The organism is Sulfitobacter sp. 1A12779, assembly GCF_043557315.1.
GTDB classification, from domain to species: domain Bacteria; phylum Pseudomonadota; class Alphaproteobacteria; order Rhodobacterales; family Rhodobacteraceae; genus Sulfitobacter; species Sulfitobacter faviae.
The window spans coordinates 1-53,810 of sequence record NZ_JBIFFU010000019.1; the positions used below are offsets into that span (position 1 = coordinate 1).

Consider the following 53,810-nt stretch of genomic DNA (forward strand, 5'->3'; position numbering starts at 1 on the left):
ATAAACCACGACGCATAACTGAGGGTGGGTCAAATCTCGGTGAAAATACCGGGTCAGTTCTCAGTGACAATCAACAGTACGGATCATGAAAGCCTCCAGAAGTCCGGGCGGTCGCGGTAATCGGCGCCGACAAGCGCTTCGCCCTTTTCCATGCCGCCAAGGATCGTGAGATTGGGTCCAAGGGCGCTCAAATCGGCATCGACGACGATTGAGCCCTGATCGTCGCGGATCAGCGCCAAGCGGCTGTTGCTGCCCGTGTTGAGAAGGACGTCGAGCTCCTTCTCCGTGAGGTTCAGCATGGCGTAGTCCGCAGGCTGCGCGCGGATATTGGGCAGCAGGATCTGCGTCGGAACGGCTTCGACGATGGTCTTGCCGGTCCGGGTGCGCTCGAGCTGGCTTGCGTATTGCGTCATCATCACCGCGACGGTGTTCTGCTTGCGCGCGGTCACCAGCCAGTTCGACAGCCGCTCGGCGAAATACGCGTTGTCGAGCGCCTTCCAGGCCTCGTCGATCACGATGATGGTGGGGCGGCGGTCCTCGATTTCGCGCTCGACCCGGCGGAAAAGATAGGACAGGACCGCCATCCGTTCCTTGTCGGCCTCGCTGTCGAGAATGCCGGTCAGATCGAAGCCCACGACATCGCCTTTGAGCGAAAAAGTGTCCTCAAGGCTCTGCCCGAAGATCCAGCCATAGCGGCCGTCTTCGGTCCACTCGAGCAGGCGCTGGTGCAGATCGCCGCCATCATCGGTGGACACAAAAAGCGATGCGAAATCCCGCCAGTTCCGCAGGGCCGGATTGGTGGCCTGGGCATTCTGGCGCACGACCTCCTGGATGCGGTTGGTCTGTGCCGGCGTCAGGGGCTTGTCGGCGCGGTAGAGCAGGGTTGTGAGCCAATCCGAGAGCCAGGCGGTGCCGCGCGCATCGGTCTCGGTCCAGAGCGGATTGAGACCCGTGGGCTGGCCGGCATTCAGGGACGCGTAGCGCCCGCCATTGGCGCGGACCGCCATCTCCATACCAAGACGGTAATCGAAGACGAAGATCCGCGCCCCTGCTCGACGGGCTTGGGTCATCAGGAAGGCGGACAGCACCGATTTGCCCGACCCGGGTCGTCCCATGATCAGGGTATGGCCGCTGGTGGGTTCTTTGTCGGGCGAGCCTTGCTCGTGATAGGAAAACCGATAGGCGCTCTGCTCCGGTGTGGGCAGATAGGTGATGACCCTGCCCCAGGGGGTCAGTGCTGCGGGTTTGCCGAGTTGTGTTCGGTGGAAGGCCGCGAAATCCGCGAAGTTGCGATTGGTGACGGCGCTGGCGCGGACGCGCTTTGGCTGGTTGCCGGGGTGCTGGCTGAGGTAATGCGCCTTGGCCGCGACCCGCTCGCCAATCATCTTCACGCCTTCGGTTGCGGCGGCGTTCACGATCTCGGCGCTGAGGGTTTGCAGTTCTTCGAGCGTGTCGCAAAAGAGCGTCACGACCATGTGGTGTTCGCCGAAGCTTTGGCGCTTGGCCTCGAGATCATCGGCGGCGATGTCGAGGGCTTCCAGGAGCGAGAGGGCCGCGTCCTGGCTGGCCTGCATCTGGCGCTTTTGCCGCTTGATGCGGCCCGCCATGAGGTTCGAATTGATCGGCGTGAAGGAGTGCGTCACGATCATGTCGACCGGCAGGTTCAGCATGTCGAACATGCTGCAGGAGGTGCCTTCGGAGTATTCCCCGATGGTGAAGCTCTTGCCGTAGCGGTGGCCCACGACGCCTTCCGAGAGCTCGAAATGATCGCCATGAAACGTCACGCGGGTATTGGCGACGTTGAAGGACAAAAAGCCGTAGGTGTTTGCCGGGTAGAGCGGCAGCTCGGTACCTGTGTTCAGCGCGCCCAGAAACCCCACCAATTCCCCCGATGCGGCCGACAGCAAGCGCGGCTTCAGCTCGGCGAGGCCAGACAGAAAGACGTTCACGGCCTCGCCCAAGCGCTGCAGGCGTTTGCGGGTCTCCTCCTTCAGTCGGTCCGGCGCGCTGCAGCTCAGGAACGGCAGGAGGCTTTTCGGGGGCGGGCGGTGAATGACGGTGAGCGTCAGGGTCTTGTCGCGGAGCCCGCTGGTCTCGAGTTTCGCGCGCCAGCGCCGGTCAACCTCGCCTGCGAAGCTGTCCTCGCGGATGGGGTCGAGATCAGGTTTGATGGCCTTGGAGACCTTGTGGACGTAATAGCTGAATTCCGGCCCAAGCTGCGCGACGATGCGAGCAAAAAGTGCCGTCACCTTGTCAAGATAGGCATCGTCGGTCGTGTAGCTGTTGATCCCCTCGAGCCGGATGCAGCGGAAGAGCTCGTTCACCCGTGTCCGCACGGTCTGGTCGTCAACGAGGCTCACATAGGGCAGCATATGCGCGAGGCGGGTCTCGCGCGCATACCAGTCCGGCGTCATTGTGCGGGGGTCGAGCGCAGCATCACGGGCGTCATCACGGGGCATAGCTGTCCCCGCCATGAATGGATCTGTTGCGCGTGGGTGGCGTCTCCTGCAGCGCTGTCATCATCACGTCGATGAAACGCGGGTCCCAATCCGCGGCCTTCCACAGAACCGGATAGAGTAGGGCGGCGACACCCAGTACCGCGATGTGCTGGACCCAGACGAACAAGAGCACCGAACCGAAGAGCCAGACCATCGCATACATGATCGGCAGGCCCAGTAGCTTGGGCGGGCGCACGAGGCCGAGGAAGAGGGGCGAGCGCTCAGCCACCGGCGAAGACCGCGGCAACAATGGTGGGAGCGGCCGCGACACCAGCGATGCCCACGAGGACCCAGAGCGCCTGGCGCAGGTCGATGATGTTGAAGAACCAGCTGAGAAAGACCCCGAGAACGGCAAGCGTCGCGATGACCACACCAAGGGGTCCGGTCAGCGCATCGACGATGCCCTGGAGCAAACTTTGGATCGGGGAGAGGTCGATGCTCTGGGCGAGGGCGGGTTCGGCAATCAGCAGGAATAGCGCCAGCGAGGCGACAAAGAGGTTTGAAATCCAACTTGTTTGGAAAAAGCGGTATCGCCAATGCACTGCCGCGCTGCGCGCTCTCGTGACATTGCCGATAAGTGTTTTGAGGAATGATTTCCAAAAAGGTTGGGACATCATGAATTTGATCCTTCCAATCGGGCCACGACAGCCATGACGCGAGCCACGTGGTTCTGGGTTTCTCGGTAAGGGGGAATGCCACCGTGTTGGCGGACCGCGTCGGGTCCGGCGTTGTAGGCCGCCAGCGCCAGATGCGGATCGCCGAAGCTTTCCAGCATCATTGCGAGGTAGCGGGCAGAGCCTTCGAGGTTCTGTTGGGGGTCACGCGGGTCAACGCCGAGATCAAGGGCAGTGGCGGGCATCAGTTGGCCGAGGCCAATGGCGCCCGCGCGGGAGACCGCATCCTGCCGGTAGGCGCTCTCCACTTCGATATTGGCGCGGTAGAGGCTCAGCCAGTCCGTGACGGAAAGCTCCGCTCGCCTTAGGCCCGGGTGGCTGGCATAGCGCAGGGCCATAGTCTCTATGGCGTTTAGGACATCGGCGCGGGGCAGGGGCACCGGACCGACACGGGCTGCAAAGCGCATTGCTTCACGCTCTAGCCCAGTTTCATCGCTGCCGAAAACCGCAAGTTCATCGGCTGTCGATCCCTGACCGATGCCGTCATTGTAGTTGCGGGCAAAGCTATTCTGAGACTGCGACGGGTTCAGAGAGCCATCGCTCTCCATGACCAGCACCATCTGTGCCGAGGCTGGCCCTGCCAGAAGGCTGAGGAGAAGAAGGCTAGTCGCTAACGCCCTTGCCGGATGCCGTGAGCTTGTGCGCGGTCCGCTGGCCCTCTTCGAGCGGCACATCGGCATGGGAGAACCCGATACCAATGAAGAAGGACACAACACCGGTGATTGTCTTGAACTCGCGAATCTTGATGTCGTTATAGGTCGTCCTGGTGCGGGCCGTGACCAGAAGCTTTTCGACGCCCTCGTCAGACACGGCACGCATGATCCAGACCCCATAGTAACTGGGGCCCTTCTTATGTGCCGATTCCTGGCACAGGACTTCAGCGCTGTAACCGCTTTCCACGAGCTCGCGGAACCTGGCTTCCGTAACCACATTTGGTGCTTCGATGTCCCAGTTCATGGCCCGGCTCACGCTTTCTCAAAAGACGCAACACCTGGGCATTCCTACTTGAAGCCCAGAGTTACGATAGTATATTAATGACCGCAATAGTATATTTATCTTTCTGCGGCTATACGCTCATCTCAATACCTTTAGGCACGAAACATGCGCTCGTTCAAGGAAACATGTAGTTTTAGTTACCCCCAGTCGTGCGTCCTGCGCTTGCTGCGAGCGTTAGCTGTGTTGTCGCTCGAAAGTGGCTCGGCACTCGCCGACACATGCGTTTCCCCGCCTCGCCCATTTGTTCCAAGTGACCTAAAGGCTGCTTCGGAGTATGTGAACATCATCCATGATGACTTTGAGCTCTACTTTCGCGACATCCAGAGTTATTTTCGCTGCCTTGACGAGGAGCGCACCCGCGCCTTCAAAGAAGCACGCGAGGTCAGCGAAGAATATGGACGCTTCTTGGACTTGGTCCACCGATAACTTCTGCGCAAGACTTTTGGTGTGCGCGGCGGGCAGGTTTAGAATGCCGATAACTGAGCTACAGGCGAGGCAAATCCTCCAGTCTTGCCGTCAGCGGCTCAAGTGGCCGGGTTTCAGCGAGCGAGCCACGCTTAGGCCAGCCCAGATGATGTAGGGCGGAATGGACAGCGAATAATGACCACAATTCAGTTCCAGCAAGCTGGGCTTGGCTCCGACGTTGTTAAGCCCATGTATCAGACTTTTAGAAAGCTCTGGCCGCACCACCTTGTCTCGCTTGGCCAATACCACATGTAGTTCGAGACTATCCCGCGCCAGACGATGCACATGGTTCACCAAGTTTATAGGTGCCCAGGCTCTTCTGAGATCGCTTAATTCGATCGTGGGCTGAAGGCTCGCGGAAATTGTTTGCGTTGCGCGCCCGGTCCATACCATGTCAGCAAGACTGCCAGCCGTCAGGAATAACGCAGCTTTTGAAACAGTTGTGTCGTTGGCAGCAATCAACCCTGCAACCCAAGATCCCAAACTCATTCCGAGTACGGAAATTTCTTTATAACCTTGCCCCTTCAGCCAGCGAATGAGCTTTCGGCCGTCCCATACTGCCTGCCTCATGGATTGCATCGTCCGTCCGAGACTCGGGCTGAGCATGTAATCGGCATAATCAGCGCCGGATCGACTACGCTCGAAATGATATGGAAGTGCCATCTCGATGACCGTGATCCCGCGTCGCGTGAAAAAATTTGCGATCTCACGGTACCGCACGCTCGCATTCCAATGGTGGAACACAACCAGCGCCTGGTCGACTGACCCGCCTTCTGTTACTTTCGCCCAGACGACATTGTTCTCTTCGACGTCGGTAGAAATGCCTGATGAAAACTTGATCCGCTCTCCTTCGCATTCGACGACCAAGTCGTTAATACCCGGTTCATCGAAATAGCTAGGGTCCTCGACAGCCTGGTCTGCAAGATTACAAAAGTTCTCAATGCCTGCCAGATGCCCAGAGCCAGGGAACGCAAGTTCAGTGTCCAGAGCGAAGTCGCTTTGGGTCTTTATCGCGTCCCCGCGCTTCGCTCGCCGTTCATCCCAACGATCAAGCCAACTATAATACAATTTGTTTATCTCCTTGGTCAGTCGTCCGCCACGTAGCGATGCTTGGGTAGATCAGGCCGTAAGCCGCGGCCATCAACCCAATGCATAGCAAGATTGAGAAGCCGGCAATCGCGCCGATCAGCACGTACGCGATGACGAGCAAAGCGATGACTGCCAACATTAAGCCCAGCTTTCTACGACATCGACCGCGGACAACCTCCCCTTGAAGACTCAAGGCGGCGTGTATTCGAACAGATCCATAGAGAAATACAGTGCAGGTCGCCAAAACGATGAGCAGGCTGCTATAGTTCGTCGGCATGCTGTAATCGAGCCAGCCGTTTATGTTCTCATGATGACCCAAGACTGCCAGGAAATCACTGATCATCCAACTCATTATGGTCGTCCCATTTGAAAGCATAAATGTGCTTTGGAGCTTCATGCAGATGGCAATCAATAGCCCCAAGATGCAGCACCGAAAGATCCCGTCCATGAGCCTGAGACCAACGCGATAGATCTGGCGCTTGTTTTGTCCATCTGCCCAGAGTTCAACCACTCGCACAAGTTCCCAAAAATCGGAAACCAGTGTGAAGAGCAAAATGAGTCCGACAAAGAAGAAAAAGAACGTCACACCCATGTAAAGGTAGGCGAGCCCTGTGAAGGCGATCGCCTCTGGTATCGATATGACCTCGGGGCGCTCAATCGCCAACCGAGCCCACTCGATTGGGTAGTTGCCAGCATCGCCAGTCAGCAACGGGGTTAAACACCTATCGATCCACTGAAGAGCGGTCGCTATCGGTAAGCAAACAAGAAAAGCCGACCAATAAGTTACCGAAAAGGCCTGAACTTTTCGCATCCACATGTCGCCGTTCTGGTTTCCTTCACCTTTGTGATTCAACTGTGACCGCCCCGCGCTTTTCCAGTAGATCACCAGGTCGCTGACAAATGCGAAGTAAAGCGGCATGAGCACCATAAAGAGAACTGTCCAGTTAGGTGCCCAAAGGTACCCAACCTGCTTGAGCACACCATTCGTCTGCGGAAAAACAACGCTGTGAATACCTAAAAAATGCGAGGAAAGCCCCAGTGCAACGGCGCCCGCAAATACCGATGCCGGCAGGTCCAAAAGTGATGCTCGGCTGAACAGGCCCTCCGATATACGCGCCAAGCTAAACTGCCACTTCGGCGCGACCAACTTTTCGCTACTTAACCCCTGCGGGAAATCTACCTCGAGATCGAAATTTGATTGCACTGCCTCATCAGGAGATTCTGGTAGATCGCGCTGAACGGATTTCTTGCGCTGTGCTCGCCTTTTGGCAGCGAGCCGTGCTTGCGCCGAAATCAGTTCTTTTTGCCACCGGCTGGTCTCAATCGGATCGTCGCATCCGAACACTCTTGCGAGCCAGCGGATGTTCTCTGTGCTGATTCCCTTCTCATTGTCCTGATACCAGAGCTGCACCGTTCGGAGATCGATACCAGCCTGATTGGCTTCAATCTCAGAGATCGCAGTTGCAAGAAGCTCAGGTGTCCATGGACCCATGGGAAACCCGTCTTTGTCGACGGGGCGACCCGCCCCCGCTGCACTCAGATGTCTCAGCAGGTCTTTGAGGTCACGTTCGTCATCCAACGAAGGTACGAAATATTTTCCGTTCTTTATCAATGATGTAACGTCCTCCGTTTCGTTCAATTTCGCTGACGTTCGCATCGTATCGTGACTTTCTGCGCCACGATAGTGCAACTACAAGCAGTGCGATTCGACATATATCCCATTTGGACGAGAAAGGTATCTAACACTGAACGAAACGATTTTCGTTCGGAGGAACTGGAGGGAATAAAGCGGTGAGACAGATTAAAGTAGAAGCGGAACCCATTGCCCGGTTGCTTGGAAGTGATCGGAAGCGCACGGTCGGCTGGGTATATTTGTGGAATTCGTCTGAGCTGTCCGTGCTGTGGCTCGACGAGCAAGCTGCTGCCAAATCTATCGAGCCATTGCTTCACCCGGAAGGGCTTATAGCCGCGAAAGCGTCCATACCGGTGGACGTGGCCGAGTTTCTTGAAGCGCTTTCGACTGGTGCCGGGGATACTCAAAACAGCAGCTCTTGACAGTTATCAGACTTAGGTAATCAAAAATATATTATTGAACTTGTAAGTATACGATAGATGCAAAGATGATCAACCTGCCAAACCTGTAGGACATACCCATGCCCAAAGCCCTTATTCGTATCGCCATCCTTGTCACTTTAGCATCCACATCTTTCTTCTGGACGGTAGAGCGGACGCGTGCGCAAACCTATCCGATCGACTGTGCGATCCTGCTCTGCCTCTCGGGGGGTTGGCCCGCATCGATGCCATGTTCACGCGCCCGGGCGGAATTCATCCGAAGGATCACGCCTTGGCCGGTAGAGCCTCCGTTGCAAATCTGGCGCTGTCCGATGGGTGCAACCTATGACAGCGAAGACACTGACGACGATGGTGGACCCATCTATGATATTCTTTTCGATAACTCGGGCTTTCCGCTGCTTCAGACGGCTGCTGCTGCTTCATCTCAGGAGGTCGAATTGCCAACGACTGGAGCATTCCCGGTAGAAACGGTTGAAGCCGGTGATTTGACCGATGATTTTACTCTTCGGCGGGTCAAAGATCGCGCCGATATTGACATCAGCGGGCCGGAGTTCAACTTCGTGCGCTCGATACGAGTCTTTGATGTGCGTTTTGCTCAACAATACCAGGTCGGTAGCGAAGGCGACTGCGAGCGCAGGGCGGTGGTCGCACTCGGGACCTACGGGACACAGGGCGATTTCTCTTGGCAGCAGTCATTGATAAACGCCCTGCCGAAAGATCACGTGGGTCTCGAGTTGTGGGGTGACAATTGTCCAAGCATCCGCCACCGTTCGGTGTTCGTCGATTGGCGGGATTACCAAGGCAACTATGACTACGAGCAGGTCACCTACTGAGCCTTGTTTAGGGTTATAAACATAAATTCAAATACTTAAGAAACCTGTAAGAACTATTATGTGATATTGCGCCATCAAAGAGAACTCTTTTACGACCGAACGGAGATTAAGAAGGTGTAAGCTTCCCGCGCTCGCTCTGACGACTCTGCCAACCGGTTCGTAAGTGCACCCTGAGTGACATTTCTATATGGGTCTTCGCCGCAGCCTCGGCGGCTTCCGGATCGCGGCTACGTATCGCGTCCAATATGCGCAGATGCTCCTGGTGTAGGTCTGCCGCACGCCCCTCCGGAATGTATTTCAACCCCTTCAGCAAAGCCATTTCGTCAGAGATCGCTGCAATCGAGCGCAGCAAGAACCGGTTGTGAGCAGCCGAATAGATTGCCCTGTGAAACTCCCAATTGATTTGGTTCAGGATCCGAGGATCGTTGGCTGCGGCCACGCTATTGGCCAGTATCCGATCCATCTCGGCTATTTCGGCAGTTGATGCGTGCTGCGCCGCGAAACGCGCGGCAATACCTTCGAGTTGCTGGCGCAGCTGGTACAGCTCAACCACTTCGTGCCGATCCAGTTCGGCGACGACGGCACCGCGTTGGGGTTCCATCGTAACACGTCTTTCAGATTGCAACCTCCGCAGGGCTTCCCGCACAGGGGTCCGGCTAACGCCCAACTCTGCCGACACGACGGATTCTCTTATCCTGTCTCCGGGGCTGTAAACGCCGTCTCGAATCCAGGCGGATAGAGATTGATAGACATTTTCTGCCAGAGACGGCGCTGTATCCTCGCCGCGCGTTCCCCGCACTACCTTATCTGAACCTTTTGACACTCAGTATTTTTCCCCTGTTCCCGTCCCCTTGGATCATAGCGCGCCAAAATCCGAATAACAAAACTTGTTTTTCTTTGCACGTGATTGTACACATTCAAGAACACTTGTCAGTTTTGCACGAAGAAACGACTCAACAGGAGGGAAGATGTTGAAACATACCTTTACTAAAATTGCTGCGGCAGTTGGGCTTGTGGCCCTTGGTGGCACTGCACTTTCAGCGGCGGAATATCCTGAAAAACCGATCACATTGATCGTTGCATATTCGCCAGGCGGTGGCACAGATACCGCTGCGCGCACCGTGGCAAAATACGTCGAGAAACATCTCGGCCAGCGTCTTGTTGTCGAGAACAAAGCTGGTGCTGGCGGCCAGATCGGGTTCTCGGCTTTGGCGAAGGCAAACCCTGACGGCTATGAAATTGGCTTCATCAACGTCCCGTCTATCCAGTTGGTCAAGCAGCTGCGCGATAACGTACCCTATGAGATGTCCGACTTCGCGCCGGTTGCGAACATTCAGCTCGACCCGGTGGTCGTTGCCGTGGATGCCGGCAGCCCCTATCAAACCCTTGCCGAACTGCTTGAGGCGGCAAAGGCTGATCCGGGAGCGCTGAATATTGGTGCCGATGGTCCGCAATCCAACAACCAGTTGCAGTTGATCGTTGCGGAAGACGCGCTGGAAACGGATTTCAACTTTGTTGCATTCGACGGCTCCGGCCCCGCGATCAAGGCAACCCTGGGTGGGGAGTTGGCCGCTTCCTTGCCGTCGGCAAGCTCGGCAAGTTCGCATGTCGAGGCGGGTCGTCTGCGGGTGTTGGGGGTCTTTGCGGATGAGCGCAGCCCCCTCTTCCCGGATGTGCCCACTGTCAGCGAAGCTGCGGGCACCGAAGTGCCCTCGGTGGGGGCCTCCTTGCGCGGCATCGCAGCCCCTGCCGGTATAGCACCTGAGCACAAGGCTCGTCTGGAACAGGCGTTCGCCGATGTAATGGCCGATCCTGAGTTTCTTGCCCATGCCGAGACTGCCGGTCTGCCGCTCAAATACATGGATGCGGCCGCTTTCGAAGCCTATCTGCAGGAAGCTGACGCTGCCTTGGGCAAATATATCGACCTGATGAAATAACGCAGCCAAAACCTACAGGAAGTGCCGCCATGACAACCCGTACCCGTGATTTGATATTTGCCGCCATCGCCTTAATGCTGGCCCTCGCAATTGCAATCACAGCCTTCGGCTATCCGGTCGGCTCTTCCTATTTTCCCCGCACGCTTGCTGTTTTAATGGCCGTGCTGGCAGTCTTTTTCGGCGGCCGCATCCTGATGGCATCAGATAGCGATGCAACCCGCATGCCGCCGGTGAACCTGACTGCCCTGCTCGCCACGTTCGGGGGGATTGCTGCCTATGTCATGGTGTTGCGGCTGCTGGGATACGAGATTGCCACATTCCTCTTCCTTTTCCTGCTGATGTTCTGGCTGGGCGCAGTGGGCTGGCTAAAGTCTCTGATCCTCTCGGTGTCATTCACGGCATTGCTGAACGTGATTTTCTTTAGTCTGCTGGGCGTCCCGCGCCCCGATGCCCTTCTTCTCTGATCTCCTGCCCGAGGGACGCCGATAATGTTTGATAATATGCTTTTAGGCCTTCATTCGCTGGCCGATCCCGCCCTGCTGTTAGCAGTGTTGATCGGTGTCGTCGGGGGCGTTGTGATTGGTGCCCTGCCCGGGCTGACCAGCACAATGGGGGTAGCTTTGCTGATCCCGGTAACGTTTTCGCTGCCGCCACAGGTTGGGTTGGCAATGCTGGGCGGCATCTACTGTGCGTCCACCTATTCAGGCGCCATCAGCGCCATCCTGCTAAATATTCCCGGCACTTCTGCTTCTGTCGCCACCATGCTCGACGGCCACCCGCTCGCCAAGAATGGGGAGCCGGGACGCGCCATATCTCTTGCGACATTCGCCTCCTGTATCGGGGGAATGGTTAGCGTCGTAGCGCTGCTGTTCCTGGCGCCGCAACTGGCGGAATTCTCGCTCCGCTTTGGGTCGCCGGAATATTTCCTGCTCGCCGTTTTCGGGATCACAGTCATCGCCTCCATGTCAGCAGGTGCTATGGAAAAAGGGCTGATTGCTGGCGCACTTGGTCTGATCCTCAGTACCGTGGGGACCCACCCGTTGACAGGCACCATGCGCTTTACGGGCGGTGTGCCGACGCTGTTCGATGGTATCCCGCTGGTCGTATCTTTGATCGGACTTTATTCCATTCCCGAGGTGATCGACCTCATTGACCGGGCCAAGGGCGCGCGGACAGGAGCGGCAGGGATTGATAAGACCAGCCCTTTTGCTACCCTGCGCGAACTCGGTCGGCAGAAATTGAACATTCTGCGCTCAAGCCTTATCGGCATTGGTGTTGGCATCATCCCAGGCGTGGGCTGCAGTGTTGGTGGCTTTCTCGCCTATGATGCGGCCAAAAAGAGCTCCAAAACACCGCAACGGTTTGGCGAGGGTGCCTCCGAAGGGTTAATCGCGAGCGAGACAGGCAATAACGCCGTCACCGGCGGCACGCTGATCCCGCTTTTGACGCTGGGTATCCCGGGCAATCCGGTCACTGCGGTTCTGTTGGGTGGCATCATGATCCACGGTCTGCGCCCAGGCCCGGAGCTGTTCACCACCAATGCTGATGTGACCTATGGCTTTATCTTCAGCCTGTTTCTGTCGAACTTGCTGTTTGTGCCGGTTGGACTTCTGCTGGCGCGTTACGGGCTACGCATTGTCCAAGTGCCTGCCGGTATTCTTGCGCCCCTGATCTTGGCCCTCGCGGTGATCGGCGCCTATTCGCTGCGCTCTTCCGTGGATGACATCTGGATCATGCTCGCCATCGGCGCCCTTGGCTGGGGCATGGCTGCCTTAGCGGTGCCGCGCGCTCCTCTGGTGCTGGGCCTCGTGCTGGGCACGCTGGCCGAGGGCGAACTGGCTCGCTCGTTGGCGCTGGTGCGCGGTGATCTAGGTGCTTTTGCACTGCAACTGGTTACCCGTCCGGTGGCGTTGGTGATCCTCGTTCTGTGCGTTTCAGCCATCATTCACGGGATCATCCAGCACCGCCGCAACTCGAAATTGCTCGAATAACCTAACACCCTAACTTCCGGAGAAATCCATGTTCGCCATCCAATCTTCCCCTGCCCCAATTCGCAAAGTTGGGGAGGGAGAGAAGCACCATTTTTTTGGCTACTACAACAAGAGCAATTGGGATCGGGCAGGCGAGAAAATCCTCGCGCAAGCCGTCCCTTGGGCCAACCAAAACCTGTCGGCAACCAATGTCGCACAGGTCGGATACTTTGACCTAAAGGATGGTGACCGGTTCCACGTGGTCGGTGAAACAACCGCGTGGAATTGGCAAATGGGGAGCCAGTTGCAATGGCTGCCCGGTTTGCCGGGCAAAAAGGTGCTCTATAATGTGCGCGATGCGAATTCAAAGGGGCAATACCCGGGCTTTGCCGCTCGAATTGTCGACATCGTGACGGGTGCGGAACAGACACTGCCCGACCCTGTGTACTCGGTCGCCCCCGACAGCAGCTTTGCCATCTGTGTCGACTACCGCCGTTTCAACCTGACCCATCCCACCATCGGCTATCACGAAGGTCCGGCGCCTACCGACCTGCCCTTGGCCCCGGAAGATGACGGCATCTTCAACATGGCGTTGCCCGGTGGCGCGATGAAGCTCGTGCTGAGCCTGCAGGAGTTGCGTAATTTCCAGCCGGTTGCTTCGATGGAAGGGGCCGTCCACTGGGTGACGCATCTGGAGATCAATGGTGCGTCAGACCGCGTGCTGTTCATCCACCGCTGGACCCGACGGGTCGAGGATGAAACATGCTTTTTGCACCGCTTGTTCAGCATGGCCCCCGACGGGAGCAATCTGACGTTGCTGGAATGCACCGACCATCCTATTCCGCATCTCGATCAGGACCACGATCCCGACAGGCTCGATACCTTTGATTATGAAAAGTCAGAATATCAGATTTCTCATCCGATCTGGCGAGACGACCGGCATATCATGGTGTGGGGCCCCAACGCAGGCGAAATCCACTATCAGCTTTACAATGTTGACACCGGGCAAGCGCAGGCTGTCGGAACGGACGTATTGACCGAAAATGGCCATATGACCTACTCGCCCGATGGCAAGTGGATGGTTTCTGACACCTATCCCGACAAGAAAACGAACATTCGGATGCTGTTTCTCTACCACCTCGAAAGCGGTAAACGCTACGATGTGGCCGCCCTTGCGACCGATCCTGATCTGGGCAAAGAAAATCGGTGTGATTTGCATCCTCGCTGGCACCCCGATGGCACGGCGGTTTGCATTGATTCCATCCATGAAGGAGAGCGGCAGCTATATATCGTCGATGTCAGTGCGCTTACTGGGGCTGAAACTCGCACTATTTAACGGCGCATGCTGCAACTGAAAACGGCACGACGACCGGCTAGGGCCGGTCGTTCAGCGAGATGTCGTCAGGCATTAAGCTGATGTTTTACCTTTCGCACAGTCAAAGCTGCTGCTGATCGGAGTGGCGCCCTGTAACGGGGGTCACGCTTTCAACGGCTGTCTTAGAATGTCAAACATCACCAGGTACCGTGCATTCTTACTGTTTTCCGGAGCCGCCGCCGGCCAGAGCGCCTTGTGCAACCGCGCGTCCGGCAGGCAGGAAGCCAACGCCCGGTTCAATTACCCGCCGCTCAATCGAAGAGTTTACCTAAGAGGCCTGCCATTTCTTGCGAGCCTGCACGGAGTTGTGCTGTTGCTGACCTTCGTCCCACCATTGGTAACTTTCCTCCCAAACTTGTTGTTTTAGCAAAACGCTGTTTTAGGCAGCCACGGTATACCCCAAACAGGTGCGGTCACCGGGCTGTTCAGAACTGGCCTTCCACTTTCATGCAGTCGCGCAGCAACCGCTTATTCGCATGCAGCATCAAGCCGGACCTGACCGCGATCTTGACGCCATAACCCCGCTACACCCGCGCACTGCGGCGCAACTCGCTGATTGTACTGCCAAACTGTACTTTGAACGCGCGAGCCAGCGTGGCTGCGGAACCAAAGCCTGTACGGGCTGCGATCTCGTGAGTGGGCATGCTCGTTTCCATCGCCAGACTGCGCGCTTGGGTCAGGCGCAGGCGGCGATAGTATTCCCCTGCGGAGACACCAAGCTCGCGATGGAACATACGATCGAGAGACCGCAGTGACACCCCTGCATGTAGTGATACCGCCGCCAGCGGCACCGGTTCTTCGATGAACTTCAGCATCCAGCGCACCGCCCGTCCCAAGCGCGGCGAGAGCGCGCCGCTGTCCGCCCGCCGCGCCTCTGCTGTGTCGTAAACAAAGAGAGTGCTCACATCATGCGCCAGCGCATCCCCGGCGCGGTCCCGGATCAGATCAAGGATCAGGCTCATGGCCGAGGTGGCACTCCCCGCACTTTGCCTGTCGCGGTCAACCACATAGCTGTCGGCCACCACGTCGACCTGCAAGAAGGCTTCGGCAAAAGCGTCCAACTCATACCAATGCACCGTGGCGCGCCGTCCATGAAGCAAACCGGAGGCCGCCATGATCCAGGCCCCCATGTCGAGCCCGATCAGACTGTCGGCTCGCCGAGCGGCAGCGCGCAGCGTCGCGCGCACTCGAGGCAGCTCGGCCTGTTCTCTCACGCCGTAGCCTGCCACGATCACAAGCGCATCTGAGGTCTCAACTTCCTCGATCGCGATATCCGCACGCAGCTGCATCCCAGAAGAGCTGCGCACAGGTTGGCCACCCAGGGTGGCCACCTGCCAATTGAACAGATCAGCACCCGAAATGTCACAGGCCGCGCGCAGAGGTTCGATAGCACTCGCAAGCACCATGTTGGAGAAACCGTCGAACGGTAGAATAACTAACCGGAAGGGGCATTCTGACGTCATATGCAAAGTATATGGCAGATAAAGCCAAGAGAGGAGTCGTTTATTTCCTAATATGGCCGCATCGAGACATCACGCTAACGGAGGCGAAAACGTGAACTGGGATACATTCATCACCTGTGCGGTGACAGGTTCAGGACAGAGCCATACGAAAAGCGACAAAATTCCGGTGACGCCCGCGGAAATCGCCGCCGCCTGCGTCGAAGCCGCGAAAGCGGGCGCGGCCATCGCCCATGTTCATGTCAGAGACCCCGAAACCGGTGCGCCCTCGCGGGATACGGCGCTCTACCGCGAAGTCGTGGCGCGGGTGCGCGACAGCGGAACCGATGTTGTATTGAACCTGACCGCAGGCATGGGCGGGGACATCGTACTTGGCTCGGCCGAGGCACCCCTGCCCCTGAATGAGGACGCCACTGATCTGATCGGTGCGACGGAACGCTTGGTCCATGTGGAAGAACTGCTGCCGGAGATCTGCACGCTCGATTGCGGCACTATGAACTTTGCCGAAGCCGATTACGTCATGACCAATACGCCCGGCACCCTGCGCAGCATGGCACGGCGCATTCAGGCCGCAGGCGTGAAGCCGGAAATCGAAGTCTTTGATCTGGGTCATCTTTGGCTTGCCAAGACGCTGGTTGACGAAGGGTTGATCGACGATCCGGTTTTGGTCCAGCTCTGCATGGGCATCCCTTACGGCGCGCCGAATGACCTTAACTCGGTCATGGCGATGGTGAATAACATTCCCAAAGACTGGTGCTATTCGATGTTCTCCATCGGGCGGATGCAATTGCCATTTGCGGCGCAGGCGGTGCTTGCGGGGGGCAATGTGCGCGTCGGATTGGAAGATAACATCTGGCTGAACAAAGGCGTGCCAGCCTCCAACGGTGATCTGGTGGAACGTGCCGCGACGATGCTTTCGGCGATGAACGTCAACCTGCTGACCCCGGCCGAGGTGCGCAGCAAACTGAACCTGAAAAAACGCTGGTAAACCCGGCGCGGCAAAAGGCGCAGGACGCCAGCAACAAGGGAGATTCATATGACCATATCCAACCTCAACCGTCGCGGTTTTCTGCAAGCTAGTTCCGCCGCAGCATTGGCCTTGGGCCTTGCTCCGGCCGCATTGGCCCAACCTGCCCCCAAACGTGGCGGCAGCGTGCGCGTGGGCAGCTCGGGCGGCGCGACCTCTGACACGCTTGACCCGGCCACAACCTATGGCGGCGTGGTTGCTTTGGGTATGCTGGCGGTTTGCAACACGCTGGTTGAGGTGGACGCGGCGGGCCAGGCGCAGCCCGAATTGGCCGAAAGTTTTGAAGCCAGCGCTGATGCAGCGACTTGGACCTTCCAGTTGCGCAAGGCCAATTTCTCCACCGGCAAGCCGGTAACAGCGCGGGACGTCATCGCCTCGTTCAATCACCACCGGGGCGATGACACGAAATCCGGGGCGAAAGAACTTCTAAAGCAGGTCAAAGAAATCCGCGCCGACGGCGATAATGTTGTGGTGTTCGAACTTCATAGCGGCAATGCCGACTTCCCCTTTGTCACAGCCGATTATCACCTGTGGATCATGCCCGCAGATGACGATGGCAAGCTTGATTGGCAGTCGGGCATCGGCACCGGCGGCTACACGTTGGAAGAGTTCGAGCCCGGCGTGCGGATGCGGCTGAAACGCCGCGACGACTACTTCAAATCCGACCGTGCTTGGTTTGATGACGTGACCATCCTCACCATCAACGACCCGACCGCGCGTCAGAACGCGCTGGTCACCGGTGAAGTCGACATCATCAACGCGGTGCCGACCAAGACCGTGCATATGCTCAAACGTCGCCCCAATGTGCAGACCGTCGAAGTGACCGGCACCTCACATTTCCCCATTGCGATGCAGTGCGACCAAGCGCCGTTCGAAGATGTGAACGTCCGTTTGGCGCTGAAACATTCGGTGAACCGTCAAGAAATGCTCGACAAGGTGCTGCGTGGTCATGGCAGCTTAGGGAACGACCACCCCATTGCCCCTTCGCAGCGGTTCCACGCCGCCGATCTTGAGCAACGGAGCTATGACCCTGATAAGGCGAAGTTCCACCTGAAGAAGGCAGGTCTCGACAGTCTTGATGTGACGCTTGCAACTTCAGATGGGGCCTATGCGGGCGCTGTGGACGCGGCTGTCTTGTTCCAGCAGAGCGCTGCCAAAGCAGGGATCAATCTGGAGGTCAACAGCCGGCCTTCTGATGGCTATTGGTCCAATGTCTGGATGAAAGAGCCGTTCTTCATGGGCTATTGGAATGGGCGTCCGACTTCGGATTGGATGTTCAGCCTGGTCTATGCCTCAGGCGCGGCGTGGAATGAAACCAACTGGCAGAACGAAGAATTCAACGCCCTGTTGATCCAAGCACGGACCGAGCTGGATGAGAACCGCCGGGCCGAGATGTATGCCGATATGCAGCGGCTCTGCCGGGACGACGGCGGGTCGATCATCCCAATGTTCGGCAATTACATCGACGGCAAAAACGACCGTGTCGCCCATGGCGACCTCGCAGCGAACCGGTATCTCGACGGTTGGAAAGCCATCGAACGCTGGTGGCTGACCGACGTCTGACTACCCCCTGCTCTGCCGCGCCCTCCCCCCGTGGCAGAGCCCCTCCCTCTCGACGAATAAGGGCTTTATAATGTCTCAACGGATTTCGAAAGCCGCATGCATTGGCGGCGGCGTCATTGGTGGTGGCTGGATCGCACGGTTCTTGCTTAATGGGATCGACGTGGCGGTGCATGACCCACACCCCGAGGCGCGGCGCATTGTGGAAGAAGTGCTTGAGAACGCCCGCCGCGCCTATCGCCGCATGATGATGGCCCCGCTTTGCCCAGAAGGGCGACTGACCTTTCATGACACGCTTGCGGATGCGGTGAAGGATGCCGACTATATCCAGGAAAGCGTGCCGGAACGGCTCGACCTGAAACATACCGTCATCGCCGCCATCGAAGCCGCCGCCTCGCGGGATGCGCTCATTGGCTCCTCGACCTCGGGCTTTCGCCCCTCGCAGCTGCAAGAGGGCATGGCCCACCCGGAACGCTTTTTCGTCGCGCATCCGTTCAACCCCGTCTACCTTGTCCCGCTAGTCGAGATCGTAGGCTCCCCCGCGAATACCGAAGCCGCCCTTGACCGCGCCGCTGAAATCCAACGCGAGACCGGCCTGAAACCCGTGCGCATCCGCAAAGAAATAGACGCGCATATCGGCGACCGCCTGCTCGAAGCCGTTTGGCGCGAAGCGCTTTGGCTGGTTCATGACGATGTGGCCACAACCGAAGAAATCGACGATGTCATCCGCTTCAGCTTTGGCCTTCGTTGGGCCCAGATGGGCCTGTTCGAAACCTACCGCATTGCGGGGGGCGAAGCCGGGATGAAGCACTTCATCGAACAATTCGGCCCCGCGCTGAAATGGCCTTGGACCAAGCTGATGGACGTGCCTGAAATGACCGATGCGCTGGCCAGCAAAATCGGAGACCAGTCAGACGCGCAATCGGGCCAACATTCGATCCGCGACTTGGAGCGCATCCGCGACGACAACCTGATCGGTATCCTGCAAGCTCTGCGGGCCAACGACTGGGGCGCGGGCGAAACTCTGCGCGAGATGGAAGACCGTTTCTTTGAGCGCGCAAAGACCACCGCCGGTGCCACAGACCCGGACTACACCGCGCCTATGGTGTTGCATGAGACCCGCGTGCCAGGCGAATGGCTCGACTATAACGGCCATATGACCGAATTCCGTTATCTTCAGGTGTTCGGCGATGCAACGGATGCTTTCTTGGGCCATATCGGCATGGATGACGCCTATCGCAGCGTGGGCCGCTCGGTCTATACCGTCGAGACGCATATCCGACACCTCGCGGAAACCAAAGTGAACACACGACTTTCGGTGAAAAGCACGGTTTTGGGCCATGATTCCAAGCGCATTCGCCTGCATCACGAAATGGTCGATGAGGTCGGACAGGTGCAGGCTACCGCCGAGCATATGCTGATGCATGTGAACACGGAAGCCGGGCGCGCAAGCCCGATGGCCGCACCGCTGACCGAACGGCTGGCAGCCCTGTCACCGGGCCAAAGCGGGCTTGCCGCGCCGGACCACGCAGGCCGTCCGATCCGTGACATTGGCTGGCCAAAGCCGGAGGCCGACTGACATGCATCCGCTCGCCCGCATGATCCTGCACCGTCTGGCTCTCGGGCTGTTGACGCTGTTTGCGATTTCCCTGTTCATTTTCCTTGCGATCGAATTGCTGCCCGGCGACCTTGCCGAAGAGGTGCTTGGCCAATCCGCCACGCCCGAAACGGTAGCCGCGTTCCGGCGCGAGCTGGGGCTCGATCAACCGGCCTATCAGCGCTATCTCGAATGGCTGGGCGGCATATTGCGCGGCGATTTTGGCCAGTCGCTGGCCAACAACCGACCGATTGCGGACCTGCTCGCGGCGCGTCTTGGCAATACGCTCTTTCTTGCAATCTATGCGGCGGTGATTTCGGTCCCGCTCGCGTTGGGGCTAGGACTGCTGGCGGCGCTCTACCGGGGCAGCTGGTTCGACCGGGGGGTGAATATCTTTACCCTCTCGTCGATCTCCTTCCCGGAGTATTTCGTCGCCTATATCCTCATGCTGTTCCTGTCGATCCGCTGGGGAATCTTCCCGTCGATCTCGGATTTCGGCAACAACGCTGACTTGGGTGAGATGCTTTACCGCACATTCCTGCCAGCCCTGACGCTCGTGCTGGTGGTGACAGCCCATATGATGCGCATGACGCGGGCGGCGATCATCAATCTTCTGGCCCAGCCCTATATCGAGATGGCCCGGCTCAAGGGTGCCTCCCCCCTACGGGTCATCCTGCGGCACGCGCTGCCCAATGCGCTGGCACCGATCATCAATGTGGTGGCGCTGAACCTCGCCTATCTGATCACCGGCGTGGTCATCGTCGAGGTCGTCTTTGTCTTTCCCGGTTTGGGTCAGTTGATGGTCGATTCCGTCGCCAAACGTGACATTCCGGTAGTGCAGGCAAGCTGTCTGATCTTCGCGAGCATCTACATTCTTCTCAACCTCGGCGCGGATGTGCTGGCCATCGCCACCAACCCACGCCTGATGCACAGGAAGTAATCCATGAGACTTTATAACGGCACTTCCGTCCCGCCCACGGCCGTTTTTGGCATTATTGTAATCCTGATCTACGCTCTTACAGCCATATTTGCCGGGCAGCTCGCTCCTTTTGCAGAGACTGAAATCGTCGGGATGGAGTTTGAGCCGCCCGGCGGGGATTATCTATTGGGGACAGACAATCTTGGGCGGGACATGCTCTCCCGGCTCATCTGGGGGGCGCGGAATTCGATTGGGATCGCCCTCGCCACCACCGCCATCGCATTCTCCGCAGGTGCGCTGCTGGGGCTGCTCGCTGCCGTCGTGGGTGGCTGGACCGATCAGATCCTGTCGCGTCTGGTCGACATGCTGATCTCGATCCCCTCGCTGCTTTTCGCTCTGCTTTTGCTGTCTATCTTTGGCACCTCTATCCTGACGCTAATCCTCGTGATCGCGGTGTTGGAAATGACCCGGGTTTTCCGACTGTCCCGTGCGGTGGCGATGGATGTGGTGGTGATGGACTTTGTGGAGGCCGCCCGGCTGCGCGGCGAAGGCATGTGGTGGCTTATCCGGCGAGAGATCCTGCCCAATATCATGGCCCCACTGGTGGCCGAATTTGGTCTGCGCTTCTGCTTTGTTTTTCTGGCAATCTCGGCCCTGTCGTTTCTGGGCCTCGGAATCCAGCCGCCCACAGCCGACTGGGGATCGATGGTGCGCGACAACGCAGCCTTGATCACCTTCGGCGACATCACCCCCCTGCTGCCTGCCGCCGCCATTGCGCTGCTAACGGTGGCGATCAATTTCGTCGTGGACTGGATGCTTCACCGCACCTCTGGCCTGAAGGACTAAGAGATGAGCAATTCACTTTTAACCATCCGTAATCTCAAGATCGAAGGGCGCAAAGGGAACGAATGGCTTCCGATCATCAAGGGGGTGGACCTTGAGCTGAAACGGGGTGAAGTGCTGGGCCTGATCGGTGAATCCGGCGCGGGCAAATCTACCCTTGGGCTGGCCGCGATGGGCTACACCCGTGACGGCACGCGCATATCAGGCGGGGAAGTCACCTTTGACGGGCTGGACCTGCTGAGCCTCAGCGAGCGCCGCAAACGCGGGCTGCGCGGTAAGCGTATCGCCTATGTCGCCCAATCGGCGGCAGCGAACTTCAACCCCGCGCATCGGTTGATCGACCAATACAGCGAAGGCCCAACCGATATTCATGGGCTGTCCTCGCAAGAGGATGCAGCAAAAGACGCCCGCACCCTCTATGCGCAACTGCGCTTGCCCAATCCGGAAGAGATCGGGTTTCGCTACCCGCATCAGGTCTCTGGCGGGCAGTTGCAACGGGCGATGACGGCGATGGCGATGTCGTGCAAACCCGATCTCATCATCTTTGACGAGCCGACCACAGCGCTGGATGTGACCACGCAGATCGAAGTCCTACGCGCCATTCGCGATGCAGTGCGTGAATTGGGCACCGCGGCGATTTACATCACCCATGACCTAGCCGTGGTGGCGCAAATGGCCGACCGCATCAAAATTTTGCTGCGTGGCGAAGAGGTCGAAGAGCAGCCCACGCGGGACATGTTGAAAAGCCCCAAAGAGGATTATTCCAAATCGCTTTGGGCCGTTCGTAGTTTTGAATCGAAAGAGCGCCCCGCGCCTGAGGGGGAAACCCCAGTCCTGCGGGTCCAGGATGTGACGGCTGAATATATTTATGGCGCCCCGGTGCTTGAGAATGTGAGTTTCGACATTCATGCGGGGCGCACGGTTGCAGTTGTTGGTGAAAGCGGCTCTGGCAAATCGACGACCGCACGGGCGATTACCGGGTTGCTGCCACCGATTGCCGGGCAGATTGAGTTAGACGGCACGCCCCTGCCCTCAAGGCTTGCACAGCGCCGCAAGGATCATCTGCGCCAAGTCCAGATGATCTACCAGTCCGCCGATACCGCCATGAACCCCAAGCAAACCATCCGTGAGATCATTGGGCGCCCGATCCGCTTTTACCTTGGCCTGCGCGGGCGCGCGCAGGAGGATAAAATCCGGGAATTGCTCACCGCAATCGAACTTGACCCGGATGTGTTCATCGACCGTTATCCCGGCTCGCTTTCCGGCGGGCAAAAGCAGCGTATCGGCATCGCCCGCGCCTTGGCGGCGGAGCCGAAATTCATCATCTGCGACGAAGTCACATCCGCGCTCGATCAACTGGTGGCCGAAGGCATTCTGCGCCTGCTGAAACGACTGCAAGACGAACGCGGACTTGCCTATATGTTCATCACCCATGATCTGGCCACCGTGCGCGCGATCGCGGATCACGTTGTGGTAATGCAAAAAGGGCGAGTCGTAGAACAGGGTCCGAAGGGCGAAATGTTCACCCCGCCGCATCACCCCTACACCAAATTGTTGCTCAGTTCGGTGCCGGAAATGGACCCAGACTGGCTCGACCATACAATCAACACCCGACAGGAGGTTTGACAGATGCAGATCACCGACCCTGAAGTGCTGCGTTTTATCGCCGATACCGAAGCCGCCTACCCTGCCGAAGCCAATGGTGCCACAGCGGAGGAAAACCGTCGGATGTATGACGCCATGTGCGCTGTCTTCCGCGCCCCGCGGCCCGAAGGCCTCCCCGTGCGCGATGAGAATGTGGCTGGCGTCCCAGTGCGGCGCTACACGCCCGCGGGTGCTCAGACGCGGCCCTTTTTACTCTATTCTCACGGCGGCGGATTTGTTGTCGGCGGGTTGGACAGCCATGATGACGTCTGCGCCGAACTGGCGGTCTCGACAGGATGTGAGGTTGTCTCCGTCGACTACCGTCTCGCGCCGGAGCATCTGTTCCCCGCCCAGATCGACGACGTTGCCGCCGTTTGGGCCGCCGAGAGCGTCAATGGCAGACAGGGCATCGCGATTGGCGACAGCGCGGGGGGTAACCTCTCGGCGGGTCTGTGCTTTCGGATGCGCCGTACCGGTGGCGTGATGCCGCTGGCGCAGGTGTTAATTTATCCGGGGCTTGGCGGCGATATGGATGCACCGAGCTATCACGAAAACGCCGAAGCGCCGTTGCTGCGCACGCAAGACTTGAAAACCTATTCGGGCATGTTGACTGGCGGTGATATGGAACTGCGCCGCAGCAACCCTGAGGTCTCACCCTTGGTGGCTGAGAGTTTCGCAGACCTGCCCCCGGCCTTTATCGTGACCGCTGCTGTGGACCCTCTGCGCGACGATGGACCGGCCTATCAAAAGGCTCTACAGGCTGAAGGTATTCCCGCAGAGTGGCGCAATGAACCGCAACTAGTTCACGGCTATCTGCGGGCGCGTCATAGCAGTGCGCGGGCGCGCGAGAGTTTCAGCGCGATCAGTGGATGGATTAATGCTTTTCTGAATGGGGCGTGAACACGCCTTCCGTGTCTCAGGACGAAAACGGGTAGATGGCAGTACTAACGCGCTGCCACCAGTTCTCATGATCGCCGTCAAGCCCTTTTTCATAGTAAGTCTTCCGGCGACACCGGGCGCAGTGTGATGTGGACGCGCAAGGTAGGAGACGGAACTGAGACGACGGTTGAGCAAGCTCTCATGCTCGGGTTGGTTACCGCATGACCGTGGTTTCGTCTTGGGGCTGCCTCGGTCTAAGTGGCGAGCGTCGAGTGTGTCTTGGCTCATAACAGGCCACGAGGGTTCCCCACCGCGTTCCGCCCCCAACCTTGCGCGTCGGCGTGGTCGGGGCGTGTCTTTTCTTCTCAGCCTTGGGAGCCGACGTTTTCGATTGGCGCGGCTGTCACTGCTCTGGCGATGGCCCAGATGAAGCCGACCATCTCGCGCGCAATGGCCGTTGTCACGACCACCTTCGCCTTACCCACAGCAACCAGATGGCGGTAGCGCTGGCACATCCGCAACTGCCCCTTCCAGGCAATGTCGCGCACGGCCTGGGGCAGACCCTCATTTCTGTCGTGTAGCTTGCGACTGACGCGCGCTTGCATCCGATAACTCCACGCGCCTTCAATCAGCACGCGCCGTGCAAGCACGCTGCCTGCCTTGGTGATTCCGCCCCGACGCACTCTGGCGCCGCTGGAATGTTCCGAGGGGGTGAGCCCCAGATAGGCCATCAGTTGGCGCGGGTTGTCGAACCGGTGGAAATCCCCGACCTCGGCTACCACTGTCACGGCAACGATGAAGGCGACGCCGCGCATCGCCTGGATCGCTTCGACCACCGGCGCAAGGCTCCAGTTCGTCAGAAGATCGGCGATCTGCCCGGTCAGCCGCTCGATTCTGGTCTCGGCGTCAGTTACGGCATGGATATAATCCTGAAGCACGATTTGCTGGGCCGGATGCTCGAAGCGAACCGTCGTCAGCCAGCGCCGATAGGCCTTTGTCCAGCCTTTCTTACCCGGATAGATCCGGCCGTGGCGGAGCAGGAAACCTTGGAGATGCTGGCGCGCCTTACCGGTGACGCGCACAGCTGTCGCCCGCGCTCGAACCAGATCGCGCATCGCCTCATGGGCCGCATCCGGCACCCAGACCGCCGTCAGTTCACCCGCCCTATGCAGCTTCGCCAGCATCACCGCGTCGCGGCGGTCGGTCTTCACCCGGTCGCCCGCCTTCACCGGAATGAGTGACGGTGCGACCACGATGCAGTCATGCCCCAAGCCGACCAGCTGGCGGTGCAGACCATAGCCGCATGGACCAGCCTCATAGCAAAAACACAAACGGGATCCGTGAACACCCAGTTTCTCGACCAACTTCCTGATGTGGTCCGGCCGATTTGGGATAGTTCCCCAATGGCGCACTTCGCCCCCGCGCTCACCTTGCGCCACGGCGACGGAAATCGTGGCCTTGTGGACATCAAGTCCGATGAATGTGCTATTCTGCATTTGGTCTCTCCCCCATTCTTGAGGCTCGGCACCAGCCTATCTGGTGCAACCCTCGAACAGAGAATGCCGCGGGAGAGGCCGCCGAACCAGTCAGCTCACACGGTGATCATGGGGTCTAATCTCGCGCCAGCACCTGTGCCGCCTGAACAGATTGCGTTGGTGTCGCGTAGCCCATAAGTCCGAGATATGGCGCGTTGAGCACCGAATTTTGCCCTTAAATGCGAGATGCCAGCGCCTTCGAGTGGAGTTTCCTCGTTTTTCCGCGGAGTCTTTGGTCGAACCTTGCCTCAGATTTAAGGGCAAAAATATCAGAATTAAAGGCAAAATCTCATGTTTAAGGGCAAAGCACAGCCGTTGATTTGGTTGGATTTCTCATCTCACAATTAAGGGCTACGCGACAGCTCCGGATGCTCTCGCCCGCGTGCATCATCTCGAAGCCCTTGTTGATCTCTTCCAGCTTCAGAATATGCGTGATCATCGGGTCGATCTCGATCTTGCCGTCCATGTACCAGTCGACGATCTTGGGCACGTCGGTGCGCCCGCGCGCGCCGCCAAAGGCGGTGCCTTTCCATGTGCGGCCCGTGACCAGTTGGAAGGGGCGCGTGGCGATTTCGGCGCCGGCGGGGGCGACGCCGATGATGACGCTCTCGCCCCATCCCTTGTGCGATGCCTCGAGAGCGGTGCGCATGACGCCGACATTGCCGGTGGCATCGAACGTATAGTCGCCGCCGCCGGTCAGCTCGACCAGGTGGCCGAGCAGATCGCCCTTCACCTCATTCGGGTTGACGAAATCGGTCATGCCGAAGCGCTTGGCCATCTCGACCTTTTGCGGGTCGATATCGACGCCGACGATCTGGCTGGCCCCCGTCATGCGCAGGCCCTGGATGACGTTGAGGCCGATCCCGCCGAGACCGAAAACGATGGCGCGGCTGCCGATCTCGACCTTGGCGGTGTTGATGACCGCGCCGATGCCCGTCGTGACACCGCAGCCGATATAGCAGACCTTGTCGAACGGCGCATCCTTGCGGATCTTGGCCAGCGCGATCTCGGGCAGGACGGTGTGGTTCGAGAAGGTCGAGCAGCCCATGTAATGCAGGATCGGCGTGCCATCGAGCATGGAGAAGCGGCTGGTCCCGTCGGGCATAACGCCCTTACCCTGCGTCGCGCGGATCGACTGGCAAAGGTTCGTCTTGGGGTTCAGGCAATACTCGCACTCGCGGCATTCGGGCGTGTAGAGCGGGATCACGTGATCGCCCACTTCCAGCGAGGTGACACCCTCGCCCACCTCGACGACGACGCCCGCGCCCTCATGGCCGAGGATCGCAGGGAACGCGCCCTCGGGATCGGCGCCCGACAGGGTGAAGTCGTCGGTGTGGCACAGGCCCGTCGCCTTGATCTCGACCAGAACCTCGCCCGCCTTGGGGCCGTCCAGGTTCACTTCCATGATTTCCATGGGTTTTCCGGCCTCAACGGCTACGGCGGCGCGTGTTCTCATTGCAGATGTCACTTGAAGTTATGTATAGACATATAAGGCGTCACCACGTTGCAGAAAGCGTGACTGGCCCCGTCAAGCATTTGGCGTCATCTGGGATGAAAGGAAGAAATCATGCAGCTGCTGAAGGGCGTCGATCTGGTGGAGGTGCCGTGGAAGAACGGCGGCGGCATCACCCGCAATATCGCAGAAGGCAAGACGGCGCTTGGCCCGACATGGCGACTGAGCCGGGCTGATGTGGCCGGGGATGGGCCTTTCTCGAATTTCGCGGGGCTGCGGCGGGTACTTACCGTTATCTCCGGCGCTGGCATGGACCTTTTGCACACGGATGGCACCTTGCGCGCCGATCCGCTAAAGCCGGTGGCGTTCGATGGGGGCCTGCCCGTCACGGCGCGCCTGCTGGACGGGCCGCTGACCGATCTGAACCTGATGTTCGACCCGGCCCATTGCGACGGCGCCGTGCGCCTGTTGCGCGGCGCGGCCGTGCAGGACGTGGACCCCCCGTCTGGCGGGCTCACGGCAATCCACGTCGTTCAGGGCCGCCCGCGGATCGCGGGCGACGCGCTGGCTGTCGCGGATACCGCGTTCTTGACCGGGCCTGCTGATTTGCAACTGGCCGAGAGCGACGCTCTGCTGGAGATATCCTTGCGGTATCTCGATCAGAGTGCTGCCATCACACTGTCCATTGCGGCCCGATAGCGCGCGACGATACCCTCGCGCGCGACATGCCTGCCGCCCTGAACCATGTGGCGCCCGGCGGACCAGACATCGGTCACGGCGGCGTCCGTCGCGGCAAAGACCAGACCATCGAGCAACTGGTGGCGCGGCAGCGCCATCAACGCGGTATCATGGCTGTCGATCGCAACCAGATCGGCCAGCTGGCCCACCGCGATCGTGCCCGCCTTGCGGCCCAGGGCCTGCGCCCCGCCGCGCGCCGCGCCGGTATAGAGCATGTGACCGACCGACCCTTCCTCGACGACCATGACATTGCGCGCCATGTCGCGCAGGCGCTGCGAATATTCCAGGGTGCGCAACTCCTCGGTCAGTGAGATCCGCACGTTGGAGTCCGACCCGATGCCGAAGGCCCCGTGCGCCTGCAGATAGGCGGGCCCGTTGAACGGGCCATCGCCCAGATTGGCCTCGGTGATCGGGCAGAGGCCCGCAACCGCGCCTGAATGGGCCATCGCCCGCGTTTCGGCATCGGTCATGTGGGTGGCGTGGATCAGGCACCATTCCGGCGTGACATCGGCATTCGCCAACAGCCAGTCCACAGGGCGCGCGCCCAACCACGCCTCGATATCGGTGACCTCCTTGGGCTGCTCGGCGATGTGGATATGGACGGGGCCGCCCTCATGCGCGGCCAGCGCGGCCGCCAGATCATCCGGCGAGGTGGCGCGCAGAGAATGGGGCGCGATGCCGACGCGGCAATCCTCGGGCAGATCTGCCACCGCTCGGCGCGCATGCGCGACCAGATCGCCGAAACGATCCACCGAATTGCCGAACCGCGCCTGCCCCTTCTGCAAGGGCATCTGCCCGGCGCCGCCATAAGTATAAAGCACCGGCAGATGTGTCAGGCCGATACCCGATACCTGCGCGGCGGCAGCGATACGCGCCGAAAGCTCCGCCAGATCGTCGTAAGGCGCGCCGTCCGGCTGGTGGTGCAGGTAATGAAACTCGCCGACGCTGGCATATCCCGCCTCTTGCATTTCGAGGAAAACGAAAGCCGCGATCGCCTCGATGTGCTCGGGCGTCAGATGCGCGGTAAAGCGATACATCAGATCACGCCACGTCCAGAAACTGTCCTTTCCGGCTGCGCGATACTCGGTCATGCCTGCGATCGCTCGCTGAAAGCTGTGGCTGTGAAGGTTGGCGAGCGCGGGCAGAAGCGTGTCGACGCACTGGTCATCCGGCGCCGCGCTGGCACCCACGCTCAGCCCAGTGATCGCCCCCCCATCGACGCTCAGCCGGACATCGCTGGCCCATCCATCCGCCAAGAGTGCCTGTTTTGCGAAAATCATTTGACTGCCTTTCCAAAGTTTATGTATAGACATATATAGCGCTTCATCCGGTTGGAAAAGCGAAACCTCAGCCATATCGGACAGATTATGACAGATAGCAAAACTCTCTACGTCGATTTGACCGCCGCGACGATGAGGCAGACCGATGAGGCCTACGGCCTGATCCCGAATGCCGCCATCGCGGTCGAAGCGGGACGAATCGCATGGACGGGGCCGCTGGACGATCTGCCCGGCGAATATGAGGCTACCTCGCGCACACCGCTCGGCGGCCGCCTTGTCACGCCGGGCCTGATCGATTGCCACACGCATATCGTGCATGGCGGGGACCGCGCGGGCGAGTTCGAGATGCGCCTCAACGGTGCCAGCTACGAAGAAGTCGCGCGCGCCGGGGGCGGCATCGTCTCGACCGTGACCGCGACCCGCGCGGCGGATGAAGCGGCGCTGATCGCGAGCGCCCTGCCCCGTGTCGACACGCTTCTGGCCGAGGGGATCTGCTCGCTCGAGATCAAGTCGGGCTACGGGCTCGACGTCGAGACCGAGCTTCGGATGCTGCGCGCCGCGCGGGCGATCGAGCGCGAGCGCCCTGTGCGCGTGCGCACCTCCTTTTTGGGCGCGCATGCCGTGCCGGCGGAATATGCGGGCCGCGCCGATGCCTATCTGGACGAGGTCTGCATCCCGGCGCTACGCGCCGCGCATGAGGAAGGTCTGGTCGATGCGGTCGACGGTTTCTGCGAAGGCATCGCCTTCTCGCCCGAGCAGATCGCCCGCGTCTTCGATGTGGCTCAGGAGCTGGGCCTGCCGCTCAAGCTGCATGCCGAGCAGCTGTCGAATCTCGGCGGTGCGAAGATGGCGGCAAGCAATGGGGCGATGTCCGCCGATCATATCGAGTATCTGGACGAAGACGGCGTCATTGCGATGGCTAATGCCGGAACCGTCGCCGTCATCCTGCCCGGCGCCTTCTACACCATCCGCGAGACGCAAACGCCGCCCATCGAGAGCCTGCGTAAGCATGGCGTGCCGATGGCCCTGTCCACCGACAACAATCCCGGCTCGTCGCCGCTGACGTCGCTTCTGCTGACGATGAACATGGCCTGCACGCTGTTCCGCATGACCCCCGAAGAGGCGCTGGCCGGCGCGACCCGCAATGCGGCCGCCGCGCTGGGGCTGGATGATTGCGGAACCATCGCCGAGGGCATGCGCGCCGATCTGGCCGTATGGGACATCAAGGCACCGGCCGAACTGAGCTATCGCATCGGGTTCAACCCGCTTCATTCCCGCATCTTCGGAGGCAATTCGTGACCACGCTCACCCTGACACCCGGCGCCGTGACGCTAAACCACCTGGCACAGATCTATTGGGACGAATGCGCCGTGCGCCTCGATCCCGCGAGCCATCCGGATATCGAGCGCGCCCATGCGCGCATCGCCCGCGCCGTCGCGGGGACGGATGCCGTCTATGGCGTCAATACCGGCTTTGGCAAGCTGGCCTCCGTCAAGATCGCGTCCGAGGACACGGCTACGCTGCAGCGCAACCTGATCCTTTCGCATTGCTGCGGCGTCGGCCCCGCCATTCCGCGCCGCATGGCGCGGATGCTGATGGCGCTCAAGCTGCTCAGCCTCGGGCGGGGCGCCTCGGGCGTCCGGCTGGAGCTGGTCGCCCTGATCGAGGCGATGCTGGACAAGGGCGTGACGCCCGTGATCCCGGCGCAAGGCTCGGTTGGGGCCTCTGGCGATCTGGCGCCGCTGGCACATATGGCAGCCGTGATGATGGGGCATGGCGAGGCCGAATTCGGTGGAGATGTGATGCCCGGCGGCAAGGCGCTGGCCGCGGCCGGTCTCAGCCCGATCGAGCTTGGCCCGAAGGAAGGCCTCGCGCTGATCAACGGCACGCAATTCTCCACCGCATTCGCGCTGGCGGGCCTTTTCGGCGCATGGCGCGCGGCACATTCCGCGCTGGCCACATCGGCGCTGTCGACCGACGCCATCATGGGCTCGACCGCGCCGCTGCAGCCCGAGATCCACAGCCTGCGCGGCCATCGCGGCCAGATCGAGGCAGGCGAGACGATGCGCGCGCTTCTGGAGGGCTCCGAGATCCGAGAGAGCCACAGGGACGGCGATGCGCGCGTACAGGATCCCTATTGCATCCGCTGCCAGCCGCAGGTGACCGGCGCCGCGATGGATGTGCTGCGGCAGGCCGCGCAAACCCTCGAGATCGAGGCAAACGCGGCGACGGACAATCCGCTGGTCCTGACCGAAGCCGATCTCATTGTATCGGGCGGAAACTTCCACGCCGAGCCGGTCGGCTTTGCCGCCGACATGATCGCGCTAGCGATTGCCGAGATGGGTGCCATTGCGCAACGCCGTGTCGCGCTGATCGTCGATCCCGTGCTCAGCCACGATCTTCCGCCCTTCCTGACGCCGCGCCCCGGCCTCAACTCGGGCTACATGATCGCCGAGGTCACGACAGCGGCATTGATGAGCGAGAACAAGCATCTGGCAAATCCCTGCGTCACCGACAGCACGCCCACCTCCGCCAACCAGGAGGACCATGTCAGCATGGCCGCGCATGGCGCGCGCCGCCTCACGCAGATGCTGGAGAACCTCAATCGCATCCTCGGGGTCGAGCTTCTCTGCGCGGCGCAAGGTGTCGATTTCCGCGCGCCGCTTGCCACCAGCAGCGCCCTGCAACGCATCGTGACGCGTGTGAGGCAAGAGGTCGAGACGCTGGGCGATGACCGCTACATGGCCCCCGATTTGGAGCGCGCGGCGCAGCTGATCGCCACGGGCGCCATCATCGACGCGGCAGGCACCCCGATGCCGGAGTTGGGCGCATGAGTCCGGTCGAAATCACCCGCGGCGATAGCCCCATTGTTCTCGGACTGCCGCATACCGGCACCTACGTGCCGGATGCCATCGCGGCAGATTTGAATGACCGCGGCCGCGGCCTCGACGATACCGACTGGCATATTCACCGGCTTTACGAGGGACTGCTGCCGGATGCCACGATCGTGCGGGCAACCTTCCACCGCTATGTGATCGACGCCAATCGCGATCCGTCGGGCGCGTCCCTCTATCCCGGTCAGAACACTACCGGTCTCGTGCCGCTGACGGATTTCGACGGGCATGACATCTGGAACCGCGCGCCTGACGAGACCGAGATCGAGGAGCGGCGCATTGCCTACCACGCGCCTTATCATGCGGCGCTCAAGGCCGAGCTGGACCGCGTCAAGGAGATCCACGGCGTCGCGATTCTTTACGACTGCCACTCGATCCGTTCGGAAATCCCGTTCCTCTTCGATGGTGTGCTACCCGATTTCAGCATCGGCACGAATATGGGTGAGACCTGTGATCCGGCCATCGAGCGCGCCGTGCGCGAGGTCTGCGGGGCCGCAGACGGCTATACCAGCGTGCTGAACGGGCGGTTCAAGGGCGGCTGGACCACGCGCCATTATGGCCAGCCGCCGACCGGCATTCACGCAATCCAGATGGAGCTGGCGCAGTCCACATATCTCGGGGCCGAGGCCGCGCCCTGGCCCTATGACGATGCCAAGGCCGCGCGCCTGCGCGCCCATCTGACAGACATCCTGACCAAACTGGCTGACCTGGCCCCCACACTGAAAGGCAAAGCATGAGCGATCCCCGCAAGAACACGCGCGACATCTACCCCGCCACCGGCACCGACATCACGGCGAAAAGCTGGATGACCGAAGCGCCGATGCGCATGCTGATGAACAACCTGCATCCCGATGTGGCCGAGAACCCGCATGAGCTTGTCGTTTATGGCGGCATCGGGCGCGCCGCGCGCACATGGGACGATTTCGACACCATCGTGGCCAGCCTCAAGGATCTCGAAGAGGACCAAACGCTGTTGGTGCAATCGGGCAAGCCCGTGGGCGTATTTCAGACGCACAAGGACGCGCCGCGGGTGCTGATCGCCAACTCGAACATCGTGCCGCATTGGGCGACTTGGGATCATTTCAACGAGCTCGATAAAAAGGGTCTGGCGATGTATGGCCAGATGACCGCCGGCAGCTGGATCTATATCGGCAGCCAGGGCATCGTGCAGGGTACATACGAGACCTTTGTCGAGGCAGGCCGCCAGCATTACGATGGCAACCTCAAGGGACGCTGGATTCTGACCGGCGGCCTCGGCGGCATGGGCGGCGCGCAGCCTCTGGCGGCCGTGATGGCCGGCGCCTGCTGCCTCGCGGTCGAATGCAACCCCGACAGCATCGATTTCCGCCTGCGCACCCGCTATGTCGATGAAAAGGCCGAGACGCTGGACGAGGCGCTGGAGATGATCGAGCGCTGGACCAAGGCGGGCGAGGCCAAGTCGGTCGCCCTTCTGGGCAATGCCGCCGATGTCTTCCCCGAGCTGGTCCGCCGCGGCGTGCATCCCGATATCGTCACCGATCAGACCAGCGCGCATGACCCCGTGAACGGCTATCTGCCGCAGGGCTGGACGATGGCCCAATGGCGCGACAAGCGCGAGAGCGATCCCAAGGCCGTCGAGAAAGCCGCCCGCGCCAGCATGAAGGTGCATGTCGCCGCGATGGTCGATTTCTGGAACGCGGGCGTGCCCACGCTCGACTATGGCAACAACATCCGCCAGGTCGCGCTGGAAGAGGGGCTGGAAAACGCCTTTGCCTTCCCCGGTTTCGTGCCCGCCTATATCCGCCCGCTTTTCTGCCGCGGCATCGGCCCCTTCCGCTGGGCCGCCCTGTCGGGCGATCCGGAGGATATTTACAAAACCGACGCCAAGGTGAAGGAGATCCTCTCGGAGGACACGCATCTGCACAACTGGCTGGACATGGCGCGCGAGCGGATCAGCTTCCAGGGCCTGCCGGCGCGCATCTGCTGGGTCGGCCTCGGCGTGCGTCACAAGCTGGGCCTCGCCTTCAACGAGATGGTCCGCAATGGCGAGCTGAAGGCGCCCATCGTTATCGGCCGCGATCACCTCGATTCCGGCTCGGTCGCCTCGCCGAACCGCGAGACCGAGGCGATGAAGGACGGCTCGGACGCAGTGTCCGACTGGCCGCTGCTCAACGCGCTGCTCAATACAGCGTCGGGCGCCACCTGGGTATCGCTGCATCACGGCGGCGGGGTCGGCATGGGCTTCAGCCAGCATTCGGGCATGGTGATCTGCTGTGACGGCTCCGAAGATGCGGATCGCCGCATCGCGCGCGTTCTCTGGAACGATCCGGCCACCGGCGTCATGCGCCACGCCGATGCCGGCTACGACGAGGCGCTGGACTGCGCCCGCGAACAGGGCCTGAACCTGCCCGGCATCCTCTGAGCCAATGCGCCGCCGGGGCCCTCCCCGGCGGCGGTCCCGCTACCAGCCCCCGAAGCGCTCCCATTGCATGAGCGGACCGCCCTTGGCGGGAATGACATTATAGTGCCCATGCTGCGACGCGGTCGCGCAGGCATGGTTGGGCAGGATGCGCAGGCGCGTGCCGATGGGAAGAGCCGGCATCGCTGCGCTTGATCCGGGCCGCAGTGCGATCGTCCCATGCTCCTGACTTGTCTGGGTGACGATCAGATCGGGGATCGGGCGCCCCGCCTCGTCGCAGACCAGACCATAGCCTTGATCCACCTCCTGTGCCGCCGTGCCGCGATCGCGCGACATGGCCATCCATCCCGCATCGACCATGATCGAGCCGCGCGCGGGCTGATGGCCGATCACCGTGGTCAACACCGACAGCGCGATATCATCCACCGCGCAGGCGCCGATACCCGCCATCACCAGGTCGAAAAAGACATAGACGCCTGCGCGCAGCTCGGTCACGCCGGTCAGATCCTGCGCCGCATGGGCCGTGGGCGTCGATCCTGCGCTGACAATGGGGCATGGCAGGCCCGCCGCGCGCAGCGCCTCGGCGGCCCGCACTAATGCGGCGCGCTCGACCTCGGCAAATTCGGCCTGCGCGGCATGGCCCACGGCACCATAGCTCTGGCCCGCATGACAAAGGACGCCCGCCAACTCGGCGCCGCCCTGATGCAGGATGCGCCCGATCTCGATGATCTCGGGATCGTCTGGCACCAGCCCGCTGCGATGGCCGTCGCTGTCGATCTCGATCAGCGCGGGAATGGCGATGTCCGCCTGCGCCGACGCCTCCGCAACCGCGCGCGCCTGCATGGCGGAATCCACCAGGACAGTCAGGCGGCATCCGGCGCGGTGCAGGTCCAGAACCCGGTCCAGCTTGTTCAGCGCGATGCCCACGCCATAGGTGATGTCGCGGATCCCGGCCGCGGCGAACACCTCGGCCTCGGCGAGGGTCGAGACCATGGCAGACCCTGTGCCGCCGGCCAGCATCCGGCGGGCCACCTCTATCGACTTGCCAGTCTTGAGGTGCGGGCGCAGCGGCACTTCAAGGCTGGCTGCGTGACCCTCAAGCCTCTTGATGTTGCGCATCATCCTGGCCTCGTCGACGATCAGACAGGGCGTAATCAAGGGCGCGAGCGGCTGAATGCTCATGGCGGATCCTTTCGTTTCAAGGAGTGCGTTCAATAGCGCGTGGTCATGCGATGGCCGGGGCGATAGGCCAGCTTGACGAAGGTGTTCGCGCTGCCTTCAAACCATGTGGCCCGCTCGACCGTAAAGAGCGGATCGCCCGGCTGGCAGCCGAGATGCCCGGCCATACCGGCATCGGCCAGCGTGGCGGAAAAGCTGATCTCGGCCGTCGAGAAGGGAATGGTCGAAACCAGCCATTCATTGGGCCCGACCTGCGAGAAGTCGGCATCTCGCGCCTGCGGCAGAACCTCGAGATTGATCCAGCGATCCTCGTGCTGGAACGGATCGCCATCGGCGTAATGCATGCAGACGAGGTGCAGCGCGTCGGCCCCCTGCCCCAGCTGAAGCCGCGTGCGCAGCCAGTCGGGCGCAGTCTCGATGCTGCGCGACGCTAGGCTGTAGCGATATTCGGCGCCCTTGTCCTCGATCTCGCGGCGCACAAGCGGAATGTCGAAACGCGCCTGCCGGATCGGACTTGCGCGGACTCGCGTGCCTGCCTTGCGCCGCCGCTCGATCAGGCCGTCATCCGCCAGCTCGCGCATAGCGCGGTTCACGGTCGCGCGGGCGCAGCCATAGGTTTCCGCAAGCTCGATCTCGTTCGGGATAAAGCTGCCGGGCTGCCAATGGCCGCTGGTGATCTTGGACAGGATGTCCGATTTCACATCCTTGTAAGTGGCATTCATCGGGCAAGCCTTCGCATAAGTTCGCGCTATTGCAGTTATAGTCTATATCTTATCCCACACCAAGCCTGCGGCGCGACCTTGTAGATATTCTAAACGACGGCGCTTCAAGCCTGCGCTTGCGGGGCTAGGCGACCTCAATCACCCTATATATAGTCTAGACATAAACGGAATCCCTTGGACAAGAAGCGGTTTAGATGCGGACTATCCTGTCGATCATTCTGAAAAGACTGCTGGTCGGATGCATGACGCTTTTCGTCGTGACGATCATCATCTTCGGCGCCATCGAAATGCTGCCCGGCGACATCGCGACCGAGGTTCTTGGCCAGGCCGCGACCGAAGAAAGCCTGAACGCCTTTCGCGAGAAATACGATCTGAACCGGTCCCTGCCCGCGCGCTACCTGTCATGGCTTGGCGGCGCCGTCACGGGCGATTTCGGCATCAGCCTCGCCAATCAGCGCCCCATCTCCGAACTGATCGGCCAGCGCGCGGCCAACACGTTTTTCCTTGCAGGCTATGCCGCCGCGATCGCGGTTCCGATCTCCGTGGTGTCGGGCATGCTGGCCGCGCTCTATAACGGATCTGTCTTCGACCGGATACTCAGCAGCTCGACTTTGGCCGCGATCTCGTTCCCCGAGTTCTTCATCGCCTATATCCTGATCCTGATCTTTTCGGTGGCATTCGGCTGGTTTCCCAGCCTCGCCAATGTCGATCCCGGCACGGGCCTCGGCGAGCGGCTTTACCTGACGTTTCTGCCCGCGATGACGCTGACGCTGATCGTGCTGGCCTACATGATGCGCATGACTCGGGCGGCGATTCTGAACCTCTTGGCTCTGCCTTATATCGAGATGGCGCATCTGAAGGGGATGAAGCGCTGGCGCGTGATCGCGGTTCATGCCCTGCCCAATGCGCTCGCGCCGATCATAAACGTGATCGCGCTGAACCTTGCCTATCTGATCGTCGGGGTGGTGCTGGTCGAGGTGGTCTTCGTCTATCCCGGCCTGGGTCAGATCCTGGTCGATGCGGTGTCGAATCGCGATGTGACCGTGGTGCAGGCCGCCTGCCTGATATTCGCGGCCACCTACATCATTTTGAACCTCGCGGCGGATATCCTGTCGATCATCGCCAATCCCCGCCTTCTGCACCCGAGGTAGCGCCGTGAACGAAATACTATACACCTTGCGCGGCGCGCCGGTTTCGGCTTGGATCGGCATCGCGATCATCGGTCTCTACGCCGTCCTGGCCATTGCCGCGCCGCTGCTGGCCCCCTATCCCGAGGCGGCCTCGGTGGGTGCGCAATATCAGCCCTGGGCCGCGCCACATTACCTTGGCACCGATGCGCTGGGGCGCGACGTGCTCTCGCGTCTGATCTACGGCGCGCGCAATACGGTTGGCATCGCGCTGGCCACAACGGCGCTGGCCTTCCTTCTAGGCGCGACCATGGGCCTTCTGGCCGCTACCCTCGGCGGATGGTTCGACGCGATCAGTGCGCGCGTGGTCGATGTGCTGATGGCGATCCCGGCGCTGATCTTCGCGCTGCTCATCCTGACCATCACCGGTACATCGGTCCTGGCCCTCATCTTCGTCATCGCCATCCTGGACAGCACCCGTGTCTACCGCCTGTCGCGCGCCGTCGCCCAAGGCATCCTGACAATGGATTATATCGAGGTGGCGCGGATGCGCGGCGAGGGCCTGTGGTGGCTGATCCGCAAGGAGGTGCTGCCCAATGCCGCGGCGCCCCTGATCGCGGAATTCGGCCTGCGCTTCTGCTTTGTCTTCCTCTTCATCTCGGCGCTGTCATTCCTCGGCCTCGGCATCCAACCGCCCACCGCCGACTGGGGCGGCATGGTCCGCGAAAGCGCCAAGCTGATCGGCTTTGCCGATTTCTCGACCTGGCAGATGGCGACATTCGGCCTTGCGCCGCTGCTACCAGCCGGGGCCATCGCGCTGCTGACCATCGGGGTCAACCTGATCGTCGACTGGGTGCTGCACATGTCCTCGGGCCTCAAGGAGTAACGCATGAGCGATCTGCTGCTGGAGATGACCGATATCCGTATCGAGGGACGCTCCGACCGGGCATGGAAGCCCATCATCAAGGGTGTCGATCTGGGGCTGAGGCGCGGCGAGATCCTGGGCCTCATCGGCGAGAGCGGCGCCGGCAAATCGACGCTGGGCCTCGCCGCCATGGGCTATACCAAGGGCGGCTGCCGGATCAGCGGCGGCTCGATCAGGTTCGACGGGCAGGAGCTGGTAGGTGCGAATGCCAATACCCTGCGCAAGCTGCGCGGCAAGCGCATTGCCTATGTCGCGCAATCCGCGGCCGCAGCCTTCAACCCAGCCTACAAGCTGATCGACCAGTATTCCGAAGGCCCGGTCAAGCATGGCGTCATGAGCCGCGCCGAGGCGCAGCGCGATGCGGTCGAGCTCTATCGCAAGATCCGCCTGCCGGACCCCGATCAAATCGGCTTTCGCTATCCGCATCAGGTCTCGGGCGGGCAGCTTCAGCGCGCGATGACGGCGATGGCCATGTCCTGCCGCCCCGATCTGATCGTTTTCGACGAGCCGACGACCGCGTTGGACGTGACCACCCAGATCGAGGTTCTGGCCGCGATCCGTGACATCGTGCACGAATACAATACCGCCGCGATCTACATCACGCATGATCTGGCGGTCGTCGCGCAGATGGCCGACCGGATCAAGGTGCTGCTACGCGGCGAAGAGGTCGAGGATGCGCCCGCACGCGACATGCTGGCCGATCCCCAAGAGGACTACACCAAGTCCCTCTGGGCCGTTCGCGAATTCCGCCGCGATCCCCTGCCCCCGCAGGAGGAAGGCATCGCGCCGCTGCTGGAAATCGAGCGGGTCACGGCAGGCTATGGCGCAGTCACGGTCCTCAAGGATATCGACCTGACGATCACGCGCGGATCGACCGTCGCGATCGTCGGCGAAAGCGGATCGGGCAAGTCCACCCTCGCGCGTGTCGTGATGGGCCTCTTGCCGCCGTGGCAGGGCTCGATCGAATTCGACGGCACGCCCCTGCCCGCCTCGAGCCGGGATCGCACGCCTGATCTGCAACGCCATGTGCAGATGATCCACCAGATGGCCGATACCGCGCTGAACCCCAAGCAGCGCATCCGCGAGGTGCTTGGCCGGCCGCTGGAGTTTTTTCTCGGCCTCAAGGGCGCCGCCAAGGAGGCGCGCATCCGCGAGCTGCTCACCCTGATCGAGCTCGATCCGGACGAATTCATCGACCGCTTGCCCGGCGAGCTGTCAGGAGGGCAGAAACAGCGCGTCTGCATCGCCCGCGCACTGGCGGCCGAGCCCGAATTCATCATCTGCGACGAGGTGACTTCCGCACTCGATCAGCTGGTCGCCGAGGGCATCCTGCGCCTTCTGGACCGGCTGCAGCGCGAGATGAACCTGACCTACATGTTCATCACGCATGATCTGGCGACGGTTCGCTCCATCGCGGATACCGTGGTGGTGATGCAACGCGGCGTCATCGTCGAGCAGGGCACCAAGGACGACATCTTTACGCCGCCCCACGCCCCCTATACCGAGCTTCTTCTGTCATCGGTGCCTGAAATGGATCCCGAGTGGCTGACCCGGCTTCTGGCCGCCCGGGGCGAAAGCGGGCAAGGCGCGTCATGATGGGTCTTGCGTTCGGCACCTTGTCATCGCCCCTCGATCTCGATGCCGCTGGCAAGCGGGCGGGGCAATACGGCCTGACGCATTCGGGCAACCGGCACGCCTTTTCGGCAATCCGCGCACCGCTGGGCGTGATACGCGGCGAGGATGGCCCCACCGCCCTGATCTGCGGCGGCAACCATGGCGACGAATATGAAGGGCAGATCATCGCCCGCCGGCTCTTCGAGCGGCTCGAGCCCGAAGATCTGCACGGCCGCCTCATCCTCGCGCCCGCGCTCAACATGCCTGCGATCGAGGCCGTCAGCCGCACATCGCCGCTGGATGGCGGCAACCTGAACCGCTCCTTCCCCGGAGAGGCCCATGCCGGCCCCACCCGCGAGATTGCAGGTTTCGTGGCCACGCAGCTCATGCCGCTGGCCGATATCGCCATCGACCTGCATTCGGGCGGGACGGGCACCGCCTATCTCGACGCCGCCTATCTTTGCCTTTCGGGCGATGCGGCCCGCGATGCGCAAACGCGCGCCATGGCCACGACAATGGGCCTGCCTTTCGCGATGGTCGTGCCGCCCGGCGACACACCCGGAGATTTCGACGGGGCCGCTCATGCGGCGGGCTGCGCCATGCTGTCCTGCGAGCTGGGCGGTGAGGGCAAGGTGTCACGGCGCGCGCTAGAGGCAGGCTGGCAGGGCGTCTTGCGCGTGCTGGTTGACGCGGGCATCCTGCACGAGGCGGCAGCGACGCGTCTGGGGGCGGGACCCGCGCCGCAGACGCGGTTTCTGGATCTCGGCGCCGCTTCGGCGGCTGTTACATCGGATCACCACGCGCTTGCCGAGCCGCTGGTTGCGTTGGGCGAGGCGGTCAGCGCTGGTCAGCCTATCGCCCGCCTACGCGATCTGCATCGTCTGGACGTTTCGGCCATTGACCTGACCGCGCCCGTCGCAGGCATTGTCGCCATTCAGCGTGCGGGCGCGATTGTCGCGCCCGGCGATCATCTTTGCGTTATCTGCCCGGAACTCTCCGGCACGGCACTGGATGCTCTGCTGGAGCAGACCGCGCGCTGCGCGGGCTAGATATCCAGCACCACCGGCCCCTTGGGACGGGCGCAGCAAATCAGCACCTCCCCCGGAGCGGGCGGGTTCAGTGGATCCTCGAAATATTCGACCTCGCCCGAGATCAGCGCGCATTTGCACGTGTTGCAGATCCCCGCACGGCAACTGAATTCAGGCGCGAGGCCCGCAGCCTCGGCCAACTCGAGCAGGGACGCGGATTCTCCGTCCCATGTTGCCGCCTTGCCGGATTTGCGAAACGTCACATCGCCCGCCACTGCGAAAGGCGCCGCTTTCGGGGCCAGCTCGACTGCGGTTTCATCGCTGGCCCAGGCATCGGGGTTGGTCAGGAAGGTCAGCGAGCGGATCGAGGCCGCCGCCTTCGACGCGGCCTGCGATGGCGCAACGGAGGACGCGGGGCTCACCTGATCCAGTGACATCGCCTTGCCGAAAAACTCGTAAGCGATCCGGTCCTTCGGGATGCCCAGCTCCTGGAGCAACTGGTACATCGCCGCCATGAACGGCACAGGGCCGCACATGTAGGCCTCGTAATCACCGATCGGGACATGGTCTTGCAGGAATGCCTTGTCGATCACCCCCTCGGCGTGAAAGCGCGCGTCGCGACGATCCTCCTCGGAGGGCGTGCGATAGACAAAGAATGCGTGGATATTTTCGCCCGCCAATGCCTCGACCTCGTCACGCAACGCGTGGACCGCACCATTCTCGCAAGCATGGATGAAATAGACGTCGCGCCCGCTATCCTTGAGGCTGTGCAGCATCGACACAAGCGGCGTCAGCCCGACCCCGCCCGACAGGAGCAGAACGGGACGGCGGCTTGTCTCGTCGAGGACGAAACCGCCGCGCGGGGCCGCGATCTCGATCTGGTCGCCTTCCTGCACCCCGTCGTGAAGCCAGCACGATCCCACGCCATCGGGCGCGCCGCCCTGCCCCGCCTCGCGTTTCACCGTGATGCGGTGGGCCTGCCCGTCGGAAACATGGTTCGAGACCGAATAGGTCTTGAGCACCGGAGCGTCCGCGCCCGGCACCCGCAGCGTCAGGTATTGACCGGGCAACGGAGACCAGAGCGGCGCCCCATCCGCCGGCTCGAGATAAAAGGAGGTGATGATGTCGCTCTCGCGCAGCTTGCGAGCGACCCGGAACGCGCGGAAACCGCCAGCCATGTCACTGGCTCATCTTGGCGTCGACCATCGCCTCTTCGGCGATCATCGCTTCCAGTTGCCGCCGGAATCGCAGCTGGCCCGCGTCGATATGCAGGTCGATATGCGGTGAAGTTTTTTCGGTCATGCCGATCTGCACCTCGTTCAGAACGGCGCGATCCTCTTCGAATGCGCTGCGCACGTCCTCGCTCATCATTTTCGACAGCTCTTCGTCGTCAGGACGGATATTGCGCAGCTGGAACCAGTAATAGCGCGTCTCGGTCTCGGTAGTAGGCGTCATGAAGTTGTAGCTGTCCATGACAAACGTCTTCTCGTGCAGGGTGCCATCGACGCCGCCGGTTCCGGCGGGGGTGAACACGGCGCGGATCAGCGCGTGGCTGGGATAGCGCACTTCGTAATGCTGCAGACGGTCGCAATTGCCCTCGAACTCGACAACCTTCTTGTAGAAGGGCGCGGGCTCGTGATCCATCATCCAGCGGTGGACGATGACGCCCGTGTCAGTCTTGGTCACGCGCAGCGGCGTGTCCTTGGTCGCCGCGGCCGCAAAGGAGGACTCGTGGACCCAGGCCACATGCGTCGGATCGAGCAGGTTGTCGCACATCAGCAAGTAATTGCAGTTCAGCTCCATCGCCGCGCCGCGATTGATGCCCCATTCGGGATTGTCGAAATTCGGGATGTCGATGATGTCCTCGGGGTCCGCGATCGCCGCATTGCCCATCCAGATCCAGACCAGCCCGTATTTCTCATGCACCGGATAGGGACGCACCTTGGCGGCCGAGGGGATGCGCCCGCCTCCCGGCGCCCAGACGCATTGGCCCGCGCAATCGAAGGTCAGGCCATGGTAGCCGCATTCGACATTGTCATCCTTGATCCGGCCCTTGCTGAGCGGCAGCTTGCGATGCGGGCAGGCATCCTCCATCGCGATGACTTCGCCGTGGCTGTTGCGGAACATACAGATCTTCTCGCCCAGCACCTTGACCTGCTGCAGCTCGCCCTTGATCTCGTCGCTCCATGCGGCGACATACCATGCGTTCTTCAAAAACATACCTGGACTCCTGACTGGCTTGGGTGTGGCTGGACCTCTCCGATCTATATTGAAGACATGGCAAAATTAAACGTCGTTCTGCAGGGTGATTGTTTAGTTTTCCTGCCTTATGGAAAATCGGTCGGCGCCCTGGCCAGAGCGCGCCTCGGCCAGGATCCAGTTCAGGAACCTGCGCGAGACATCATTCTCCAGCAGCATGGGCGACCAACAGATGTAATAGGGTTCGGGCATGGGGATGGACTGCTCGGACAAACGCACCAGCCGTCCCAGCTTCAGATCCATCGAAGCAAATGAATGCTGCGCCAGGGCAACGCCCTGCCCGCTTGCCACAGCTTCCAGCGCCGAGCCGGAAAGAGAATGGATCGAGACGGGTTTCTGCCTGGGGCGCGGCTGATCTTGGGCCGCAAGCCAGTCGCCAAGGCGCGGCACGCTGGCATAGCCCGGACCCCAGTCGATATCGACCCACGGCAGCGATCCCAGCGCTTCAGGGTCCGACGCCTCGGGGTGGCGCGCCAGGAATTCGGGCGCGCAGACCGGAAAGCAGACATCATGGAAGAGCGCGCGCCGATGCGGATGCACCTCGGATGCCGCGCCATAGGTCAGGCGGAACATGTGGTTCAGGAATTGCGGCTCCGGCTCTACATGGGTGGCCTCAAGCCGGAAAGAGGCCGAGCCGTGAGCCGCCTCGAAACGGTGAAGGCGCGGATTGAGCCATTTGAGCAGCAAGGTCGGCAGCCCCGAGATACTCACGTCCCGGTCGGCCATCCGCTCGGCAAGTAGCCCCTGCGCCTGCTGGAGCTTGGCGAAGCCGGCCGACAGCAAGTCGTGATACGACCGCGCGGCAGGGGCCAGTGATGCGCGCCGGCCATCCTTCATGATCAGCGGGACCTTGAGTTGCGTCTCGAGGATCTTGATCTGCTGGCTGATCGCGCCGGGCGTCACGCCCAGTTCCTTGGCCGCCGCCGTGACAGAACCGAGCCGCCCGAAGCTTTCGAAGGCCTGAAGCGCACGGAGAGGAGGAAGAGTGGATTGCATAGCCTGCCTATAACATGCGGTCGCACCAGATACACTTAGAAAGCCTAAAGAGTGTCTGCGCAATTCTCATTTGTCAGAAGATCAGCGGTAGACCTATTCTAATAACAATAGACATAATAACACGCAAACGGCCGCCCGCTCAACGGGTGTTCAATCATCTGGCGATGATCGGTGTCGGCCCATAACAGGGATATCTTTCAATGACGATTTCAATGAACCGACGCAGTCTCCTGATCGGTGCGGGCGCCATGGGCGGGGCCGCCGTTCTGGGCCTCTCGGGCCAGCCTCTGCGCGCGGCGACGCCGCAGCCGGGCGGAACTCTCCGCCTCGGGATCGGCAGTTTCGACTCGGGCGAGACGCTGGATCCGCAGGTGAACGAGACCAAGTTCATGCAGAACCTGCAATGGCAGATCCGTAACAACCTGATCGAGATCGGGGCGGGCGGCGTTCTGGTGCCCGAGCTTGCCACCAGCTGGGAATCCAATGACGATCTGACCGTCTGGGTGTTCAAGCTTCGCCAGGGGGTCGAATTCCACAACGGCAAGACGATGGATGCCGATGACGTGGTCTTTTCGATCAACCTGCATCGCGGACCGGACACGATCAGCCAGACCAAGAGCCTTGTCGCCGTGATCAAGGACGTTCAGGCCACTGCCCCCGACGAGGTGACGATCACCCTGAACGAGCCGAACGCAGGCTTCCCCCCTGTCATGGCGCTGACCACGATGGTCATCGTGCCCAAGGATGACATGAATTTCGATGCCGGGATCGGCACCGGCGGCTATATCCTCGAAACCTACGAGCCGGGCATCAAATCCATCGTCCGCAAGAATCCCAACTACTGGAAATCCGATCGCGCCCATTTCGACGAAATCGAGATGCTGGCGATCCGAGATGTCAATGCGCGCACGACCGCGCTGCAGACCGGGCAGATCGACGTGATGAACTCGGTCGATCCGACAACGGCCCATCTGATGGCCGTCATGCCAGGCGTCGATCTGGTCCAGACGCAGGGCAAGGTGCATTACTGCTTCAGCATGATGACCACCGATCCGCTGTTCCAGGACGTGCGCGTGCGCAAGGCGATGAAACTGGCGATCGACCGTCAGGACATGGTCGACAAGATTCTCAATGGCTATGGCTCGATCGCCAATGACCAGCCGATTTCCAACGCCTATCGCTATCACAACCCCGATCTGCCCCAGCACAGCTATGACCCCGAGCAGGCCAAAGCGCTACTGAAGGACGCGGGCGCCGAGGGTCTGACGACGACGCTGCACGCCTCGAACACGCCCTTTACCGGCGCCGTGGAGGCCGCGCAGCTCTTTGCCGAGCATGCCGCGCAGGCAGGCGTCACCATCAATGTCGCGCGCGAGCCCGAGGATGGCTACTGGTCGAACATCTGGGGCAAGAAGCCGTTCTTCGCCTCGCGCTGGTCCGGCCGTGCCAACGAGGATCTGATGCTCAGCCTCGCCTACTCCAAGGAGGCGTTAGGCGGCTACAACGCGACCAACTGGGACAACGAGGCATTCAACACCGCACTGATCGCCGCCCGTTCGGAAAAGGACGACGCCAAGCGCCGCGAGCTCTATAACGAATGCCAGCGCATCCTGTCGGATGAGGGCGGGCTGATCGCACCGGTCTGGGCCGACTTCCTCGATGCCAAGGCATCCAAGGTGGGCACGCCCGAAGAGATCTCGGGCGACTGGGACCTTGACGGCAACCGCTGCGGCGAACGCTGGTGGTTCAACGCCTGATCGGGCAGAATTGCAATATGGCGGGCCGCCCGGAACGGCGGCCCGTTGTCACATCCGATCCCGAGGTCGACACATCCCATGGACACCCCCGCCGCAACCGACAGCCTCACCGCCGCCTTGGAAGAACTTCGCCATCGGTTCGGCGAGCGCCTGCTGACCTCGGACGCCGCACGCGAGCACCACGGGAGTGGCGAGTCGCATCTTCCGCCCCAATGGCCTGACGCCGTGATCATGGCGACATCCACCGAAGATATCGCGGACATCCTGCGCGCCGCTCATACGCACGGCGTGCCGGTCATTCCCTTCGGCGCCGGATCGTCGCTCGAGGGGCAGATCCATGCACCGCGCGGCGGCATCAGCATCGACATGTCCGGCATGGACCAAATCATCGCGGTCAATCCCGAGGATATGGATTGCCGCGTCGCCTGCGGCGTCACCCGGCAGGCGCTGAACGAGCATCTGCGCGACACCGGGCTTTTCTTTCCCGTCGATCTGGGCGCGCATGCAACCCTTGGCGGCATGGCGGCAACGCGCGCCTCAGGCACGACGACCGTGCGCTACGGCTCGATGCGGGATCTGGTGCTGGGGCTGACCGTGGTCATGCCGGACGGGCAGATCATCAAGACCGGCGGTCGGGCGCGCAAATCTTCGGCCGGTTATGATCTCACGCGGCTTATGGTCGGCTCCGAAGGCACGCTCGGCATCATCACCGAGCTGACCTTGCGGCTTTTCGGAATCCCCGAGGCGGCGCAAAGCGCGATGTGCAGTTTCGCCAGCATCGGGAAGGCGACCGAAACGGTCGTGGCCGCCTTGCAATGCGGCCTTTGCCTGAACCGGATCGAGCTGGCCGATACCGTCCAGATGCGCGCGATCAATGCCTATTCGGGCTCCGATCTTCCCGAGCATCCGACTCTCTGGATCGAACTGACCGGATCCGAAACGGCCGTGGCGCATGACATGGCGATCCTGCGCGATCTGGCGGAGGGCGCGCTGCGCTTCGACGCGGCCCAGACGGCGGAGGCCGCATCGAAGCTGTGGCGCATCCGGCACGACGCGCTTTATGCCGCGCGTGCGCTGCGGCCCGGAATCAAGGGGATCTCCACGGATGTCTGCGTGCCTGTCTCGCAACTGCCCGCTTGCATCAGCGGAATCATGGACGTGATCGCCACCACCTCGATCATCGCGCCGCTGGTCGGGCATGTCGGGGATGGCAACTTCCATCTGGTGCTGCTTTATGATCCGGCCGATGCGGATGAGGTGCGCGAGGCGCGGCATATCAACAGCAGCCTGATCGAGATGGCCATCGCCATGGGCGGCACCTGCACGGGCGAGCATGGGGTCGGCCTCGGCAAGAAGGCGTATCTCGACGCCGAACACGGCCCCGCCCTCGATGTGATGCGCCGGATCAAACGCGCGCTTGATCCGGGCGGCATCATGAACCCCGGCAAGATTTTCGACCTTTGACGCCAAGGACAGCAACCATGACACACCCGCTTCCCGATGATCTGATCCGCAAGGATGTGCGCGATCTGCCGGAGTATAATGCCGGCTTGGCACTGGATCGTTTTCGCGACGCATACGGCATCGATTGCGTGGCCAAGCTGGACAGCAACGAGAGCCCGCTTGGCCCGTCGCCACGCGCGATCGAGGTGATGCGGGAGGCGGCAAAGGGTGTCGCGCGCTATCCCGATGCCGCCAACACCGCACTGCGCAGCGCCATTGCGCGAAGCACCGGGGCCGAGGCGGACCGGATCATCGTCGGCAATGGTTCGGAAGATCTGATCGGGGCGCTCTTTCGGGCCACGATCCGCGCAGGCGATCACGTGGTCACGATCTGCCCCAGTTTCGGCCTGCATGAGTTCGGCGCGCTGACCTTCGGCGCGCGGGTGACCAAGCTGCCTTTCGAGGCCGACTGGTCCTTTCCGGTCGAGACGATCAAAGCCGAATTGCGCAGCGCGCCGCGCATCCTGATCTTCTCGTCGCCCAGCAACCCGGCCGGCCCCGCAATCTGCGAAAACGCCTTCCGCGCCATCGTGGAGGCCGCTGACCCCGCGACGCTGATCTGCTTCGACGAGGCCTATGTCGAATTCATCGACCCGCAGCACCGCTTTGACGCGCTCGGGATACTGGCCGCATCCGGCAAGCCCCATATCGTGCTGCGCACCTTCTCCAAGGCCTACGGCCTGGCTGGCGCGCGGGTGGGATACGGCATCGCCAGCGCACCCGCGATGATCCGGGCGCTGATGAAGACGCGCAATCCCTTCGGCGTCAACGCGATGGCCGCCGCAGGCGCGATCGAGGCGCTGGCCGACACCGCCCATCTGGACCGCGTGCTGCAGTGCGCCGCGGCCGAGCGCGACAGGGTGGCCGCCGCGCTGACCGCCAAGGGCTATCCCTGCGCGCCCAGCCAGACCAATTTCGTCTTTTTCGACACAGGCCAGCCCGCCAATGAGTTTGCCGAGGGCCTGCGCCGCGCCGGGATCCTGATCAAGGCATGGCAGGAGGCGCCGTTTCAGACATGGGCGCGCGTCACCATGGGCACAGCGGCCGAGAATGACGCGTTTCTGGCTGCCGTTCCGCAGATCAGCGAGAGGGTGGCCTGACCGCCTTGCCGCCGTCCTGCGTAGTGTGGCGCACCTATAGGCCGGTACTGCAGCGAAATCCCGTGCTCCTCGGCGCCCCGCTTCATCGCTTTTGAGCGGAACTCCTTGGCATTGTCGACGTGAATGGTATCCGGCAATCCCTCGGCGGGCCAGTCTGCGTCGATCCCCAAGCTCTCCAGCCAGTCGAATTTGGGCTGCACCAGGTGCTGAATGGCCAGTGCCACCGACAAGGTCGATGGCGGCTCCAGCGTCAGGTAAAACCCTGCCACCATGCGGCTGGCGACGTCGATGGCGAGCGTCAGCCAGGGCCGTTGCAAAGGCTTCCGATGAATTCGATCTACGACGATGACATCCACCAGCGTATGGTCGATCTGAACCACCTCATAGGTCCGTTGGACCTGATAGCTGCCTGGCAGCGGGTGATGGCGCTGGCGAGAGGCTCTGGCGCCCTCACGCGCCGCTGTGAGTTCGACCGGATCTATCGCCGCCACACGGTCCCGCAGCGTGGTCCAGCACGGGGGACGCAAACCCCTCTGACTGCACCGCATGCGCACCTCCTTTTGCAGGGCGTTGATGCTCGGCTTCTGGAGGGACTTGTAAAACTCCTCGATCGCCCCCGAAATCACCGTTTCGATCTCGTCAGGCAGCCGACGGCTGCCCCTCGGTGTTCCGACTTGAGCCGCCAGCAAGGAACTGGCGACCGGGCGCGCCTTGTACGCTGAGATCAACTCGTACAGGCGGGAGCGCTTGAGACCAAGATCGCGGCAGTCCTTGAGAAACTCGGCACGGTTCGGCGGTGACTTGTTTGCCAGCCGACGGATCACAGTTTCCCGCGCGACCGCCTGTTCCCACGCAGCATCGTCGACGGCGTTGATGTCTGCTCGATCCACCATGGCCAAACCCGGAAAATAAGTGTCTTATTGTCGCGTTGCCCTTTAATCGGCTCTGCCTCACTTTGTGTGGCGCAACTATCCTGAAACTGGAAAATTCAGGAGGTATAGTTGTGAGTTCGAAGCAGCACTGGTCGCCTGGGGGCAAAGTTTCGGTTCAAAGCGTCGAGCGAAGTGATTCCGGCGGGTGGATTGTATCGGGCAGTCTGACACCAATCGGCATCTGCCCAGACTGTGGATTGCATTCACACCGACGTCACGGCTGGCGGCGTCGGCAGCTGCAGGATTATCCCGCACATAGAGACGGGGTCACAGTGGAACTCCAGGTTTGCCGCTGGCGATGTCAGGCACCCGCTTGCCCACGCCGGACTTTCTCAGACCAAATCGCATGGATTGCGCGTCCTTTTGCACGTCGCACCTCGCGTGTCGGGAAGATTGTCGGCCATCTTGGGCATGCGACCGGCGGGCGGCCTGCCGAGCGGCTCCTGCACCGTTTGGGCCTTGGGATCAGCGATGACACGGTGCTCAGGCATTTGAAGAAGCGTGCTCAAGACACCGCCGAGCCGCCGAGGGTCATCGGGATCGACGACTGGAGCTGGCGGAAGTCGCAGACCTACGGCACGCTCATTGTCGATTTGGAGCGTCGCGTGGTCATCGACATTCTCGAAGATCGAGATGTCGTCACCTGCACCAACTGGCTGAAGCGACATCCCGAAGTAGAAGTGATCAGCAGAGATCGCTGCGGTCTCTACGCCAAGGCCGCCCGGCAAGGGGCACCGCAGGCAAAGCAGGTCGCTGACCGGTTCCATATCGTGCAAAACCTGAGGCAGGCCATCGAGGAGGAGATGAACCTTCACGGTCGTGCGACCGGCAGGGCGCTGCTGTCCGACGCCGACAACATCACCGCAGCCGGCAGCCTTCTGAAGTCACGCCTTGCGCACAGGACGTCTCGGGAAGAGATTTTCAACACCATCCATGCGCTCCGAAACCAAGGACTTTCCTACAGCGAGATCGGGCGGCGAACAGGGTTCCCGCGTCGCAGCATCGCGAAATGGCTGCAGTTCGAGACACCACCGGACCGCAGGCGGGCAGCTTTGAAGCGGACTTCGCCGTGGTTTTTTGAAGAGTTCCTGAGCCAAAGTTGGAAGGACGGCATTCGAACTGGGAGCGCCCTTTTCGTTATGATCCGAAAGCGTGGTTACGAGGGGAGTCAGTCGCATTTGCAGCGGTTGCTGGCGGGCTGGCGCAGAGCCGAACAGCACACGAAGGGCCCAGCCGTGGAGCACCAGATCTTGGAGCCGGTCCGGGACCCGGAAACGGGGCACGCGATTTCGCCGGTCATCGCGGCCGCGCTGTGCATCAAACCGCGCGGCAAGCTCACCCCGGATCAGGCGCGTAAAGTCGACGCTCTCAAGACCGGCTCTCCCGCCTTCGCAACGATGCGCTGTCTCGCCATGCGGTTCAACGGCATCCTGCGTGGCCGCCAAGCAGACCCGCTCCCAGCATGGATCGACGACGCGATCGAAACCGACCTGGTGCCCATCGTGCGCTTTGCCCGCACATTGAACCGGGACTTCGATGCGGTCAAAAACGCCATCGAGATGCCTTGGAGCAATGGCCAGGCGGAAGGTCAGATCAATCGCCTGAAGACCCTTAAGCGCGCCATGTACGGTCGCGCTGGACCAGAACTCCTCAGGGCCCGAATGCTACCGTTCCGCCACACAGATTGAGGCAGAGCCCTTTAATCTGAGACGGGACGTGTTTGGCGACAATTTTTGCCCTTAATTGTGAGATGCGGCTGTCATGGGGCCGGCGCTTTTCGCGCGCCTTTGCGCGATGTGATCAACCGCGGCAAGCAATCGAGGCTCCTTCTCGAAGGCGCGCAAGAGAGCAACCCTTGCATAGTCGTCGATGCTTTTGCTGACGATGGCTGTCTTAGCCAAGGGCTGAGATCGAGCGGCGGCGATTGCGGCGAGGCAGAACAGCCTAACTTCCGATCTGGGGTTCTGGACAGCGAACGACGGATCCCCGCGGAAGGTTTTGAGTGACATGGCAAAGATGACTGCGCGCATTTCGCGCCGAAGTTGCTTGGGGCCGCGCGATCGCGCGGCGCACTCAAGCATCCCTGCCCCGCGGCGCGCTCGGAATATCAGTTTTCCGGATATTTGTTCCTCACAGGGTTTGCCAAGGGTCAGCTGATGCGGCATCAGCGGCGCGTCAGTGGCAATCACCACGATGATCGAACTCAGATCTGTCGGCGGTGTGTGCGTCACGATCGCGGGTTCCGGCAGCCCGGCACCGATGTTTATGCCGCAGATAGTCAGATGCTCGCGCGTGCCGAAATTCGCCTGGACGAAAACACCAACCATGTAGCTTTCGTCGCCATAGCGGACCACCCGCGAGGCGCTCCCGGACCCAGCCTTGAATCCAAAACACTTCATGCCCGTCCCACCGCCGACGCTGCCTTCTTCGATAGCCCCGGAAGAAGCCGTTTCGATGGCTTCGAACACATGATCTTCGGTGACATGAAACCCGTTGATGTCATTGAGAAACCCGTCATAGGTTTCCGCCGAAACGGGCAAACCGAAGGCATCAGTCAGAGAGCCCGGATGCGCACGGCTCGCCCATTTCAGCGTGGCGTCGCGGGTGACGCCGCAGGAATGTGTGTTCGTGATGGTGACCGGAAAGGTCAGTTGGCCAACTTCGTCGAGGTAGTGCGCGCCAGACATTTCGCCGTTGCCGTTGAAATTGTGGTAGCCGGCGAAAACCGGGATAGAGAGGTTTTTGGGGCGTCTCGGTAAAATCGCAGTTACTCCGGTTCGAACGGGACCGTCACCAACGCGCAGCGCACCATCACCCTCGACGATCGTGGAGTACCCAACTGATACGCCGTCAACATCCGTGATGTTGTTGCTTGGACCTGGTTTTCCCTCGAAGTTCAAGCCCAGTGCGCGGGCCCTCGGTTTTCCCGAGCGAGTTATGTGTGTACTTGCCATAGATCGCCGCTCCTCCCCAGAACCTGTGGTTACGCTTGTAACGCCATAGAGTTCTAGTTACAAGAATAACATGGTTAGACATAACATACCCCGTTATTGCACAGGCGTTTGCGGCGGGTCACGGTTCGGACGGCCTTGGCCACCGGGAACTCCGAAGATCAGCACCGCAGTAAGATAATCGAATGAGCGCCTCATTAACGCAACGAATTCAGGAGCATTTGCCCAGCCTCTCGAAGGCAGAGCGGTCGCTGGCGAACTATCTGAAAACCAACCCCGAAGGTCTGATGGTCGAAACCAATGCCTCTCTTGCCGCCAAGGTCGGCGTCAGCGCGATGACGGTCAGCCGATTTGTCCGCAAGATCGGCTTCCGAGATTTTTCCGAAGCCAAGTCGTTCGAGCAAAGCCGAATATTCGTGACTGCCCTGTCGGAGGAGGGCAGCCTTGGTCAGCGCCTCGAACGCTACGGTCAGTCCGGCCGGTTGGAGGAATGGGCCAGCCAGAACTTGCGGCTTGAGATCGCCGCCATTGAGCAAGTGCACGGGTTGCGCAACGATCCGAACTGGCATCAGTGCGTCGAACTTTTGGCCGCCTCCGAGGCGGTCTATATGACCAGCTTCCAGATCATCCGGCACATCGCCATCGGCTTTGCGGCGATGCTCGAAAACGTGCGACCGAGAGTATCCTATCTCGACGGGCAGGACGAAGCCTACGGTGCGCTCTTCACCGATCCGGCGGAGAAAAAAACACTGGTGATCGTTGATACTTACCCCTACAGTGTACAGGCAGAGACCCTCGCCGGGCTGTCAGTTGAGGCCGGGATCGACATGATCGTGATCTGTGATGAATCCTGCCATTGGGCCTTGAAATACAGCCAGCACGTCCTGTCGGCGACGACCAACACCGGCCTCGTCTTCCGCTCCAAGGGGGCACTCAGCATCCTGACAAATCTGCTGACACATGACGTTGCCGGAGCCTTGGGCCAGCAGGCCGCCGATACGATCGAGACCGTCGCGGCCGCCCAGTCGCGCTTCAGCCGGACCACGAGGTAAGCCGAAGAGAGGATTGCGGTGGTTCGCGGTCTACAGTGCCAATCACCGGTCTGGTGTAACCCAAAGATGCTTAGGACCCTCCGAGCAGGCCAGGACGTCGGCTGTCAGTTGTAGATCAGCGACCCCAGAACGCCCTGGCTCACATGTTTCCCCGCCGTCAGTCCATTCACCTTTTCCACGATGGCGACGGCATCAATGCCGTGATGGCGGTAAAGCTCGCCGATGGTGCCGGTCTGGCCGAAGTGCTCGACGCCCATCGGGATGGTCTGGTGCCCGGCGACTGATCCGAGCCATGAAAGTGTGGCGGGGTGGCCGTCGATCGCCGTGATGATTTTGCAATGAGCGGGCAGCGCGGACATGAGTGTTTCGATATGCGCGCGGGCAGTCTGGTTGCCGCGAGACCGTGCCCTTTGGGCAGCGGTCCAGCCGGTGTTGTCACGTTAACCCGCCTGGGATTGCCAACTTGTTTTCGCCTATTTGAGAGGGGCGAGACCTCTGCCTGTCAGGCGGTCATTTCGGCAGCATAGC

Annotated in this window: 47 protein-coding genes and 1 pseudogene; 28 read left to right on the forward strand and 20 right to left on the reverse strand. The window is 61.1% G+C overall.

Translation table 11 applies throughout. From position 1 onward, the window contains the following. Nucleotides 1–83 precede the first annotated feature (83 nt). From ACGYLQ_RS16730 to ACGYLQ_RS16750, 5 genes are all read right to left on the reverse strand, one after another. Nucleotides 84–2,459: a type IV secretion system protein B4 gene (locus tag ACGYLQ_RS16730; RefSeq protein WP_394443992.1), complete on the reverse strand. Its 2,376-nt coding sequence runs from the start codon at nucleotides 2,457–2,459 to the stop codon at nucleotides 84–86. Continuing rightward, complete coding sequence (locus ACGYLQ_RS16735; protein ID WP_008327373.1) at nucleotides 2,449–2,727, reverse strand: type IV secretion system protein VirB3; 279 nt, start codon at nucleotides 2,725–2,727, stop codon at nucleotides 2,449–2,451. The genes ACGYLQ_RS16730 and ACGYLQ_RS16735 overlap by 11 nt, the downstream gene beginning before the upstream one ends. Next, on the reverse strand, nucleotides 2,720–3,004 hold the full coding sequence (locus ACGYLQ_RS16740) for a TrbC/VirB2 family protein (protein WP_027246639.1): 285 nt from the start codon (nucleotides 3,002–3,004) through the stop codon (nucleotides 2,720–2,722). Before ACGYLQ_RS16740 ends, ACGYLQ_RS16735 begins: the two co-directional genes overlap by 8 nt. Before the next feature lie 107 nt (nucleotides 3,005–3,111). After that, nucleotides 3,112–3,732 carry a lytic transglycosylase domain-containing protein gene (locus ACGYLQ_RS16745; RefSeq protein ID WP_394443994.1) on the reverse strand — a complete coding sequence of 207 codons (621 nt, stop codon included), beginning with the start codon at nucleotides 3,730–3,732 and terminating at the stop codon, nucleotides 3,112–3,114. 43 nt (nucleotides 3,733–3,775) lie between these two features. Next, nucleotides 3,776–4,129 carry a hypothetical protein gene (locus tag ACGYLQ_RS16750; protein WP_394443995.1) on the reverse strand — a complete coding sequence of 118 codons (354 nt, stop codon included), beginning with the start codon at nucleotides 4,127–4,129 and terminating at the stop codon, nucleotides 3,776–3,778. A gap of 204 nt (nucleotides 4,130–4,333) precedes the next feature. Between ACGYLQ_RS16750 and ACGYLQ_RS16755 the strand changes: the two genes are divergently transcribed. Beyond that, nucleotides 4,334–4,594, forward strand: a complete 261-nt coding sequence (locus ACGYLQ_RS16755) for a hypothetical protein (RefSeq protein ID WP_394444008.1) — start codon at nucleotides 4,334–4,336, stop codon at nucleotides 4,592–4,594. A gap of 90 nt (nucleotides 4,595–4,684) precedes the next feature. Here ACGYLQ_RS16755 and ACGYLQ_RS16760 read toward each other — a convergent pair whose 3' ends face one another. Beyond that, the gene (locus ACGYLQ_RS16760; RefSeq protein WP_394443996.1) at nucleotides 4,685–5,701 is read right to left on the reverse strand and encodes an alpha/beta hydrolase family protein; all 1,017 of its coding nucleotides are present in this window, start codon (nucleotides 5,699–5,701) and stop codon (nucleotides 4,685–4,687) included. Next, entirely contained in the window at nucleotides 5,691–7,334 is a 1,644-nt protein-coding gene (locus ACGYLQ_RS16765; RefSeq protein ID WP_394443998.1) for an RcgA family putative transporter, read from the reverse strand. Before ACGYLQ_RS16765 ends, ACGYLQ_RS16760 begins: the two co-directional genes overlap by 11 nt. Nucleotides 7,335–7,513: 179 nt before the next feature. Here ACGYLQ_RS16765 and ACGYLQ_RS16770 point away from each other — a divergent pair, with 179 nt between their 5' ends. After that, nucleotides 7,514–7,777: a hypothetical protein gene (locus ACGYLQ_RS16770; RefSeq protein ID WP_276155349.1), complete on the forward strand. Its 264-nt coding sequence runs from the start codon at nucleotides 7,514–7,516 to the stop codon at nucleotides 7,775–7,777. Between the two features lie 98 nt (nucleotides 7,778–7,875). Continuing rightward, complete coding sequence (locus tag ACGYLQ_RS16775; RefSeq protein ID WP_276155348.1) at nucleotides 7,876–8,628, forward strand: hypothetical protein; 753 nt, start codon at nucleotides 7,876–7,878, stop codon at nucleotides 8,626–8,628. Nucleotides 8,629–8,734: 106 nt separating this feature from the next. On the opposite strand, the gene ACGYLQ_RS16780 is transcribed toward ACGYLQ_RS16775, so the two are convergent. After that, complete coding sequence (locus ACGYLQ_RS16780) at nucleotides 8,735–9,451, reverse strand: GntR family transcriptional regulator (RefSeq protein WP_394443999.1); 717 nt, start codon at nucleotides 9,449–9,451, stop codon at nucleotides 8,735–8,737. A 145-nt stretch (nucleotides 9,452–9,596) separates the two neighbouring features. Here ACGYLQ_RS16780 and ACGYLQ_RS16785 point away from each other — a divergent pair, with 145 nt between their 5' ends. From ACGYLQ_RS16785 to ACGYLQ_RS16800, 4 genes are read left to right on the forward strand one after another with little or no spacing between them, the layout of a single operon-like run. Continuing rightward, nucleotides 9,597–10,565 carry a Bug family tripartite tricarboxylate transporter substrate binding protein gene (locus ACGYLQ_RS16785; protein ID WP_394444001.1) on the forward strand — a complete coding sequence of 323 codons (969 nt, stop codon included), beginning with the start codon at nucleotides 9,597–9,599 and terminating at the stop codon, nucleotides 10,563–10,565. 29 nt (nucleotides 10,566–10,594) lie between these two features. Further along, entirely contained in the window at nucleotides 10,595–11,029 is a 435-nt protein-coding gene (locus ACGYLQ_RS16790) for a tripartite tricarboxylate transporter TctB family protein (RefSeq protein WP_276155346.1), read from the forward strand. A gap of 24 nt (nucleotides 11,030–11,053) precedes the next feature. Next, nucleotides 11,054–12,556 (forward strand): tripartite tricarboxylate transporter permease, encoded by a 1,503-nt coding sequence (locus ACGYLQ_RS16795; protein ID WP_394444002.1) that lies wholly within the window; start codon nucleotides 11,054–11,056, stop codon nucleotides 12,554–12,556. Between the two features lie 28 nt (nucleotides 12,557–12,584). Beyond that, nucleotides 12,585–13,871: a hypothetical protein gene (locus ACGYLQ_RS16800; RefSeq protein WP_276155344.1), complete on the forward strand. Its 1,287-nt coding sequence runs from the start codon at nucleotides 12,585–12,587 to the stop codon at nucleotides 13,869–13,871. Nucleotides 13,872–14,434: 563 nt separating this feature from the next. On the opposite strand, the gene ACGYLQ_RS16805 is transcribed toward ACGYLQ_RS16800, so the two are convergent. Then, entirely contained in the window at nucleotides 14,435–15,373 is a 939-nt protein-coding gene (locus ACGYLQ_RS16805; RefSeq protein ID WP_276155343.1) for a GlxA family transcriptional regulator, read from the reverse strand. 52 nt (nucleotides 15,374–15,425) lie between these two features. Here ACGYLQ_RS16805 and ACGYLQ_RS16810 point away from each other — a divergent pair, with 52 nt between their 5' ends. The 7 genes from ACGYLQ_RS16810 to ACGYLQ_RS16840 all read left to right on the forward strand — a co-directional run bounded on the left by ACGYLQ_RS16810 (nucleotide 15,426) and on the right by ACGYLQ_RS16840 (nucleotide 23,860). Beyond that, a complete protein-coding gene (locus ACGYLQ_RS16810; RefSeq protein ID WP_276155342.1) occupies nucleotides 15,426–16,358 on the forward strand; it encodes a 3-keto-5-aminohexanoate cleavage protein in 933 nt (310 codons plus the stop codon). Nucleotides 16,359–16,406: 48 nt separating this feature from the next. After that, a complete protein-coding gene (locus ACGYLQ_RS16815) occupies nucleotides 16,407–17,960 on the forward strand; it encodes an ABC transporter substrate-binding protein (RefSeq protein ID WP_276155341.1) in 1,554 nt (517 codons plus the stop codon). A 70-nt stretch (nucleotides 17,961–18,030) separates the two neighbouring features. Further along, entirely contained in the window at nucleotides 18,031–19,536 is a 1,506-nt protein-coding gene (locus ACGYLQ_RS16820) for a carnitine 3-dehydrogenase (RefSeq protein ID WP_276155340.1), read from the forward strand. A 1-nt stretch (nucleotide 19,537) separates the two neighbouring features. Next, complete coding sequence (locus ACGYLQ_RS16825; RefSeq protein ID WP_276155339.1) at nucleotides 19,538–20,494, forward strand: ABC transporter permease; 957 nt, start codon at nucleotides 19,538–19,540, stop codon at nucleotides 20,492–20,494. Between the two features lie 3 nt (nucleotides 20,495–20,497). Next, nucleotides 20,498–21,319, forward strand: coding sequence for an ABC transporter permease (locus tag ACGYLQ_RS16830; RefSeq protein ID WP_276155338.1), 822 nt, complete (start codon nucleotides 20,498–20,500; stop codon nucleotides 21,317–21,319). A gap of 3 nt (nucleotides 21,320–21,322) precedes the next feature. After that, nucleotides 21,323–22,942 (forward strand): ABC transporter ATP-binding protein, encoded by a 1,620-nt coding sequence (locus tag ACGYLQ_RS16835; RefSeq protein WP_276155337.1) that lies wholly within the window; start codon nucleotides 21,323–21,325, stop codon nucleotides 22,940–22,942. Nucleotides 22,943–22,945: 3 nt separating this feature from the next. Continuing rightward, complete coding sequence (locus ACGYLQ_RS16840) at nucleotides 22,946–23,860, forward strand: alpha/beta hydrolase (protein ID WP_276155336.1); 915 nt, start codon at nucleotides 22,946–22,948, stop codon at nucleotides 23,858–23,860. A gap of 344 nt (nucleotides 23,861–24,204) precedes the next feature. On the opposite strand, the gene ACGYLQ_RS16845 is transcribed toward ACGYLQ_RS16840, so the two are convergent. Together ACGYLQ_RS16845 and ACGYLQ_RS16850 are read right to left on the reverse strand one after the other, a co-directional pair. Beyond that, on the reverse strand, nucleotides 24,205–25,335 hold the full coding sequence (locus ACGYLQ_RS16845) for an IS110 family transposase (RefSeq protein WP_276155335.1): 1,131 nt from the start codon (nucleotides 25,333–25,335) through the stop codon (nucleotides 24,205–24,207). 334 nt (nucleotides 25,336–25,669) lie between these two features. Beyond that, on the reverse strand, nucleotides 25,670–26,830 hold the full coding sequence (locus ACGYLQ_RS16850) for an S-(hydroxymethyl)glutathione dehydrogenase/class III alcohol dehydrogenase (RefSeq protein WP_276155334.1): 1,161 nt from the start codon (nucleotides 26,828–26,830) through the stop codon (nucleotides 25,670–25,672). Between the two features lie 111 nt (nucleotides 26,831–26,941). Between ACGYLQ_RS16850 and ACGYLQ_RS16855 the strand changes: the two genes are divergently transcribed. After that, entirely contained in the window at nucleotides 26,942–27,526 is a 585-nt protein-coding gene (locus ACGYLQ_RS16855; protein WP_067548310.1) for a HutD family protein, read from the forward strand. Here ACGYLQ_RS16855 and ACGYLQ_RS16860 read toward each other — a convergent pair. Continuing rightward, a complete protein-coding gene (locus ACGYLQ_RS16860; protein WP_276155333.1) occupies nucleotides 27,487–28,845 on the reverse strand; it encodes a formimidoylglutamate deiminase in 1,359 nt (452 codons plus the stop codon). The genes ACGYLQ_RS16855 and ACGYLQ_RS16860 overlap by 40 nt on opposite strands. Nucleotides 28,846–28,932: 87 nt before the next feature. Between ACGYLQ_RS16860 and hutI the strand changes: the two genes are divergently transcribed. Genes hutI through hutU form a run of 4 tightly spaced genes read left to right on the forward strand, consistent with a single transcriptional unit; the run spans nucleotide 28,933 to nucleotide 34,140 of the window. Continuing rightward, entirely contained in the window at nucleotides 28,933–30,144 is a 1,212-nt protein-coding gene (gene hutI / locus ACGYLQ_RS16865) for an imidazolonepropionase (protein WP_276155332.1), read from the forward strand. Continuing rightward, the gene (gene hutH / locus ACGYLQ_RS16870; protein WP_276155331.1) at nucleotides 30,141–31,679 is read left to right on the forward strand and encodes a histidine ammonia-lyase; all 1,539 of its coding nucleotides are present in this window, start codon (nucleotides 30,141–30,143) and stop codon (nucleotides 31,677–31,679) included. The genes hutI and hutH overlap by 4 nt, the downstream gene beginning before the upstream one ends. Beyond that, on the forward strand, nucleotides 31,676–32,476 hold the full coding sequence (hutG, locus tag ACGYLQ_RS16875; protein WP_276155330.1) for an N-formylglutamate deformylase: 801 nt from the start codon (nucleotides 31,676–31,678) through the stop codon (nucleotides 32,474–32,476). The genes hutH and hutG overlap by 4 nt, the downstream gene beginning before the upstream one ends. Beyond that, a complete protein-coding gene (gene hutU / locus ACGYLQ_RS16880) occupies nucleotides 32,473–34,140 on the forward strand; it encodes a urocanate hydratase (protein ID WP_276155329.1) in 1,668 nt (555 codons plus the stop codon). The genes hutG and hutU overlap by 4 nt, the downstream gene beginning before the upstream one ends. A 39-nt stretch (nucleotides 34,141–34,179) precedes the next feature. On the opposite strand, the gene ACGYLQ_RS16885 is transcribed toward hutU, so the two are convergent. Together ACGYLQ_RS16885 and ACGYLQ_RS16890 are read right to left on the reverse strand one after the other, a co-directional pair. Beyond that, nucleotides 34,180–35,319: a DSD1 family PLP-dependent enzyme gene (locus tag ACGYLQ_RS16885; protein WP_276155328.1), complete on the reverse strand. Its 1,140-nt coding sequence runs from the start codon at nucleotides 35,317–35,319 to the stop codon at nucleotides 34,180–34,182. 29 nt (nucleotides 35,320–35,348) lie between these two features. Further along, a complete protein-coding gene (locus ACGYLQ_RS16890) occupies nucleotides 35,349–36,038 on the reverse strand; it encodes a UTRA domain-containing protein (RefSeq protein ID WP_276155327.1) in 690 nt (229 codons plus the stop codon). Nucleotides 36,039–36,232: 194 nt separating this feature from the next. Between ACGYLQ_RS16890 and ACGYLQ_RS16895 the strand changes: the two genes are divergently transcribed. Genes ACGYLQ_RS16895 through ACGYLQ_RS16910 form a run of 4 tightly spaced genes read left to right on the forward strand, consistent with a single transcriptional unit; the run spans nucleotide 36,233 to nucleotide 40,753 of the window. Next, nucleotides 36,233–37,189, forward strand: a complete 957-nt coding sequence (locus ACGYLQ_RS16895) for an ABC transporter permease (protein WP_276155326.1) — start codon at nucleotides 36,233–36,235, stop codon at nucleotides 37,187–37,189. 13 nt (nucleotides 37,190–37,202) lie between these two features. Continuing rightward, nucleotides 37,203–38,051, forward strand: coding sequence for an ABC transporter permease (locus ACGYLQ_RS16900; RefSeq protein ID WP_276155353.1), 849 nt, complete (start codon nucleotides 37,203–37,205; stop codon nucleotides 38,049–38,051). 3 nt (nucleotides 38,052–38,054) lie between these two features. Further along, entirely contained in the window at nucleotides 38,055–39,686 is a 1,632-nt protein-coding gene (locus ACGYLQ_RS16905) for an ABC transporter ATP-binding protein (protein ID WP_276155325.1), read from the forward strand. Further along, a complete protein-coding gene (locus ACGYLQ_RS16910) occupies nucleotides 39,683–40,753 on the forward strand; it encodes a succinylglutamate desuccinylase/aspartoacylase family protein (RefSeq protein ID WP_276155324.1) in 1,071 nt (356 codons plus the stop codon). Before ACGYLQ_RS16905 ends, ACGYLQ_RS16910 begins: the two co-directional genes overlap by 4 nt. On the opposite strand, the gene ACGYLQ_RS16915 is transcribed toward ACGYLQ_RS16910, so the two are convergent. From ACGYLQ_RS16915 to ACGYLQ_RS16925, 3 genes are all read right to left on the reverse strand, one after another. Beyond that, complete coding sequence (locus ACGYLQ_RS16915; RefSeq protein WP_276155323.1) at nucleotides 40,750–41,910, reverse strand: 2Fe-2S iron-sulfur cluster-binding protein; 1,161 nt, start codon at nucleotides 41,908–41,910, stop codon at nucleotides 40,750–40,752. The genes ACGYLQ_RS16910 and ACGYLQ_RS16915 overlap by 4 nt on opposite strands. A 1-nt stretch (nucleotide 41,911) precedes the next feature. Continuing rightward, nucleotides 41,912–42,952, reverse strand: a complete 1,041-nt coding sequence (locus ACGYLQ_RS16920; protein WP_276155322.1) for an aromatic ring-hydroxylating dioxygenase subunit alpha — start codon at nucleotides 42,950–42,952, stop codon at nucleotides 41,912–41,914. Between the two features lie 93 nt (nucleotides 42,953–43,045). Beyond that, nucleotides 43,046–43,987: a LysR substrate-binding domain-containing protein gene (locus ACGYLQ_RS16925; protein WP_276155321.1), complete on the reverse strand. Its 942-nt coding sequence runs from the start codon at nucleotides 43,985–43,987 to the stop codon at nucleotides 43,046–43,048. Nucleotides 43,988–44,199: 212 nt separating this feature from the next. Here ACGYLQ_RS16925 and ACGYLQ_RS16930 point away from each other — a divergent pair, with 212 nt between their 5' ends. The 3 genes from ACGYLQ_RS16930 (at nucleotide 44,200) to ACGYLQ_RS16940 (ending at nucleotide 48,347) form a co-directional block, all read left to right on the forward strand. Next, nucleotides 44,200–45,744 (forward strand): ABC transporter substrate-binding protein, encoded by a 1,545-nt coding sequence (locus tag ACGYLQ_RS16930; protein WP_276155320.1) that lies wholly within the window; start codon nucleotides 44,200–44,202, stop codon nucleotides 45,742–45,744. Nucleotides 45,745–45,822: 78 nt separating this feature from the next. Continuing rightward, nucleotides 45,823–47,208 carry an FAD-binding oxidoreductase gene (locus ACGYLQ_RS16935; RefSeq protein ID WP_276155319.1) on the forward strand — a complete coding sequence of 462 codons (1,386 nt, stop codon included), beginning with the start codon at nucleotides 45,823–45,825 and terminating at the stop codon, nucleotides 47,206–47,208. Between the two features lie 17 nt (nucleotides 47,209–47,225). Next, entirely contained in the window at nucleotides 47,226–48,347 is a 1,122-nt protein-coding gene (locus ACGYLQ_RS16940) for an aminotransferase class I/II-fold pyridoxal phosphate-dependent enzyme (protein ID WP_276155318.1), read from the forward strand. On the opposite strand, the gene ACGYLQ_RS16945 is transcribed toward ACGYLQ_RS16940, so the two are convergent. Further along, nucleotides 48,257–49,240: a transposase family protein gene (locus ACGYLQ_RS16945; RefSeq protein WP_394444005.1), complete on the reverse strand. Its 984-nt coding sequence runs from the start codon at nucleotides 49,238–49,240 to the stop codon at nucleotides 48,257–48,259. The two genes, ACGYLQ_RS16940 and ACGYLQ_RS16945, sit on opposite strands and share 91 nt — an antisense overlap. 188 nt (nucleotides 49,241–49,428) lie before the next feature. On the opposite strand from ACGYLQ_RS16945, the gene ACGYLQ_RS16950 reads away from it, so the two are divergent. Then, nucleotides 49,429–50,967 (forward strand): ISL3 family transposase, encoded by a 1,539-nt coding sequence (locus ACGYLQ_RS16950; protein ID WP_276155352.1) that lies wholly within the window; start codon nucleotides 49,429–49,431, stop codon nucleotides 50,965–50,967. Nucleotides 50,968–51,018: 51 nt separating this feature from the next. On the opposite strand, the gene ACGYLQ_RS16955 is transcribed toward ACGYLQ_RS16950, so the two are convergent. Beyond that, nucleotides 51,019–52,233 carry a P1 family peptidase gene (locus ACGYLQ_RS16955; RefSeq protein ID WP_394444007.1) on the reverse strand — a complete coding sequence of 405 codons (1,215 nt, stop codon included), beginning with the start codon at nucleotides 52,231–52,233 and terminating at the stop codon, nucleotides 51,019–51,021. A gap of 182 nt (nucleotides 52,234–52,415) precedes the next feature. Between ACGYLQ_RS16955 and ACGYLQ_RS16960 the strand changes: the two genes are divergently transcribed. Then, a complete protein-coding gene (locus tag ACGYLQ_RS16960) occupies nucleotides 52,416–53,282 on the forward strand; it encodes a MurR/RpiR family transcriptional regulator (RefSeq protein WP_082035343.1) in 867 nt (288 codons plus the stop codon). Nucleotides 53,283–53,386: 104 nt separating this feature from the next. Here ACGYLQ_RS16960 and ACGYLQ_RS16965 read toward each other — a convergent pair. Beyond that, a pseudogene (locus ACGYLQ_RS16965) lies at nucleotides 53,387–53,722 on the reverse strand (transketolase); the annotation flags it as partial. Nucleotides 53,723–53,810: the final 88 nt, after the last annotated feature.

Bases quoted from the DNA above. Each gene is read 5' to 3' on its own strand.
- ACGYLQ_RS16730 (WP_394443992.1), bottom strand. From the start codon at position 2,459: ATGCCCCGTGATGACGCCCGTGATGCTGCGCTCGACCCCCGCACAATG.
- ACGYLQ_RS16745 (WP_394443994.1), bottom strand. From the start codon at position 3,732: ATGGTGCTGGTCATGGAGAGCGATGGCTCTCTGAACCCGTCGCAGTCT.
- ACGYLQ_RS16750 (WP_394443995.1), bottom strand. From the start codon at position 4,129: ATGAACTGGGACATCGAAGCACCAAATGTGGTTACGGAAGCCAGGTTC.
- ACGYLQ_RS16775 (WP_276155348.1), top strand. From the start codon at position 7,876: ATGCCCAAAGCCCTTATTCGTATCGCCATCCTTGTCACTTTAGCATCC.
- ACGYLQ_RS16785 (WP_394444001.1), top strand. From the start codon at position 9,597: ATGTTGAAACATACCTTTACTAAAATTGCTGCGGCAGTTGGGCTTGTG.
- ACGYLQ_RS16790 (WP_276155346.1), top strand. From the start codon at position 10,595: ATGACAACCCGTACCCGTGATTTGATATTTGCCGCCATCGCCTTAATG.
- ACGYLQ_RS16795 (WP_394444002.1), top strand. From the start codon at position 11,054: ATGTTTGATAATATGCTTTTAGGCCTTCATTCGCTGGCCGATCCCGCC.
- ACGYLQ_RS16800 (WP_276155344.1), top strand. From the start codon at position 12,585: ATGTTCGCCATCCAATCTTCCCCTGCCCCAATTCGCAAAGTTGGGGAG.
- ACGYLQ_RS16805 (WP_276155343.1), bottom strand. From the start codon at position 15,373: ATGACGTCAGAATGCCCCTTCCGGTTAGTTATTCTACCGTTCGACGGT.
- ACGYLQ_RS16810 (WP_276155342.1), top strand. From the start codon at position 15,426: ATGGCCGCATCGAGACATCACGCTAACGGAGGCGAAAACGTGAACTGG.
- ACGYLQ_RS16815 (WP_276155341.1), top strand. From the start codon at position 16,407: ATGACCATATCCAACCTCAACCGTCGCGGTTTTCTGCAAGCTAGTTCC.
- ACGYLQ_RS16820 (WP_276155340.1), top strand. From the start codon at position 18,031: ATGTCTCAACGGATTTCGAAAGCCGCATGCATTGGCGGCGGCGTCATT.
- ACGYLQ_RS16825 (WP_276155339.1), top strand. From the start codon at position 19,538: ATGCATCCGCTCGCCCGCATGATCCTGCACCGTCTGGCTCTCGGGCTG.
- ACGYLQ_RS16830 (WP_276155338.1), top strand. From the start codon at position 20,498: ATGAGACTTTATAACGGCACTTCCGTCCCGCCCACGGCCGTTTTTGGC.
- ACGYLQ_RS16835 (WP_276155337.1), top strand. From the start codon at position 21,323: ATGAGCAATTCACTTTTAACCATCCGTAATCTCAAGATCGAAGGGCGC.
- ACGYLQ_RS16840 (WP_276155336.1), top strand. From the start codon at position 22,946: ATGCAGATCACCGACCCTGAAGTGCTGCGTTTTATCGCCGATACCGAA.
- ACGYLQ_RS16845 (WP_276155335.1), bottom strand. From the start codon at position 25,335: ATGCAGAATAGCACATTCATCGGACTTGATGTCCACAAGGCCACGATT.
- ACGYLQ_RS16850 (WP_276155334.1), bottom strand. From the start codon at position 26,830: ATGAGAACACGCGCCGCCGTAGCCGTTGAGGCCGGAAAACCCATGGAA.
- ACGYLQ_RS16855 (WP_067548310.1), top strand. From the start codon at position 26,942: ATGCAGCTGCTGAAGGGCGTCGATCTGGTGGAGGTGCCGTGGAAGAAC.
- ACGYLQ_RS16860 (WP_276155333.1), bottom strand. From the start codon at position 28,845: ATGATTTTCGCAAAACAGGCACTCTTGGCGGATGGATGGGCCAGCGAT.
- hutI (WP_276155332.1), top strand. From the start codon at position 28,933: ATGACAGATAGCAAAACTCTCTACGTCGATTTGACCGCCGCGACGATG.
- hutG (WP_276155330.1), top strand. From the start codon at position 31,676: ATGAGTCCGGTCGAAATCACCCGCGGCGATAGCCCCATTGTTCTCGGA.
- hutU (WP_276155329.1), top strand. From the start codon at position 32,473: ATGAGCGATCCCCGCAAGAACACGCGCGACATCTACCCCGCCACCGGC.
- ACGYLQ_RS16885 (WP_276155328.1), bottom strand. From the start codon at position 35,319: ATGAGCATTCAGCCGCTCGCGCCCTTGATTACGCCCTGTCTGATCGTC.
- ACGYLQ_RS16890 (WP_276155327.1), bottom strand. From the start codon at position 36,038: ATGAATGCCACTTACAAGGATGTGAAATCGGACATCCTGTCCAAGATC.
- ACGYLQ_RS16895 (WP_276155326.1), top strand. From the start codon at position 36,233: ATGCGGACTATCCTGTCGATCATTCTGAAAAGACTGCTGGTCGGATGC.
- ACGYLQ_RS16905 (WP_276155325.1), top strand. From the start codon at position 38,055: ATGAGCGATCTGCTGCTGGAGATGACCGATATCCGTATCGAGGGACGC.
- ACGYLQ_RS16910 (WP_276155324.1), top strand. From the start codon at position 39,683: ATGATGGGTCTTGCGTTCGGCACCTTGTCATCGCCCCTCGATCTCGAT.
- ACGYLQ_RS16915 (WP_276155323.1), bottom strand. From the start codon at position 41,910: ATGGCTGGCGGTTTCCGCGCGTTCCGGGTCGCTCGCAAGCTGCGCGAG.
- ACGYLQ_RS16920 (WP_276155322.1), bottom strand. From the start codon at position 42,952: ATGTTTTTGAAGAACGCATGGTATGTCGCCGCATGGAGCGACGAGATC.
- ACGYLQ_RS16925 (WP_276155321.1), bottom strand. From the start codon at position 43,987: ATGCAATCCACTCTTCCTCCTCTCCGTGCGCTTCAGGCCTTCGAAAGC.
- ACGYLQ_RS16930 (WP_276155320.1), top strand. From the start codon at position 44,200: ATGAACCGACGCAGTCTCCTGATCGGTGCGGGCGCCATGGGCGGGGCC.
- ACGYLQ_RS16935 (WP_276155319.1), top strand. From the start codon at position 45,823: ATGGACACCCCCGCCGCAACCGACAGCCTCACCGCCGCCTTGGAAGAA.
- ACGYLQ_RS16940 (WP_276155318.1), top strand. From the start codon at position 47,226: ATGACACACCCGCTTCCCGATGATCTGATCCGCAAGGATGTGCGCGAT.
- ACGYLQ_RS16945 (WP_394444005.1), bottom strand. From the start codon at position 49,240: ATGGTGGATCGAGCAGACATCAACGCCGTCGACGATGCTGCGTGGGAA.
- ACGYLQ_RS16955 (WP_394444007.1), bottom strand. From the start codon at position 52,233: ATGGCAAGTACACACATAACTCGCTCGGGAAAACCGAGGGCCCGCGCA.
- ACGYLQ_RS16960 (WP_082035343.1), top strand. From the start codon at position 52,416: ATGAGCGCCTCATTAACGCAACGAATTCAGGAGCATTTGCCCAGCCTC.